Origin of the sequence: Streptomyces sp. NPDC050610 (assembly GCF_040654875.1) — a bacterium.
GTDB lineage: Bacteria > Actinomycetota > Actinomycetes > Streptomycetales > Streptomycetaceae > Streptomyces.
In genome coordinates this window covers 111,692-168,277 of record NZ_JBFAIV010000008.1, presented here as the reverse complement: position 1 = coordinate 168,277, position 56,586 = coordinate 111,692, and the positions used below count along the sequence as shown (strand labels likewise).

Below are 56,586 nucleotides of genomic sequence, written 5' to 3'. Positions count from 1 at the left end.
AGCATCGCCGGGTCGGGTTCGACCGCGATGACTTCGGCGCCCGACGCGATCAGCGTGGCGGTCAGCTTGCCGGTTCCGGCGCCGAGGTCGAGTACGCGCGGGCCGGGCGCGGGTTCGAACGCCCAGCCCACGGCGGCCCGCGCGTAGTCGGGGCGGTGTTCGGCGTACGCGACCGCCGCCGCGCCGAACGACGAGGCATGCAGCAGCCGTTCACCCTGATCCATCCGGTCACCGTAGCGATGCCGCCGGCGGTCAACTACCCCCCTCCGCCCCCTCCGCATGCCATCATCGCGGCCGCCTCGCGCTCCCCCGGCTCAGAAGTCGGAGGTAGACGAGTCAGGGGTAGACGAGTCAGGGGTGGACGCTCCGGACTCAGGACGATTCGCGCTCCGTCAGTTGCGTCGGCAGCACCACCTGGGGGCGGTCCGCCGTGCGTTCCTCGATCTCTTGCAGGAGTACGCGCGCCATGGTGCGGCCCATCTCCTCGATCGGCTGTCGCACGCTGGTCAGCGGCGGGTCCATGTGGCGGGCGACGGCGGAGTCGTCGAAGCCGACGAGCGCGACGTCGTCGGGGACCCGGCGGCCGGACTCGCGGAGCACCTGGCGGGCGCCCGCGGCCATCACGTCGGACGCGGCGAACACGGCGTCGAGGCCGGGCCTGCGGTCGAGGAGTTCGCGCATGGCGCGGCGACCGCCCTCCTCGGTGAAGTCGGCTGTCGCGACGAGGAGGTCGTCGGGGGCGTGGCCCGCGGCCGCGAGCCCCTCGCGGTAGCCGCCGAGGCGGCACTGGGCCACGTACATGTCGAGCGGTCCGGTGATGGTCGCCACGGCGCGCCGGCCCCGGGAGTGGAGGTGGGCGACGGCCTGCCGGGCGCCGTCCACGTTGTCGGAGTCGACGTAGGCGACGGTTTCGCGGGCGGAGCGGCGGCCACTGAGCACCGCGGGCATCTCGATCTCTTCGAGCAGGTCGGGCAGCGGGTCGTCGGCGTGCACGGACACCAGGAGCACCCCGTCGACGCGGTGCGCGGCGAGGTAGTCGGCGAAGCGTTTCCGCTCCTTGGGCGTACGGATGAGGGTGAGCAGCAGTTGCATGTCGGTGTCGGCGAGTTCGGCGCCGACGCCCCGGATGACGTCGGAGAAGTACGGCTCGGCGAAGAGCCGCGTCTCGGGTTCGGGGACGACGAGCGCGATGGCGTCGGAACTGCCCGCCGCGAGGGCGCGGGCCGCGCGGTTCGGCACGTATCCGAGCTCGGCGACGGCCTGCTCGACGATGGCGCGGGTGCGTTCGCTGACCCGCGGTGAACCGTTGATGACCCGCGAGACCGTGCCGCGTCCGACGCCGGCCCGGGCCGCGACCGCCTCCAGGGTGGGCGTGGCGCGCCGCGCGCCACGTCGTGTGGTCCCACCGGTCGCTGTCATGTCTGCCTCCACTGGAAGTCGCGCCGCATCCCAAAGAACCGCTGCTACCGCTACCACCGCCGTCGCCGCTGCCGCCTCGGTCACCGTGGCCGCGGCACAGCGGCCAGGGTGGTCGCGGAGTCACCGCCGTCACCCCGCCAGGCTGCGGCGACTCTTCGCCGCGTCACGACTGGGAGCGCTCCCACAGTACCCGAACCACCCATACCCCAATGCGCCCCGCATCACACAACGCATCGGTACGGAACAGTAGTTGATCAGAGCGGCACGCCTGAAGCCCCGGCGAGCCACCATGACGGCGATCTTCCGGGCCCGATGGGCGCCCGGTGAGTGAGTGGACGCGATGGGCGAGATGGATCGGGCGTACCAGATGCGCCCGACACCCGTAGCGGCCGATGCACTCCGGGCCGCCCGCCGCCGGTCGCCGGCCGAAGAGAATCCGGCGACGCGGGCCGCACTCAGCGGGCCCGCCCGCGGGTACGTACCCGCTCGGGCCGTCATCATGGCCGAAGCGCTGTTCGGTACCGCACGCGTGTCGCGTCGGCACCGCGCGGCGCGCCGCCGGGCCCCGTTCCACGGCCCGGCTACGACCCAGTCCCCAGTCCGTCCCAGCCGCCACCCGACTCCTCTCAGACCGCCCGAAATCCCACTGCCCCGCTACCCCGCCACTTCACTACCCGCTACCCCCTCCGCCCCTTCCAACTCATCCCGCCTCGCAACTCCCCTGCGACCGAACAGACCCGAAACACACCCGAAACGCGCCTGCACACGCCCGAACCCGCCCGAGCGCACCTGGGCACACACCTCGACTCTCTTCACCTCACCACTTCTTCACCTCGACTATGGGAGCGCTTCCATGACGTCAGAGCCCGAGACAGCAAGCTTTCCCGACGGCTTCCTCTGGGGCGCCGCGACCGCCGCGTACCAAGTGGAGGGCGCGGCACAGGAGGACGGCCGCGCGCCCTCCATCTGGGACACCTTCAGCCGCGTCCCCGGCAAGGTCCTCGGCGGCGACACCGGGGACGTCGCCGTGGACCACTACCACCGCTGGCGCGACGACGTGCGCCTCATGGCGGAACTGGACCTGAACGCCTACCGCTTCTCCGTCTCCTGGCCGCGCGTACAGCCCACCGGCCGGGGCCCCGCCTCCCGGCGCGGCCTCGACTTCTACAGCGCGCTCGTCGACGAGCTGCTCGCGCACGGCATCCGGCCGATGCTGACCCTCTACCACTGGGACCTGCCCCAGGAGCTGGAGACGGCCGGCGGCTGGCCGGAGCGCGAGACCGCCCGGCGCTTCGCGGACTACGCGCACCTCGTCGCGCAGGCGCTCGGCGACCGCGTCGAACTGTGGACGACCCTCAACGAACCCTGGTGCAGCGCCTTCCTGGGGTACGGCGCGGGGGTGCACGCCCCCGGCCGTACGGACCAGGTCGCCGCGCTGCGCGCCGCGCACCACCTCAACCTGGCGCACGGGCTTGGCGCCGAAGCGCTGCGCGCCGCCCTCCCCGCGCACGCGCAGCTCTCCGTCGCCCTCAACCCGAGCGCCGTCAGAGCCCGTTCGCAGTCGGCCGAGGATCTCGACGCTCAGCGGCGGGTGGACGCGCTCGCGACCCGTATCTTCACCGGGCCGATGCTCCACGGCGCGTACCCCGAAGACCTCATCGCGGACACGGCGGGTCTCACGGACTGGTCGTTCGTACGCGATGGCGATCCGGCCGTCATCAAGCACCCCCTCGACGCGCTGGGCATCAACTACTACACGCCCTCAGTGGTATCAGCCGCCACTGACAATCGCGCCCCGCGAGCCGACGGCCACGGCGCGGGCGAGCACAACCCCTGGCCCGGCGCCGACGACGTCGCCTTCCATCAGCCGCCCGGCACGCGCACGGCCATGGACTGGTCCGTCGACCCGAGCGGCCTGTACGACCTGCTGATGCGCTTCTCCGGCGAGGCCCCCGGCCTGCCGCTGATGGTCACCGAGAACGGCGCCGCCTACGACGACGAGCCGGACCCCGAGGGCGCGGTGCACGACCCGGACCGGATCGCGTACCTGCACGGCCATCTGAACGCCGTGCACCGCGCCATCGGCGACGGCGCGGACGTACGCGGGTACTTCCTGTGGTCGCTGCTGGACAATTTCGAGTGGGCGTACGGCTACAGCAAGCGGTTCGGCGCGGTCCATGTGGACTACGCGACCCAGGCCCGTACACCCAAGTCCAGCGCGCACTGGTACGCCCGGCTGGCCCGTACGAGCCAACTGCTGCCGGAGGTGCCGGGGATGTACGACGCGCCCGACGCACCCGATGTACCCGGCGCGGCCTACACACCCGAAGCGCCCGGCGTGCCCGACGTGCCCGAGACCGCGAGCGGTGAACGGCCCGGCGGAGCGACGGCGGGCGAGGTCGCGGAGCAACCTCTCTGAGCTCTGATATCTGAGCTCAGAATTCTGAGTTCTGAGTTCTGAGTTCTGATCTCTGAATTCTGAGCGACGCGATCGGGCACCGGTGGCACAGCAGGCCGGTACGCACGTCGGGCCGGCACGCACGTCGGGCGTCAGGCCGGTTCAGCGGAAGACGGCCGGTGGCGGCGCCGGGGAGGGCTGCGCGTCAGCGTCGCCGACCGGCGCCGCGCCGCCGGTGAAGTCCATCAGCGCCCGTCCGTGTTCGACCCGCCCCGCCTGCGGATCGGTGGCCGCGCGCCGGGTCAGTTCGGCGACCGGCAGCTCGCGGTCGGAGGCCAGCAGCACGGCGTTGCCGAACCGCCGACCGCGCAGCACCGCCGGGTCGGCGGTCACGCACAGCTCGGGGAAGACCTCCCGCACCGTCGCGATCTGGGACCGCAGGTGGGCGAGCGGCGGCCCGTCCGTGAGGTTCGCGGCGTAGCAGCCGCCGGGCCGCAGTGCCCGCCGCACCTCGCCGACGAACTCGGTGCTGGTCAGGTGCGCGGGCGTGCGGGCCCCGCTGAAGACGTCAGCGATGATCAGGTCCGCCCAGCCCTCCGGCACTTTCGCGAGCCCCGCGCGCGCGTCGCCGCCACGCACTCTGATGCGCCAGCCGCTCTCCAGGGGCAGCTCTCGACGGACGAACTGGACCAGCGGCGCGTCGAGTTCGACGATCTGCTGGGTGGAGCGGGGGCGGGTCGCCGCGATGTAGCGGGCGAGGGTGAACGCTCCGCCGCCCAGGTGCACCGCCTGGATCGGCCGCCCCTTGGGGGCCGCCAGGTCGGCGATGTGGCCGAGCCTGCGCTGGTAGGCGAAATCGAGGTAGGCGGGGTCGTCGAGGTCCACGTGGGACTGCGGCGCGCCGTCGATCAGGAGCGTACGGGCGCGGGGGCGCTCACGGTCGGGCACCAGTTCCGCGAGCCCGCCGTCGACGGCCTCGGAGACCGGCTCCGCCGCCCGCCCGCGCCCCTGCTTCCGTCTGTCCTTCGCCACCCCACCAGTATCGCCCGCACCGCCGCTGTCCTGCCGACAGGGGCAGGCGGCGGGGCCACGACCGGATGCCGGTGGTGCCGGGCCCCGGGCCGGCCGGAAGCCCACGTCCAGGGCGGCCCGGCCGTGGCCGGGGGCCGGTTATCTCGGGCGGCTGCTGCGCTCGACGGCCTCGATGGTGCGCGCGGCCTCGCCGAGCGCGGCCCGCAGCACGGCCGGGTCGGTGGCCTCGGTACAGGCCGCGTCCGGCGGCACCAGCCAGCCGGTGCCGGTGACGGGGGGCTCGGAGCGGCTCGTACGCGCGCCGCCCTCGTACGTCTGCGTGCAGGCGCTGCCGGGCAGGTCCCACCCGTCCGCGGTGCCGGGCGGCACGAGGAAGCCGAGGGTGTCGTAGTCGCCGTCGTGCAGCACCGGGCCCACGCCGACGCGCAGCCGCAGGATGTCCACGGCCTCCAGCCCCTGACGGGCCGGGACGGTCACGAGGTCGCACTGCCGGTCCGCCTCGGCCCCGGCCTCCGGGGCCGGTCGCGGGCCGCGGCCCCGCCGCCCGCACTCCTCCTCGGCGGCCGAATGCTGCGACGCGGACAGGGACTGCGACGAGGACTGTGGCGACGACGACTGGGGCGCGGAGAAGGACTGCGACGAGGACTGTGACGGGTTCCGCCCCACCGGCGAAGCCTGCGGCGGCCCCGCCGGCCGGGGTGTCCCCTGCGGAGGTGATAGGTGCGAGGGCGTCGTGCGCGCCGCTGACGCGTACCGCGCCGCCGTCCGGTCGCCTGTCGTCCGTACGACCGCGCCCGCCTGCGAGTCCCCGATGCCCGATCCGGCTTCCGTCAAGGGAAACCCCTCCTCCGCCGCGCTGCTGTGCGTGTGCTCCGGTACACCGGGTTCAACGCCGGAACGCGTCAATGGCTACGGCACCGCGTCGCCGCAAAGGATGGCATTTCATGGCGGATGACTGATGGGATATCCGGCTAGTAGTCAAACCGGCTGTAGCCGACCCATCACAGCAGGTACGGTCTTTTTCCGTGAGCACGCCAGCACAGCAGCACCGTCCGGCCCTCCGCACGAAACGGCACTCACCCGGAGAGGGGCCGGCCATGGCGCCGCGCGACGCACCCGCCTCAGCTGCTTCGACGGCGGCGGCGAGCCGTCCGAACACCGCCTTCCGGCGGCTTCGCGGACGGCGCTCGCCGGCCGAGTTCGCGGCGGCGGTGCGGCGTGCCGCCCGTGAGATCGGCGAACAGGTCTCCTGCGACGCCCGCTATGTCGGGCGGGTCGAGTCCGGTGCCATCCGCTGCCCGAATTACGCCTACGAGCGAGTGTTCCGCCATATGTTCCCCGGGCTCTCCCTGACGGAGATGGGCTTCTCACCGCGTGAGGCGGTACGGGGGCGAGCTCCCAGGCCGGGCGCCGGGCGGGCGCCGGACCCGACGGACGCGCCGCCCCCCTTAGCGACTCCCGGCCCGCCCACAGCACACGACGTGCTGCGGCACGCGTTCCTGACAGGCGGTACGGGCAGCGCGTCCGTTCCGGCCCCCGCGCCTGTCGCCGCTCACCGGGTCGGCGAGCCGGAGGCCAGTGCCGTCGAAGCGGCCGTGCGCCGTATCCGCCTGCTCGACGACCGGCACGGCGCCGACGTCCTCTACCGGCGTGCCGCGCAGCCGCTGCGCGCCGCGTACGGGCTCCTGGACCGCGGCACGGGGCGTCGCCCGCTCGCCGACCGGCTGTACTCGGGCGCGGGCGAGCTCGCCATCTCGGTCGGCTGGCTGGCGCACGACTCGGGCCGCTTCGCCGACGCCCGCTCGCTCTACTCGGAGGCGCTGGCGATCGCGCGCGTGGCGGACGATCCGGCGCTGGAGGCGCACGCGTTCGCCAACACCGCTTTTCTCGCCCGTGACGCGGGCCGCCCGCGCGAGGCCGTACGGGCCGCGCAGGCGGCGCAGCGCGCGGCGCGGCAGCTGGCGTCGCCGCGGCTGCTGTCGCTGCTGACGCTGCGGGAGGCGGGGGGCTGGGCCGGGCTCGGGGACCGGCGGGGCTGTGAGGAGGCGCTGTGGCGGGCGCAGCGGCTCTACGGGCGGGGCGTCCGCGACGCCGACCCCGAGTGGATGTCGTTCTTCGGGGAGGCCGAGCTGGCGGGGCTGGAGGCGCAGTGCTGGTCGGCGCTGGGCGTCTGGCCGCGCGCGGCCGAACAGGCGCGGCGGGCCGTGGCGGCGCAGGATCCGCATTTCACCCGCAATATCGCGCTCTTCACGGCGGAGCTGGCGGGCGATCTCGCGGGCTGCGGCGCGCTGGAGGAGGCGGCCTCGGCGGGCGGGCGCGTGCTGGACCTGCTGGAGGGGGTCCAGTCGGCCCGTATCCGCGCGATGCTCGCCGGCATGGCCGGTACGCTCCGCCCCCATCGTCGCAGCGCTCCGGTGGCGGCCTTCCTCGCCCGGCACGACGCCGCGGCACGCTCGTCGTGAGGGGCGGAGGGACGCTCCTCGTGAGGGGTCGAGGGCCGTTCTGAGGGGCCGAAACCGTCGCTCCGGTCAGCCCAGGTGGCCGGTGTCGTTCCAGCGCTCGATCGCGGGTTCGCCGTAGGCCCAGCCGAGGACGGACAGGGAGGTCGGGTCGAGCCGTATGCGGGCCGCGAAGGACGGCTCCAGGCCCAGCCAGCGCGCGCCGAGTACGCGCAGCAGGTGGCCGTGGGCGAAGACCAGGACGTCGCGGTCGGCGGAGCGGGCCCAGGCGGTGACCTCGTCCGCGCGGGCGGCGATCTCCGCCAGCGTCTCGCCCTCCGGGACGCCGTCGCGCCAGATGAGCCAGCCGGGGCGGGCGGCCTTGATCTCGTCGGGGGCCATGCCCTCGTACGCGCCGTAGTCGAACTCCATGAGCGCGTCCCAGTCCTGCGCGCGGTCGCCGAAGCCCGCGATCTCGCAGGTCTCCTTGGCGCGCGCCAGGGGGCTCGTACGGACCTCGACGCCCGGCAGTTCGTTCCAGGGCTCGTGGCGCAGCCGTTCGCCGAGCAGTTTGGCGCCGTGCCGTCCCTCTTCGACGAGAGGGATGTCCGTGCGGCCGGTGTGCTTCCCGGACAGCGACCACTGCGTCTGTCCGTGCCGGGCCAGCAGGATGCGCGGTGCCATGTGAGGGGACCTCTCCATCGATCTCGTCGGGTGCTTCGGCGGCCGCTTCTGCCGTTGCTTCAGCCAACATTTCGTTGGTTTTCCCGACAGATGCGTCCTCTCCGCCCTCCATCATCGCGCACCGGCCGCGGAGGCAACCGCGGGGCCGGTGGCGGCGTCTCCTATCTCACATGTCCCTCACACGCCACGACCGCGGACATAACCGCAGGCGAACGCCGTGTTGACAGGAAGTCGAAGGGCGGTGTGCGGCGGATTCCGCGTACACCGTACGGTTGCATGCGCGCTTGTTTGGCCGCCAGAACACAGGAGAGCGTCGCGATGTCCCACACCCCCGCACTCGGGAAGCGGCCTCGCTGGTGGACCGAGCTGCCCCTCATCGCCGTGGTGTACGTCCTGTACTCGGCGGGCCGGCTGCTCGCCCGGGGCGAGGTGAGCGACGCCGTCGACCACGGGCTGTCCATCCTCCATATAGAGAAGGTTCTGCGGATAAACCTGGAACATCCGCTCAATCGGTTCTTCACCCACCACGCCCTGTTCGGCATACCCGCCGACTTCGCATACGCGTCGCTCCACTACCTGGTCACCCCGGCGATCCTCATATGGGTCTTCAAGTGCCGCCCGGCGAACTACAGCTTCCTGCGCGCCTGGCTGATGATCGCCACCCTCATCGGTCTCGTCGGCTTCACGCTGCTGCCCACGAGCCCGCCGCGGCTCCTGGAGGCGAGCCAGGGGTTCGTCGACACCATGGCGCAGTACGGGTCGTACGGCTGGTGGGGCGGGGACGCCAGCGCGCCGCGCGGCCTCGGGGGGCTCACCAACCAGTACGCGGCCATGCCGAGCCTCCACGTGGGGTGGGCCCTGTGGTGCGGCGTCGTGCTGTGGCGGTACGGGCGCGGGCGCTGGGCGCGGATCGCCGGCGTCGCCTACCCGCTGGGCATCGCGATCGTCGTGATGGGCACCGCCAACCACTACCTGCTGGACGCCGTCGCGGGCATCGCCGTGATGGGCGTCGGGCTGCTGCTGGCCAAGCCCGCGCTGCGGCTCGCCGAACGTGTCCGCAACCGCTTGCCGCGCATCTCCCGCACCGCCCCACACACCGGATCACCTGGTGAAACCCATGCGGCTGGGGCAGTTGTCAGTGGCGGGTGCGAGACTTCGGCAGGTGAACGGTTCCCTCGACAGCCGGCCCGGGCCGACGTCGCCGACAGCCACGGCGACGCCCGCGCCGACAGCGCTGCGACAGCGGCTCGCTGAGCTGCGCGGGCCGGGCTGCGCCCCGCGCCCGCTCGACGCCCGCGCGCTGGCGGCGCTGGCCGCCAACCCCGGCTGCGGCCGCCGCGCGCTGCTGGACGGCGCCGGGGTCGACAAGGGCGCGCTGGCCGGCGCTCTGGGGGCGCCCGCCACGTTCGGCCAGTCGCAGTTCGCGCTCGCGCGCGGCAATTCCTTCGAGGCCAAGGTCAAGGCCGACGGCGGGGCCGAGCTGGTCCGGCTGCTCCATGAGCGCCTGGGGGACGGCTCCCCCGCACCCGGCCCCGGTCCGGTCGCCGCCCCCGACCTGACGGCCGTCGGTCCCGAGGGCCGCACGGCCCGTACGGAGCTGGCTCTCCGGGAGGCGTCGGCCGCCGGCGAGTGGGCGTTCCTCGACCACCCGATGCTGGCCCTCACCGTCGCGGGCTCCCCCGCCTACCTCGAACCGGACGCGGTCGTGGTCCACCCCGACGGCGGCTGGACCGTCGTCGAGATCAAGTCCTTCCCCATGGTGGACGGCTCCGCCGACGCGGCCAAGGTGGGCGCGGCGGCGCGGCAGGCGGCCGTGTACGTACTGGCGCTGGGGGACCTGGCGGAGCGGCACGCGGGCGGTGCGGAGCGGTCCGGCGGCGGGGCAGAGGAGCCCGGGGGCGAGAGCGCGGACCGGGCGGGCGGCGGCGCGGACCGCGTATGCAGTCAAGTGCTGCTGGTGTGTCCCAAGGACTTCTCCAACGTGCCGGCGGCCGAGCTCGTCGACATCCGCAAGCAGCTCGCCACCACCCGTCGGCAGCTGTCCCGGCTGACCCGCGTCGAGGCGCTCGCCGCGGCCCTCCCCGAGGGCACCACCTTCGATCTGCGGCTCACCGCGGACGGCCGGACCGCGACCCGGCCCGCCGAGGAGCTGCTGGCGGCTGTCGAGTCGGTCGACGCGGCGTACGCGCCGGACTGCCTGGCCGTCTGTGAGCTGGCCTTCCACTGCCGGGAGCGGACCCGCGCGGCGGGGGCGGTGGAGTCCCTGGGCCGCGGGGTGCGCGGCGAACTGGGCGATCTCACCACCGTGGAGGCGGTTCTCGCCGCCGCCCATGGGGAAGCGGGCGACGCCGACGACCCCGCTGTCGGGGCGCTGCGCCGCGCGGCGGCCCTGCGGGCGGAGGCGCTGGTGGCGGGAGGTGCGGGATGCGGCTGACGCCGTCCGCCCGTGAGGCCCGTAAGGCCGGTGAGGTCCGTGAGGCCCGTGAGGAGGGCACATGTCGCTGATCAGCACGCTGGCGCGGATGGAGGCCGCCCGGGACGGGCACGCGCGCCCCGGCGCGACCGTGCGCCACCGGCATCTGGCCGAGCGGCCCATGGTGCTGGTGCCGCTCACGACCGCGGGTGAGGCGGGCGCGCCGCTGGGCGCGCTGGTGGGGACGGACCGGGAGTCGCCCCGGCTGCTGGTCGTGGCGCAGCCGCGCGACCGGGACCTGCGGTTCGCGTTCCTCGCCGACCTGGCCGACGCGGTGCTGCCGCACTTCGAGGCGTACGCCGACGACGTCGAGGCGGCCGAGCGCTCCGAGGCGGACCCGGAGACCGGGAAGAAGGTGAAGGTCGAGGTCGAGCTGTGCGCGGACGCGCCCCAGCTGCTGGTGCCGAGCGCGGCCGGCGTGGAGTACGTACGGCTGCTGGGCCGGTCCATGCGGTTCCGGCGGACCGCCGAACAGGACCCTGACACGCCCTACCCCGCTCCCCCGCGCGTACCGCTGCTCGGCCGCTGGCTGACGCACCTCGGGGAGCGCGCGCGGGTGCCCGGCTCGTCCCTGCTGCTGCCGATGACGCAGGTGCTGGCCCGGCACTGGGCGACGGGCCAGAGCAACCTGGAGGACCAGCATCTGGGCGCGCTGCTCGCCTGGATAGACCCGCCCGAGGGGATGACGGGCGCGCGGGCGGCGCTGCGGGCGGAGCTGGAGCGCGGGCCGGACGGCCTGCTGACCACGCCGCCCGCCGGTCCGGCCACCGACCCGGTCTTCGACAACAAGCGGCTCGCTCCGGCCATCGCGCGGTACGACGCGGCCCGCGCGGAGGTGCTGGACGCGGCGCGCGGCCGGTTCGAGGGGAACCCGGCGGCGGGCACGGCGCCCTGTGCGGGCCGCGCGGGTTCGGCGCGCGCCCGGCAGCGGGCCGCGCACGAGGCGCTGGGCGCCGCCGACCGCGAGGTGCGCGAGCTGGTGGCGTCCCAGCTGCGGCCGACGTGGGACGCCGTGTGGCACGGGCTCGATCTGCTCCGGGCGCTGCCCGAGGGCGGCCGGGTCGCCGACCGCTGGAAGCGCGACCGCTGGTCGTACACGGCTCACCGGGACCGCGTACGGGCCGGGGAGCCGCCGCAGCCCAAGCGGGACGACGCGGTGACGGCGGCGCAGAAGCTGTCGGCGCGGGAGACGGCGCAGGCGCAGCTGGACGCGCAGGAGGCGTTGGACGATCCGCTGGTGATGGCCGGCCGGCGGCTGGCCGGTGAGGCGTTCGCGGGCGAGGTGACCGACGTGCTGATGGCCTATTCGGAGGCGAAGGTACCGCGCCCGCGCCCGCTGCTGACGGTCCGGACGGAGGACCGCCCGTATCTGGAGGAGCGCGCCAAGCTCTACCGGGCGCTGGCCGACGGCAAGACGCAGACCGCCGAGTTCGCGGGGTACGAACCGGGCGCGCTGGTCGTCCAGTTGACCGGCGGCATGGGGCGCGGCAAGGTCCCCGAGCCCGGCTCGGTCCCGGACAAGGGGGACCGTGTGTGCTGGACGCTCTTCGAGCACGCGCCGCGCGGCGGGCCCGAGTTGCCGGACCCGGAGCGCACGCCGTGGACGCACGGCGGCCCGCCTGCCGCTGCTGGGGAGGCAGCCGACCTCGCGGGTACGGGCCCCGCGCCCGTACCCGCGCCCGAGCGGCCCGATCCTGTGACCTCGGAGGACTTCCTGTGACCGGTTCCCGTGCCGCGTTCGACCCCGGGGCCGCGGCCGGCGCCGCGACGGACGCGATCCTGCACGACACCCTGCACGGCTCGCACCGCGGCGTGGTCGTGGACTCCCCGCCCGGCGCGGGCAAGTCCACGCTCGTCGTGCGGGCCGCCCGCGAACTGGCCGCCGCCGGGCGCCCGCTGATGATCGTCGCGCAGACCAACGCCCAGGTGGACGACCTGGTCGACCGGATCGCGAGCCAGGACCCGGAGCTGCCGGTGGGCCGGCTGCACAGCAACGACCCGCACCCCTACGACCCGGCCCTCGACGCGTACCCGTCCGTCGTGAAGTCGCCGAAGGCCGCGGCGCTCGCGGGGCTCGACGTCGTGATCTCCACGGCCGCCAAGTGGGCGCACACCAAGGGCGTCGAGCCGTGGCGGCACGCGATCGTGGACGAGGCGTACCAGATGCGTTCGGACGCGCTGCTGGCCGTGGCCGGGCTCTTCGAACGGGCGCTGTTCGTGGGCGATCCGGGCCAGCTGGACCCGTTCAGCGTGGTGGGCACGGACGGCACGGCCCAGTGGGCGGGGCTGTCGTACGACCCGTCCGCGAGCGCGGTGTCCACGCTGCTGGCCCACAACCCCGGCCTGCCGCAGCACCGGCTCCCTGTCTCCTGGCGGCTGCCCGCCTCGGCCGCGCCGCTGGTCTCGGACGCGTTCTACCCGTACACGCCCTTCCGCAGCGGTACGGGTCCGGGCGAGCGGCGGCTCTCCTTCGGCGTGCGCTCCGACGGCTCGGGGCCGGACCGGGTGCTGGACGAGGCGGCGGAAGCGGGGTGGGGGCTGCTGGAGCTGCCCGCGCGCAGCACCCCGCGCACGGACCCGGAGGCGGTACGGGCCGTGGCGCTGGTGATCCGGCGGCTGCTGGACCGGGGCGCGGCGGCGGTCAGCGAGCGCTCGCCGGACCCGGTGCCGCTGACCCCCGGCCGCCTCGCGGTGGGCACCGCCCACCGCGACCAGGCCGCGGCCGTCCGGGCGGCCCTGGCCGAGCTGGGCGTGTCCGGGGTCGCGGTGGACACGGCGAACCGGCTCCAGGGCCGCGAGTTCGACGTGACGGTGATGCTGCATCCGCTGTCGGGCCGACCCGACGCCACGGCGTTCCACTTGGAGACCGGGCGGCTGTGCGTACTGGCCTCGCGCCACCGGCACGCGTGCATCGTGGTGTGCCGGGCGGGGGTGGCCGAGCTGCTGGACGACCACCCCTCGGCGGAACCGGTGCAGTTGGGGGTGGCGGTCAAGTTCCCCGACGGCTGGGAGGCGATGTGCGCCACGTGGGACCACTGGTCCGGACACCGCGTCTCTTGGCGCCCTTGAGCGGTGAGCTCCTGGGGCACGCGGGAACGGTGCGGTGCGCGAGTCAGGCGGAGGGTACGGGCCTGGTGCGACGCGAGGTGCCGGCCCCACGGCATCCGGCATTCCGCCGAATCCAGCCGCTGCCGCTGACCTGCGCGAATGGGGGCGGAGCCGGCAGCTCCGCCGAGTCTGCGGCCGTGGGCGGCCCTTTCCGTGCGACAGCACCCCCGACACCGCGGTGATACGGGCGGAACAGCCCTGTGGCCTGGGCGGAACGGTCCGGTGATGCGAACGGAGAGCCCCGTTGACCCGGGGCGCACTTGCGCAGGGCGGGACAATGGAACGCGGCACACGATCCTGGAGGTAGGCACATGTCCGAGCCGCAGTCGGCAGGCGAAGCGCGCGAGGCCGCGCCGCGGCGTATGAAGCCCGCGCCCCTGCTCTTCGAACCGCCGGAGGCGGTCGCGGAGGCCGAGCACTTCTTCGACCTCGAATCGATCGACGATCCGCGCGAGCTGCTCTCCCGCGCCACGGAGCTGACGCTGGCCTTTCGCGCCGCCGCGGACCGGGCCACGGAGTTCCAGGCGATGGCCGCCGCCCTCCTCGCCGACCCCAAGCGCTTCGACCGCCTCTCCGCGTCCGCGATCGGCGAACGCGCCGACTGGGCCGAGGACTACGCGCAGAAGATGATCGAGTTCGGCCGCGGCCTGCTGCGCGACGGCACCCCGCCGACGGCCTGACGGCCGGCCCTGAACGGCCATACGGCCTCACCGAACTCCCCGGCACCAGGCACCACGTCGGCACTTCGGCATGTAGACCCAACGCCGTATCGGTCCGGTGCCGCGTCAGCACGTGCGCAGCAGGGTCCGGCGCGTACGGCCCGCCAAGGTGCGGACCGGCCCACCGCGGCGCCAGGAGGCGCCCGTACGCGTACGGGCGCAGGAACAGCCCCACGCGCAGGCTCGGGCACAGGGCCGGGCCCCGGCACAGGCAGGCCCGAGCGGCGAGCCCGCACGGAGGGTCCCGCACAGGCCCCACCGCCCCCGCTCCGGCCCATGATCGCCAAGATCATGGGCCGTTGGCATATGCGAGGGCGGACGGTACTGCACCGCACCCCATCCCGTCCCGATTTCCACCAATCCACAAAAACGGAACTCCATGTACCGGTAAACCTGTCGGGCATGAGCACCTGGCCCCGTGATCCATCCCCCATCCGCCCCACCCGCTCCCGCCTCCCCCATCAGCCCCGGCGGCCCCAACGGCAGCGCCGCCCCCAGCACCCCCGCCACACCGCCGCCTACGTCACCCTCGCCGGGGCCGACTGGCTCGCCTCGGCCAGCCCGTTCCCGCGCAGTGTGCACGCGCTCTGGGCCTCCGACCCGGCCGCGCCCGTCGTACTGCCCTGCGGCACGGCCTTCGACGTGATCAGCGTGCCCGCGCTCTTCGGCCGCCGGCTCGCCGACCGGCTGTGGTCGGACGGGCCCGGCTCGGGGCCCGTGGCCGCGCAGCGCGGCCGCATCCTGCTGTTCGCCGCGGTGGGCACGGCGCAGCGGCTGCCCGCGCTGCTGGACTGGGAGGAGTGGCGCGCGATGGTGCCGCAGCCGCTGTGCCACGGCAAGGGGGACGCGGTGACCGTGCCGCCGCTGTTCCCCGTCGACCTCTTCGACTCCCCGGAGGCCGATACGAAGCCCGGACCGCCCTCCCGCTGGCTGGTCGCCCCGGACCTGCGGCGCCCGTGGCTGCCGGGGCCGGAGGTGCTGCTGTGGGGGTGCATACGGGCGGCTCGCACGGGGCTGAGCGCCCCGGCCGACACCCCCGCGACCAGCCAACACGCGCTCGCACCGAGCTGAAACCCATCGATTTTCGCTTCCCCGGACGGGGGTGCTAAGGTCTTCTACGTCAGCAGGCGCCGCTAGCTCAGTTGGTTAGAGCAGCTGACTCTTAATCAGCGGGTCCGGGGTTCGAGTCCCTGGCGGCGCACAGACAGACGGAGGGCCCCTCGCGGAAGCGAGGGGCCCTTCGTCGTCGCCGTCCGGCGTCACCGCGTGGTCACCTTCACCGTCCACGCCCCCGCCGTAGTCCGGCCCTCGACCGTCACCCGCACCCCGCTCCCGCCGCCGTCCCCGCCCGTCCCGAAGCTCTCCCCGATGTCCAGCGGGGCGTCGGCGAGCGGCGGGTAGACGGAGGCGCCCACGCAGGCGGCGGTCCGGGGGTGCCCGTCCAGCACCTGGACCGGCCCGTCGCCGGACGCGGTGTCGCTGCGTACGCGGTAGACGAGCACCCCTTCCGCGCAGGACCCGGCGTCGTTGCCCCCCACGCCGCGCGCCTCGACGGCCACGGCCTCGGTGGGGCTCGTACGGATCACGACGAGCCGGGTGCGGTCGTCGGCGCCCGGCTGCATCGGGGCCTCCAGCGGCTCCAGGACGTGCCGGCCGGTGCCGGGGCCGCGGACGCAGTCGATCTGGCGCGGGGTGAGCCAGCCGAGCTTCCACTTGTGCCAGCCGAACGGTTCGGAGGCCAGTCCGAACTGGCTGCCCATGAGGTCCCAGTCGCCGACGTGAGTGTCCCAGTCCCCCTTGCCGTCGGTCGGCCGGTGGTAGAGGTCGGGAAGGTCGAAGACGTGCAGGGTCTCGTGGGCGAGCACGTTGCGGTCGGGCGGGTGGTGCTCGAAGACCGTGACGATGCGGCTCAGCCGGGCGCCGTCGACGGAGATCGGCTCGTCGAGGTTTATGACCTTGGTGGCGTCCGAGTCGACGCCCGGCGCGTCGGGGTCGGCGACCAGGTAGACGACGTCGTAGCGGCTGAAGTCCACGGCGGGGTCGGCGGCGGCGATGGCGTCGCGCAGGTACGTGGTGCGGTGCTCGGCGTCCCAGTCCCGCTGTATCCGGTACGAGGTGGACTTCCGCGGCATCCGCAGCCAGCGCTTCACCGGGTGGACGTCCAGCTTGAACTTCCCGTACGAGGCGCGCTCGAAGAACCGGGAGGTGTCGGGGAAGTGGTCGGCGGCCAGGTCGCCGGGGCCGGTGGCGGGGGCGGCGTCGGGGAAGGAGAGGAAGAGCATGACGGCGTGCAGCCGGCCGCGGGGCCGGGGGTAGGCGGGGTCCCAGGAGTCCAGGCCCTCGGAGTGGTGGGCCTCGCTGCGCGGCAGCGCGCACGGTCCGGCGGACCCGGCCGCCTGGACGGGGGCCGCGACGACATTGGTGGCGATCACCGCGCAGAGGGAGGAGAGCAGGGCGGCCGCGCGGCGCAGCCGTGACCGGTGCACTCCCTCGGGTGGCTGCGGACGCACCACGTCGACCTCCCGGGCTGGGTTCGGGACACCCACCCACCCTGTGGCGGTTCGCGGTGGTACGCCCTGTTCCACTGCCCCAGTCGAGTGACTCGGCCCTCTACGGGGTAAGTAACACTCAGTCACGTGCGATCAGCCAGCCGACACAGTCCCCAACCAACCGATCGGAACCGATCAAACGCTCACCCTGAGTGCCGTTGATCACGACTGAGTCGCTGGAACGGCCCTCGCGTGAAGCTCTATGATCGCCACATTTCCAGCAAAGCCACGCGGGAGCGAGCGGTGAGCGGAACCCCCGACGGCCAGGGCGGCGTGCCCGCAACGGCGCTGCCAACGATCACTGAACGTAGCGCGACCTCCGGCGACCATCACGCCGGATACCGCACCGGGTACCGGCCGGACTGTCTCGCCGATTACCGCGCCGCCTTCAACGGCGCGCATCTGGCGATGGCCGTGGTCGACCGGGGCGGCTTCATCCTCACCGCGAACGCGGCGCTCGGCGCGCTGCTCGGCACCGAGCCCGCCCGGCTCACCGCCACCCCCGCCGCGGACCTGGCCGATCTGCGCGCGGACCCGCGCACCTGGGCCGCGTACCGCGAGGTGCTGCACGGCCGCCGCGACCGGCTGCGCTGCACCCGCCGGCTCCCCCGGCCCGACGGCGGCCGGCTGTGGGCCGAGATCGTCGTCGCGCCGCTCCCCGACAGCTGCAACGCGCTGCTGTCGGTGGCCGACATCAGCGAGCGGTACGACCTCCGGGCCCGGCTGCGCCACCTCCAGATGCACGACCCGGTGACCCGGCTGCCCAACCGCGGCCTGTTCTTCGAGCGGCTGTCCATGGCGCTGGAGGCGGCGACGTACGAGCTCGGCGGCAGCGGCCGGATCGGGCTGTGCTACCTCGACCTCGACGGCTTCAAGGCCGTCAACGACACGCTGGGCCACCGCGTGGGCGACCGGCTGCTGACCGAGGTCGCGCAGCGGCTGACCGAGTGCGCGGCGCCCGGCGGCCACCTGGTGGCGCGGCTCGGCGGCGACGAGTTCGCGCTGCTGGTGGAGGGCTCCTCCGGGACCGAGCAGGTCTCGGACCTCGCCGCGGCCGTGCTGGCCGCGCTCCAGCGGCCGTTCGACGTGGCGGGGCAGCGGCTCGCCGTCTCGGCGTCGATCGGCGTCGTGGAGCGGCCGTCCGTCGGCACCCACGCCACCGAGCTGATGCAGGCCGCGGACACCACGCTGTACTGGGCGAAGGAGGACGGCAAGGCGCGCTGGACGCTCTTCGACCCCGAGCGCAACGCGCACCGGATGACGCGCCAGGCGCTGTCCAGCACGCTGCGGCCGGCGGTGGACCGGGACGAGTTCGTGCTGGAGTACCAGCCCCTGGTGGGGCTGGACGACGGGACCGTGCGGGGCGTGGAGGCGCTGGTGCGCTGGCGCCATCCGCAGTTCGGCACGCTGGCGCCGAATCGGTTCATCGGACTTGCTGAAGAGAATGGCGCGATCGTCCCGCTGGGCCGCTGGGTGCTGGCGACCGCCTGCCGCCAGGCCCGCCGCTGGCAGCTCGCGCACCCCGAGGCGCCGATCACCGTCAGCGTCAATGTGGCGGTGCGCCAGGTCTGGGACTCGGATCTGGTCGCCGACGTCGCGACCGTGCTGCGGGAGACCGGGCTGCCCTCCCGCCTCCTCCAGCTGGAGCTGACCGAGTCCGCCGTGATGGGCTCGGCCGGCCGGCCGCTGCAACAGCTCCAGCAGCTCAGCGACATGGGCGTGGCCATCGCCATCGACGACTTCGGCACCGGCTACTCCAACCTCGCCTATCTCAGCCGGCTGCCGGTCTCCGCCCTGAAGCTGGACGGCTCGTTCGTCCGGGGCTTCCGGACCGACGAGCACCCGAACCCGGCCGACGAGACGATCGTCGAGGCGCTGGTGGAGCTCGCGCACCGGCTGGGGCTCAAGGTCACGGCGGAGTGCGTGGAGAGCGCCGAGCAGGCGCGCCGGCTGCGGCGGATCGGCTGCGACACCGGCCAGGGGTGGTTCTACTCCCGGCCGGTGACGCCGGAGCTGATCTCCGCGCTGGTGGTCGCCGAGGGCCATCCGGCCGACGGGAGCGGGCCGGTGCGGGAGGTCCGCCCCGAGGGGGGCGGCCACCCCGAAGCGGGCGGCCACCCGGTGGAGGAAGGCCACCCCGAAGCGGAAGATCGCCCCGTGGAGGAAGGCCACTCCGAAGCGGGAGGCCGCCCCGTGGAGGAAGGCCGTCCTGTCGAGGAAGGCCACCCCGAAACAGGAAGCCGTCCTGTCGAGGAAGGCCGGGCGGCCGAGGAGGGCCACCCGGACAGTGCGGGTTAGCCCGCGTCAGGCGTGCGGTCCTCCGAGGAGGGGGCCGGGAGGTGCGGCAGCTCGTACGCGTCCGCGATCAGTTCGTACGAGCGCAGTCGCGCGTCCCGGCCGTGCGCGTTGGCGGTGATCATCAGCTCGTCCACGCCGGTCCGCTTGACGAGCCCGTCGAGCCCCGCGCGGACCTCGTCGGGCGTGCCGTGCACGACGTTGGCGAGCCAGCTGTCGACGAACTCCCGCTCCGCGGGGCTGTATTCGTACGCGGCCGCCTCCTCGGGGGACGGCACCAGGCCCGGCCGGCCGGTGCGCAGCCGCAGCATCGACAGCGCGCCCGTACGCACCTGGCGGAGCGCCTCCTTGCCGTCCTCGGCGGCGAACGCCTGCACGCCGATCTTCGCGTACGGCCGGTCGAGTACCGCCGAGGGGCGGAAGGACTCGCGGTAGAGGTCGAGCGCGGGGACGGTGTTGGCGGCCGAGAAGTGGTGGGCGAAGGAGAACGGCAGCCCGAGCGTCCCGGCGAGCTGGGCGCTGAACCCGGAGGAGCCCAGCAGCCAGATCACGGGCCGGTCCGCGGACTGCACGCCGCCGGGGACGCTGCCCTGCACCGGGCCCGGGACCGCGTGGATACGGGCGTAGCGGTGGCCGCCGGGGAAGTCGTCGTCCAGGAACCGGGTCAGCTCCGCGAGCTGCTGCGGGAAGTCGTCGGCGCCCTCGTGCAGCCGGTCGGTGCGGCGCAGCGCCGCGGCGGTCGCGCCGTCCGTGCCGGGGGCACGGCCGAGGCCGAGGTCGACCCGGCCCGGCGCGAGGGCTTCGAGGGTGCCGAACTGCTCGGCGATGACCAGGGGCGCGTGGTTGGGCAGCATCACGCCGCCGGAGCCGAGGCGGATGCGGTCCGTGTGCGCCGCGAGGTGGGCCAGGATGACGGCCGGGGAGGACGACGCGACACCGGGCATGGAGTGGTGCTCGGCCACCCAGAACCGCTGGAACCCGCGCCGCTCGGTCAGCCGCGCCAGCTGGACCGTGGTGCGCAGCGCCTGGCCGGCGGTCAGGCCGCTGCCGACGGTCGCCAGGTCCAGTACGGACAGGGGTACGGGCGCGCTGCCCCTGGGCTCCGCCCGGACGGTGTCGTGGGTCTCGTCGACGCCGCCCTTGTCCCGCACTTCGGCCACGGTGGCCCGCCTCTCCGGTGGTTCTGTCGGCGGCGGATCCGCGCTGGTTCCGCCCGTCGGTCACCGAAGTCAACCGGAGCTGCTCTCCGGTTATTCCCGCCGCCCGGGAATTCTGGGAATTCCGGGACGGGGCCGCCGTACGCGCCGCGTGGGCCCATGCCCGTACGAGGCCGGGCCGGCCCACGTGGCGGCGGCCACCGCCTATCGGGCCCGCCGTCCTACAGGGCCCGCCGGCCGTCCCCGAAGAGCCTCCCCAGGTCCGGGCAGGCCGCCGCGTGGCCGAGCAGCCGCAGTCCCTCCCAGGCCGTGACCTGGTTGGCCGTGAGCACGGGCTTGCCCAGAGCCGCCTCCAGTGCGGGCAGATGCGCCGCCGTGTGCAGGGCCGTGTCCGGGAGGAGGACCGCCTGGGCCGTGGGGTGGTCGCCCGCTCGCGCCAGCTCCAGCACCTCCTCGCGGCCCCACGTCCCGACCTCGGCGGCCGTGATGATCCCGCTGCCGCGGGCCGCGACGACCTCGATCCCCGCCGACTTCAGGAAGGCCGTGAAGTACTCGGCCACGTCCGCCGGGTACGTCGCCGCCACCGCGACCCGCTCCGCGCCCACGGCCCGTACCGCGTGGGCGAAGGCGAACGACGTACTGGAGGCCGGCAGACCCGCGGCGGCCGACAGCTCGCGGACCTGCTCGTGCGCGCCGTCCCAGCCGAACACGAAGCTCGCGCTCGTACAGGCCCAGACCACGGCCCCCGCGCCCTGCCGCCGCAGCTCGGCGACCCCCGCCACGAGCCGCGCCGCGGACCCCATCTCCAGCAGGGCGTCCACTCGGTGGGCGTCCTCGCCGATGTCGGTGTGGACGAGCGGCAGCCGGACGCCGCCGATGAGCGACGCGAGGCGCGGGTAGTCGTCCTCCGCGGAGTATCCGGGGTACAGGAATCCGACGGTGGGCGGCTGTTCTGTCAGGAGGGCCGTCCTGGGGTCCTCCGTCTTGGGGTCCTCCGTCTTGGGGTCCGTCGGCGGGTCCGTCTGCGGCGCGTGGGGCATCTGCGGCTCCTGGCTGACGTGGGACGAGGGGAAGAGGTGGTGCGGTCGGGTTATCCGGGGTCCTCCGACAGGGCCTGGCCCGGCGGGTCGAACCCCTCGGCCGGCTCCCCGTCCGGCACGGCCGCCGGGCCCGCGAGCGCGGCCTCAGCGACGGGCGGTACGGACGGCACGGCCGGCATGGCGGACGGGGGCGGAACCGACGGGACGGCCGGGATGGCCGGGATCGGAATGGCCGGGATCGGCGATACCGGCGGCGGCGCCGAGCACATCCCCGCCGGGCCCGATCTCGCGACGGGGTCCAGCAGCGCCTGGTACGGGCCCACGGCCCGCACCCCCGCCAGCCGCAGCGCCGCCCAGACCGTCACCTGGTTGGCGGAGAGCACCGGCATCCGCAACTCGGCCTCCAGCTGCGGTATCACGTCGTACGTCGGCAGGTTCGTACAGCTGATGAAGAGCGCGTCGGCCGCGCCCACCACCGCCTTCCGGGCCATGTCGACGACGTCCCGGTAGGCCACCTTCCAGATGTGCCGGGTGAGTCCGAGGTACGCGCGGCCGGTGACCGTGATGCCCGCGCCCGCCAGATACTCCTCCAGCGAGTCGGTCACCGACTTCGTATAGGGGGTGACCACGGCGATGCGCCGGGCGCCGATCTCGCGCAGCGCGTCGAGCAGCGCCCCGGAGGTCGTCACCGCGGGCACCTCGCCGGCCTGCGTCATGGCCGCGCACATCGCGCGCTCGCCGGGGACGCCGCCGACGAAGCTGCCGGAGGTGCAGGCGTACGCGACCACGTCCGGCTCGACGGCGGACAGCGCCCGTACCGCGTGGCGCAGGGTCTCGTGCTCGCTGACGAGCCGGGCGAGGTCGAGACTGACCTCGACGGGCACGAAGGGCGTCCGGGTCAGATGCAGGGAGACCTCATCGGGGACCCACCGCCACAGTTCGCGGTCGAGCGCGAAATCGAAGGGGGCCACCACCCCCACGCCGCACTGCGGCCGCGGGCCGCCCATAAAGGAGGAGACGTCCATATCGCACTCCAATACAACGGAGAGCAGGGCCATTGGCCTGGGAAACAGCGGGCCGGCCTGCGCCGGGACGTCGGGACAGAGGGTGTTCCGTCGGCATAATCAGCGCCTTATTGACGACGGTAGTTTCAGGTCCCTAGCGTGGTCAATCCTCATATCTCCGGCGACCTGTCGACTGCCTCCGACACCCAAGCGGACCCCCATTGCGAAACGGTTTCCCGCCTATGTCCGAAAGCACCGTTCTCGTCCTCGGCACCGAACCGCCGGTCCGGCTCGACCGTCTCGAAGGCCGCGCCTCCGTGGTGGTCTGCGACGACGCCTCCCTGCCCGAACTGCTGCCGACCGCCGACGTGCTGCTGGTCTGGGACTTCGGCTCCCGGGCCGTCCGGGACGCGTGGCCCGGCGCGGGCGCGCGGCCCGCCTGGGTGCACACCGCGAGCGCCGGAGTGGATCATCTGCTCTGCCCCGAACTGGCCGCCTGCGCGACGCTGCTCACCAACGCGCGCGGCATCTTCGAGCAGCCGATCGCCGAGTACGTCGCCGGACTGGTGATCGCCATGGCCAAGGATTTCCCGGGCAGTTGGGAGTTGCAGCGGCAGCGCCGCTGGCGCCACCGGGACACGATGCGGCTGGCCGGCACGCGCGCCGTGGTGGTCGGCGGCGGGCCGATCGGGCAGGCCGTGGCCCGTACGCTCGCGGCGCTCGGCATCACCGCCGAGCTGGTCGGGCGTACGGCCCGGCCGGGCGTGCGCGGCGCGGACGAGCTGGACCGGCTGCTGCCGGCCGCCGACTGGGTGGTGTGCGCGGCCCCGCTGACGGCGGCCACCCGGGGGATGTTCGGCCGGGAGGCGTTCGCCCGGATGAAGCCCACCGCCCGCTTCCTCAACGTCGGGCGGGGCCCGCTCGTGGTCGAGGACGATCTCGTGGAGGCGCTGGTCGAGCGGCGGATCGCGGGGGCGGCCCTCGATGTGTTCGAGAGCGAGCCGCTGGGCGTGGACAGCCGGCTGTGGGATGTGCCGGGGCTGTTCGTCTCGCCGCACATGAGCGGGGACACGGCGGGCTGGCGGGACGATCTCACGGAGCAGTTCGAGGACAACTTCGACCGCTGGGCGGCGGGCGAACCGCTGCTCAACGTCGTGGACAAACGGCTCGGGTATGTCCCGGCCGCATCCGGGACGCCGGCGACGGCCGCCGCGGGAACGAGCGACACGGAGACCACCGGCGCGGGAACGAGCGGCACGGAGACGACCGGCACGGAGACCACCGGCACCGGAACGACCGGCACGGGCACCACCGGCCCGGGCACGACCGGGACGCCTGGCACGACCGACCCCTCGCGGAGGACCGTATGACTTCACTGGCCGACCTCACGGCCCTCCAACTCCTCGCCGGCTACGGCTCGGGCGCGTTCTCCCCGGTGGAAGTGGTGCGCGCCAACCTGGCCCGCATCGAGGAGGCGCCGCCCGCCGTCAACGCCTTCACCCGGGTGGCCGCCGACGCCGCGCTGCGGGAGGCCGAGGCGTCGGCGGCGCGGTGGCTGCGCGGCGAGCCCTCGGGGCTGCTGGACGGCGTGCCGGTGACCGTCAAGGACCTGCTGCTGATGCGCGGCGAGCCGACGCTGCGCGGCTCGCGGACCGTACGGGCGAAGGGGCCGGCCTGGGACGAGGACGCGCCCTCGGTGGCGCGGCTGCGCGAGCACGGGGCGGTCTTCCTGGCGAAGACGACGACGCCGGAGTTCGGGTGGAAGGGCGTCACGGACAGCCCGCTCCACGGGGTCACCGGCAATCCGTACGACCCCTCGCGCACCGCGGGCGGCTCCAGCGGCGGCAGCGCCGCGGCGGTGGCGCTGGGGGCGGGGCCGCTGAGCCTGGGGACGGACGGCGGGGGCTCGGTCCGCATTCCCGCGTCCTTCTGTGGAATCTTCGGTCTCAAACCCACCTATGGGAGGGTTCCGCTGTATCCGGCGAGCCCGTTCGGGACGCTCGCGCACGTCGGGCCGATGACGCGGGACGCGGCGGACGCGGCGCTGCTGATGGATGTGATCAGCGGCCCGGACTACCGGGACTGGTCGGGGCTGGGGCCGCACGGGACGACGTTCCAGGAGTCGCTGCGCGGCGGTGTGCGGGAGCTGCGGATCGCGTACAGCCCGAGCCTGGGGGCAGGCGGGCCGGACGGGCACGGCGTGGTCGACCCGGAGGTGGCGGCGGCGGTACGGCGGGTGGCGGAGCTGTTCGAGCGGCTGGGCGCGCGGGTGGAGGAGGCCGATCCGGGGTTCGCGGACCCGGTGGAGGCGTTCCACACGCTGTGGTTCAGCGGCGCGGCGCGCGTCGTGCAGCCGATGAGCGCGGCGGACCGGGAGCTGCTGGACCCGGGGCTGCGGGAGATCGTCGAACTGGGCGAGTCGTACAGCGCGTTGGACTACCTCGGGGCGATGGACACGCGGGCGGCGCTCGGCCAGGCCATGGGGCGCTTCCACAGCACGTACGACCTGCTGCTGACGCCGACGCTGCCGATCACGGCGTTCGAGGCGGGGCACGAGGTGCCGCCGGACTCGAAGCACACACGGTGGACGGGGTGGACGCCGTTCACGTACCCCTTCAACCTCACGCAGCAGCCCGCCGCGACGGTGCCGTGCGGGCTGTCGGAGGACGGGCTGCCGATCGGCGCGCAGCTGGTGGCGGCCCGGCACGCGGACGCCGTGCTGCTGCGCGCGGCACACGCGCTGTACGAGGCGGGGGTCGCCGAGCGGGTGACGCCCGCCCGGTAGGCCGCAGGCCGCAGGCCGCAGGCCGCAGGCCGCATGGAGCGCGTACGGGCCGCCGGCGGGTCGCGCGCGGCTGCCCGTACGCGGCGGTCCGTACGCGGCGGGTCAGGCCCTGCGGAAGTTGAGGGTCTCCCCCAGCGCCCCGGCCCGCCACAGGTCCTGGCAGGCGTCCGCCATGCGGTCGAGGCCGTCGACGACGGTGCCCCAGACGATGCCCGGGACCCAGCCGGCGTCGCCGTTGATCAGGAGGTTGTTGCGCTCGTAGAACAGCGCGAGGTCGACGACCTGGGACCGGCCCTGGTGCTTGGCCCGGCTCTCGTAGCCGTACGCCTTGGTGCCCAACTCGGTTTCGGAGAAGGTGAAGTAGCAGAGGTCTCCGGGGATCGGGGTGACCGTCGGATTCTCCAGCGGCGGCTCTTCCAGGGCGAACGTCGGCAGCAGCGCGTAGATCTCGTTGCGCGCGTACTTCGCGTGGTAGACGTCGCCGCCGAGCGGCAGCGCGTCCCACACGGCCGCGCAGGTCAGCGGGGCCCGGTCGGTCAGGAGCCGGGCCGTGCAGCTCACGCCTCGCTTGTCGAGCGAGACTTCAATGAATTGATCACTCATCGCCGTTCCTCTCCTGCTTCCGCTTGCCGTCGGTTCTTCTCCGTCGTTCTGCCTGACTGTGTTTCAGCTTGCCTGACTCCGCCGCCGATTGCGGCGCATTGACCCACCGAACAACAGCTGTATCAAGGTCCGAAAACGATCTGCATATATTCGACGGGGCGGGGTAGCCGCGCGCCCATGGCTCCATCTATGGAGAACAACAGGAGAATGGTGATGCGCCGCCGCTCGCTGCTGGCGGGCGGGGCGGCAATGGGTCTGCTGGGCGCCGTCGGCTGTAGCCGGGTGTCGACAGCGGACGCCGAAGACGGGGGGAATCTGCTGGACCGGCTGAAATCGCAGGGCACGGTCCGGTTGGGGATCGCGGGGGAGATCCCCTTCGGCTACATCGACAAGAACGGCGATTTCACCGGCGAGGCGCCGGAGTTGGCGAAGGTGATATTCCCGCGCCTGGGGGTGCCCCGCGTCCAGCCGGTGCCGACCGAGTTCAACTCGCTCATACCCGGCCTCAACTCGCAGCAGTTCGACGGGATATCGGCGGGCATGTTCATCAACGCCGACCGCTGCTCGCAGGTCATCTTCGCCGACCCGGACTACGAGGTCCTGGACGCGTTCATCGTCCGCAAGGGCAACCCGAAGAAGCTGCGCACCTACGCCGACGTCAAACGGTCCGGGGCCAGGCTGGGCAGCGGCACCGCCTATGCCGAACTGGGCTACGCGAAGAGCGCGGGCGTCACCGATATCCAGGTCTATCCGGACCAGTTGGCCGGGCTCCTCGCCGTCGAACAGGGCCGCGTGGACGCCTTCGCCGGCACGAGTCTGACCGTGCGCAATGTCATTCGGCAGAACCCGGGCGCCAAGGTCGAATCCACGGAACCATTCCTTCCGCAAGTCGACGGCAAGGATGTGCACGGCGCGGGCGCTTTCGCTTTCCGCCCCGGCGAGACCGAGCTGCGCGACGCCTTCAACGCCGAGCTGCACAAGATGAAGAAGTCCGGGGAACTGCTCCGCGTGATACGTCCGTTCGGCTTCACCAGAACCGAGATGACCAATCTGACCGCAGAGGAGTTGTGCGGGAAATGACAACGGGACTCTGGCAGCACTGGCTGCTGCCCGGTATCTGGGTCACCATCCAGCTGACCGTGTACAGCGCGGTATTCGCGGCGGTCGTCGCCTTCGGCGTCGGCATCGCCCGTACGTCCCGGCTGTGGATCGTCCGGTTCGTCACCGGCGTCTATGTCGAGGTCTTCCGCGGCACCTCGGCGCTGGTGCTGATGTTCTGGCTGTTCTTCGTGATGCCGCTGGCCTTCGGGCTCCAGCTCGTCCCGATGTGGGCGGCGGTCCTCGCGCTGGGCCTGTCGTACGGCGCGTACGGCTCCGAGATCGTGCGCGGCGCGCTGGCCGCGGTCGCGCCGGCGCAGCGCGAGGCGGCCGTGGCGCTGAGCTTCACGCCCGCACAGCGGATGCGGCGGGTGATCCTGCCGCAGGCCGTCCCGGAGATGATCCCGCCGTTCAACAATCTGCTGATCGAGCTGCTCAAGGGCACCGCCCTGGTCTCCGTGATGAGCGTCGCCGACATCGCCTTCGCCGCCCAGCTCTCCCGGCTGGCGACCGGCGCGAGCCTGGAGATCTACGCGATCATCCTGGCCATCTACTTCGTGCTGGCCTTCGTGCTGACCCGGCTGATGCGGCTGCTGGAGCGCAAGGCCAAGGCGGGCATCGGCCAGGCCCCCGGGAAGGGCGTGTTCCCGCGGCGCGGGGCGAAGCCGGGAGCCGCGCTGACCGCCGGAGGTGAGCGGTGAGCTGGGACTGGGAAGCCGCCCGGAAATTCTGGCCGGAGCTGCTGCACGGGCTGGGCGTCACGCTGGAGGCGATGGCCCTCGGCGCGCTGCTCGCCTTCGCGCTGGGCCTGGTGTGGGCGCTGGCCTTCCGCTCGCCGACGCGGTGGGTGCGCTGGCCAGTGACGGCGGTGGTGGAGTTCGTGCGCAACACGCCGCTGCTGGTGCAGCTGTTCTTCTTCTTCTACGTGCTGCCGACCTGGGACATCAAGTTCTCGGCGCTGACCACCGGGGTGATCGCGCTCGGCCTGCACTACTCGACGTACACCGCCGAGGTCTACCGGGCGGGCATCGACGGGGTGCCCGCCGGCCAGTGGGAGGCCGCGACCGCGCTCAGCCTCTCCCGGGCCCGTACCTGGACCGCGGTGATCCTGCCGCAGGCGGTCCGCCGCGTGGTCCCGGCGCTCGGCAACTACGTCATCGCGATGCTCAAGGACACCCCGATCCTGGCGATCATCGGCGTCCTGGACATGCTGCAGAACGCCCGCCTGGAGGGCGCCCGGACCTTCCAGTACGTGGAGCCGTTCACGATGGTCGGCATCGCCTTCATCGTCATCGCCTATCCGGCATCTCTACTGATGCGAGCCCTGGAGCGACGCCTTGGCCACTGAATCCGACACCCCGACCGCGGCGCCCGCCGAGGGCCGCGAACTCATCCGCTTCGACGGCGTCACCAAGCGCTTCGGCGCCAACACGGTCCTCGACGGCCTCGACTTCACGGTCGCGCCCGGCAAGCACGTGACCCTCATCGGGCCGTCCGGGTCGGGCAAGACCACGATCCTGCGGCTGCTGATGACGCTGCTGCGGCCGGACGAGGGCACGATCAAGGTGGCCGGCGAATACCTCACGCACGAGGAGAAGGGCGGCAAGCTGGTCCCGGCCGGCGAGAAGCACACCCGCGAGGTGCGCAAGAACATCGGGATGGTCTTCCAGCAGTTCAACCTCTTCCCCAATATGCGGGTGCTGCGCAATGTGATGGAGGCCCCGGTGCACGTACTGGGGCTCGGCAAGGACGCGGCGCGGGAGCGGGCGCGCGAGCTGCTGGACCTGGTGGGGCTCGGCGACCGCTGCGACGCGTACCCGACGCAGCTGTCCGGCGGCCAGCAGCAGCGGGTGGCGATAGCCCGGGCGCTGGCGATGCGGCCCCAGGTGCTGCTGCTGGACGAAGTGACGTCGGCGCTCGACCCCGAACTGGTGGCGGGCGTGCTGGACGTGCTGCGCGACATCGCGCACACGACGGACATCACGATGCTGTGCGTGACGCACGAGATGAACTTCGCCCGCGACATCTCCGACGACGTGCTGATGTTCGACTCGGGCCGGGTGATCGAGTCCGGTTCGCCGGAGAAGATCTTCACCGACCCGGAACACGAGCGGACGCGGGAATTCCTGAGTGCGGTGCTCTGAGAACGGCCGGAACCGCGCCATTGATCGGGCACGGCCGGCCATCCTGAACTGACGCCGCGGGAGCCCGTACTCTCACTTTTATCCCGCTGACATATGCCAGTGTGGCGCGCTCCTGAACAGGGCCCCGGAGCGCGTCACAATTCTGGCCAACAACCGCCCCATTTCCCCCTCTTGGCGGCTATCGTGGAGTCGCAAGCGGCAACCTGCTGGAAACTGCTAGGGGGAATCCGTGGCGCTCAAACCCGAGCCGACCGCGCCGTTCCACTCGGTTCAGTACGCCCTGCGCGTGCTCGAAACGGTCGCCAAGCACGTCGGCGGCGTCACCGACGCACAAATAGCACGCGAAACGGGACTGCCCACCGGCCACCTCGCCCACCTGCTGCGCATGCTCCGCCGCGAGGGCTACGTGGAGCAGGTCACGGACAGCACGTACGCCGTCGGCGAGGCGCTGCTCCTGCTCGGCTCCGGCGGCGGCGACCGGCGAGCAGCCCTGAAGGGCAAGCTCCAGCAATCCCTGGACACCCTGCGCGACTCCCTCGGCGCGGCCGTCTACATCAGCCGCTACATCGACGGCGAAGTCAAGATCACGCAGTACGCGGACGGCCCCGGCACCCCCAAGGTCAACGAATGGGTCGACTTCCGCTCCGCCGCGCACGCCAGCGCGGTCGGCAAATGCCTGCTCACCCAGCTCGACTACGACGACCGCCGCGACCACCTCTCGCGCCACAAGACCGCGCGGCTCACCTCCCGCACGATCACCAACGAGAAGGTCCTCTTCTCCAAGCTCGACAGCCAGCCGGCGACCGTCCCCGTCCTCGACCTCCAGGAGTACGCGGTGGGCACCGTCTGCGCCGCCGTCCCCATCACGGCCGGGCACGCGGTCGGCTGCCTGGCCCTCTCCCTCCCCCTGGAGCACGCCCACCGGCTGCGCCAGGCGGCCGACACCCTGAACCGCTCGGCGGCCCCGCTGCTGCTCTCGCTCACGCTGTGACGCCGGGTGTCAGGAGCACCCCTCGGGAGCAGGTAGTATTTCTTTCGTCAGCACGCGCCGCTAGCTCAGTTGGTTAGAGCAGCTGACTCTTAATCAGCGGGTCCGGGGTTCGAGTCCCTGGCGGCGCACAGACAGAGTAGAGGCCCCTCACTCCGGTGAGGGGCCTCTACTCGTGCGTACACCGCTCCCCTGCCCCGCGCGGGTCAGGGTCTTCCGCCCACCACGCCAGGCGACGGCGCGCTCACGTCTTGAGCACGGCGACCGAGCGGGCGCGCTCGGCCAGCTCCCGGACCGCGCGGATCTTGCCGTATGGCCGGACGCGCCGCCGCATGGCGTCGAAATGCTCGTCCCCGCGCGCCGTGGACAACTGCACGTAATCATCGAGGAACGTGTGCCACGTCACACACGCCGCTTCCACGTGCCCGGACTCGAATTGCCGCTGGGCCAGCAAAGCGTTCGAGTGCACCCGGCCCTGTCGCTCCTGCCGCGGCTGGACCTTCAAGGATTCACGCAGGGCCCGGATCGACCCGCCCAGGTCCTTGAACTCGTACAGCACGTGGGACTCGTGGAAGTGGTACGAACTGGCGTCGTAGCCGCCGACGGACTCGCGCCGTGAATCCGCCTTCGACAGGGCCGCCTCCGCCTCACCGAGTCTGGCGATGGCGGAGCGCCGGTCGCCGGTCATCGACGCGGCGTGGGCCTGCTGCCCGGCGAGGAACGCCCGCAAGCGCGGCCCGGCCTTCGGGGAAGCCTCCGCGGCGGCGTCGGCGAGCCGCAATGCCTTGCCGCCATAGCCGAGGTTCGACGCCTGGAGGCTCATGCCGCGCAGCGTGCGGCAGTAGGTGAGATGGTCCTCGGCCGCTCCGGCCAGCTTCAGAGCCTTGCCGTAATAGCGCTGCCCGAGACCGTGCTCGCGCTCGTACATCGCCATCCAGCCCGTCAGGTACACGAGGTCCGAGGCGGCGGCGAGCATGTCCTTGCGGACTTTCTCCGCGGCCGACGCCTTCAGATACGGAGCCACCGTGTTGACCAGGAAGGCGGCGGCCATCGGCCGGGCATGGCCGCCACCGAGTTCATCGAGGATGCCGGCGATCCGGTCGGTCATGGTGCGCACGGTGGCGACCTCGCCGGAACCGATCCGCGCGGTACGTCCGGTACCGCGCTCCACCGCCCCCGCGAGGTCGGGGAACAGCGGAACAGTCAGCGCCGCCGAGTACACGCCGGCAGTGAGTACGCCCCTACGGGATGGGTCCATGTCCGCCCTTCCGACATCGATGAGGTCTTCGAGAACATCGCCGCTCTCCCCCGCCCCCCGCCGGACCGGCGAAGCCGGCCTCGGCGTGAGTGACCGGACGTCCGAGTCGCCGGGCGAGCGCTTCGAGGATGATGGGCCGGGCCCGCGCCCGCGGCATGGTCCCGGAAAGCCAGTGCGACACGGCCGACTGGTCGTAGCGCAATGCCAGTCCGGCCTCGGCGCCAGTGCGATTCACCGCGTTCGCGAACTGCCTCCATGACCACCTGGTCTCGTCGAGCAGGCCGGCCAGGCCGGGGTTGGGTGCGTACGGGCTGTTCGGCATGGTCCAACTCCCGCTGCAATTCATGGCTTTCATGCTCACGGCTCCCTCTCACGGTACCGGTCGAGCCCGCTCCGGGGGTTACCTGAACGTACGAACCGCAGCCGCGAGGGAGCCGCAAATGACCCCCGCCATGACGGACCAGATCGCGCACATCAGCGAGCTGTTTCCCCACGGCGCGGTTCCGGCGCGTGAGGACTTCGGGCTCACGCTTTCCCCCGACCGCCGGTCGGCGTGGTCGGGAGCCGGCAGGGGCGCATGCCCGATGACTTATGTCATGGACGGGTCGTGATCGGCGGCTCTGCCCGGCAGAGGCGGCTGCCAGCAGGCTTGTCCGTATGACGACGCTTCCGCTCGCGCAGGATTCGCGGCAGACCGGTCCGGTGGCGGCCACGGAGACGGCCAAGACCACGAATGGCGGGCCCATCAAGCCGCTGCCGGTCTGGTTCTTCGCCTTCGAGGGGGTCATGTCCTCCGCGTACGACCTGCTGCGCGCCTACCCGCAGGCGATGTATGCGCTGATCGCCGTGGCCGTGGTCAATATCGGGATCTCGCTGACGGTGCTGCGCCCGCGGGTGCGGCTGGCGAAGCGGTTGTGGCGGGGGAAGGGGACGCGGAAGGTGGCGATCGGGCTGGTGCTGCTGCGGGTGGGAGCGCATGTGGTGCTGGGGGCGCTCGGGCTGGCGGTGGCGGGGACGTTCGGCCATCTGCTCTTCGCGGTGCTGATGTCGGCCACCACGGTGACCCTGCTCTGGTACGCCCAGCGGACCGCGCTGCGCGCCATCGCGCGCGACGACGCCCTTACTGCCGCCTGACGGCGGGGGCGGCCCGTACCATGGTGGCCGGCCGGACGGTCCGGGTCCGGACCGGACAGTACAGCAGAGAGGAGAAGCCGCATGCCGCGCTCACGCCGGCACTTCGCCGTCACGGCGCTGCTCCTTCTCCTCGCCGCGCTCTTCGTCCCGAAGCCGTGCGCGCTCGCGGCGGCGGCGCATTCCGAGTCCGCCGCGCGGACGGCCTTCGCCGTCGTCGCCGAGCAGTCGGCCCCGTCGGCCTCGGTGCCCGGCAAGTGCGCGCCGGATCACGCGCCCGCGCAACCCGGCCCCGACGCCGCCGTCGCCCATCCGCACTCCGACCCGCTGCCCGGGCCGGGTGTCGAGCCCCTCCCGTACACCGCGCCGCCGCTGCCCCGCGCCGGTGGCCCGCGGGCTCCGCCGCTGCCCGTCGCGGGCTGCGCCGAGCTCCTGCCGGTTCTGCGGATCTAGCCGTATCGACACGCCACCCGGCCTGTGACCAGGCCGGTCTTCGGCATGTTCCGATCCTGATGGTCCTGACGGTCCTGAAGGTCCTGATCGCCCTTGGCGACCCTGGTGGTCCTGAAGGTCCTGACGGCCCTCAGCCGTCCTGGCGATCCCCGCGAACCCATCGAGCCCTTCGAGCCCTGGAGCCCGATCCCCCATGTCCTCCCGCATCACCTCCCCCTCCCGTCGCGTCGCGGCCATCGGCGCGGTCTTCGCGCTGATCGTGGCGCTCGTCGCCACCGGCATCGCCGTGGGCGAGAACATCAACGACGACGGCGGTTCCGACTCGGCCGCCTCCTCCGACGCGTCGGCCGGAACCGGCGCCGGCCAGCAGGGCGACGCCGCCGCGGCCGATCCCGAGCAGCAGAAGATGTACGACCAGTTCGACAAGGCGACCGCGCGCCGCGAGGACGGCGACGCGCTCGCCCTCGGCAAGAAGGACGCGCCCGTCGTGCTCGTCGAGTACGCCGACTACCAGTGCTCGTACTGCGGCCGGTTCACCCGTGAGACGCAGCCCGAGCTGGTCAAGAAGTACGTGGACGACGGCACGCTGCGCATCGAGTTCCGCAACTTCCCGATCTTCGGCAAGGACTCGGAGCGGGCCGCCCGCGCCTCCTGGGCGGCGGGCCGGCAGGGCAAGTTCTGGGCGTTCCACGACGAGCTGTACGCCAAGCTCCGCAAGGGCGACGCCCTCGCCGAGGACAAGCTCGTCGACCTCGCGCGCAAGAGCGGCGTCGGCGACGCGGACCGGTTCCGCGAGGACCTGAAGGGTTCGGCCGCCGCTGCCGCCGTCAAGAAGGACCAGAACGAGGCGTACAGCCTGGGCGTCCAGTCCACCCCTTCGTTCGTCGTCGGCGGTCGGCCCATCGCCGGGGCCCAGCCCATGAGCGCCTTCGAGGAGGCCATCACGGCGGCGCGCGACCACGCGAAGGCGGCCGCCAAGTGAACGACATCGGCTACCTCGCCGCCTTCCTGGGCGGCGCCCTCGCCCTGCTCAGCCCGTGCAGCGCGCTGCTGCTGCCCGCGTTCTTCGCGTACTCGCTCGCGAGCCCGGGCAAGCTGCTGGCCCGTACCGGCGTCTTCTACCTCGGGCTGGCCACCACCCTGGTGCCGCTCGGCGCGGCCTCCACCGCCGCCAGCCGGCTCTTCAACGGCCACCGCGATCTGCTGATCACGATCGGCGGCTGGGTGGTCATCGCGCTGGGCGTGGCGCAGATCGTCGGCCTCGGCTTCGCGTCGAAGCGGGCGCAGGCGGCGGCGGGGCGGATCACGCCTCGGTCGGCGGCGTCCACGTTCCTGCTGGGCTGCGTGTACGGGCTGGCCGGATTCTGCGCGGGCCCGATCCTCGGCGCGGTGCTGACGGTGACCGCGGTGAACGGCAGCCCGGTGTACGGGGCGTCCATGCTGGCCGTCTACGCGCTGGGGATGGCGCTGCCGCTCTTCGTGCTCGCCCTCTTCTGGGACCGCTTCCACCTCGGCCGGCGGGGCTGGCTGCGCGGTCGCGCGTTCCGGCTGGGCCGCCTGGAGCTGCACACCACGTCGCTGGTCTCCGGGCTGTTCTTCATCGGCATCGGGGCGCTCTTCCTGACCTTCGACGGTACGACCGCGCTGCCCGGAATCCTCGACACCGACCAGGAGTTCCACCTGGAGGAGATCGCCTCGCGCATCGGCAACGCCGTTCCCGACTACGTACTGCTGGCGATCGTCGCGCTGGCCGTGGCCGCCGTCCTGGGCCGGATCGCGCTGCGCCCCGACAAGCCGGACGAGGCTGGCAAGGCCGACGAGGCCGGCAAGGCGGACGAGGCCGATGAGGCCGGCAGTCCCAGCAAGCCCGGTGGGCCGCTCGGCGCGACCGACAGCCCGGCCAAGACGGCCGAGGGCAGGGGCGACGGGGAGAAGGCCGGGGCCGAGGCGGGTTCATGACGCGGGGCGGCCGCGCCTCATCCCGCTTCGGTGTCCAGTCTGAACCACACCGTCTTTCCGGTGGAGTTGAGGTCCACGCCCCACGTGTCGGCGGTCTCGGAGAGCAGGAACATGCCGCGGCCGCTCTCCGCGAAGTAGTCGGGCTCCTTGACCGTCGGCATTCCGGCGTCGGCGTCGCTGACCGCGGCCCGTATGCCGCCGGGCAGGTTGTCGATGGTCAGCACGCACTCCGCGGTCGCGGTGTGTTTGTGGACGTTGCTGAGGAGTTCGGTGACGCACATGGCGGTGCCGGGCACGAGGTTCGCGCGGTCCCACAGCCGGAGCTGGGACGCGACGGCGCGGCGTACGCGCGCGAACGCGCGCGGCTGGGCGACGAGTTGCTGCTCGTAGCGTTGCGGGGGATATTCGGCCATGGCGGACATGGCTCCTCCTACTCGCCCCCGGCCGCGAAGAGTTGGCTGCTGTGATGTGGATCTTACGAGACGACCGCGGGTGCGCGAAGCCGGGGAGCGTGGGAAATCTCGAACAACTCCGGAAATCCGGCGTCGCCGAGCGGGCGAAGGGCCTCCCCGGGGGTGGGAGGGAGGCCCTTCGTGGGTGCCGCGCGCCCTGTCGAGCGGTCAGAGTACGCGGCTGCGGAGGCTCAGAACTGGATGTCCGAGCAGGAGTAGAAGGCGTTGCCCGTGTCGGCGATGGTCCAGACGCCGAGGATCAGGTGCTTGCCGGTCTTCTGGGTGGGGATGGTGCCCTGGTGCGTGACGGTGGACGCGGGGATACGGCCGCCGAAGGGCACGGTCATGAACGGCTGCGGCTCCAGGTCGGCGCGGGTCAGCGGCTTGTTGGGGTTGTACCCGTCCTTGGTGATGTAGTACTTGAAGTCCGTGGTGGCGTGCTGGGCGGGGAGCTTCCAGCGGAACTGGAAGCCCTGGCCGGCGGTGACCGTGGTGGCGGGCCACTTGCCGCCGCGCGGGTCGTCGAGCTCCGCGAACCTGCTGTTGCCGCCGGCACAGATCTTGCCGTCGGCGGGCCCGCGGCTCGGGAAGCCCTTGGGGCCCTCCACGCTCTGCGGCTCCCATTGGATCTCGCCGCAGTTCTTCACAGTGCCCTTGGCACAGTAGGACTGCCGGCTGGTGGGCGAGTCGACATAGCCATGGCTGGACGCGCTGCCGGTGGCGAACAGTGAGACACCCGCGATGGACAGGCCGATCACGGCGGCACTGATCTTCTTGCGCATGCTTCGCTCCCTGAGAACGTGGGGGGTTCTGTGAGTCGAGTGAAGTGCGGTCTAGACCAACTGGGAGGCTAGTACCAGCCGTTCATCATGTCCAGACCAATGGGGGCCCGGATTCGGCCGCAGTACGTACGTACTCCCGTCACCCGCCCGCCGCCGAACCCACCCCCGGCGTCCACCCGAGCCGCACCACCGGACGCGCCCCGGCAGCCCGTCGCATACCTGGTGGACGGGCTGCGCCACCGGCCGCCCAGCCGCGACGCGCCTGCGCTCCGGACCGGCGTACGGCGCCGCGTCCGGCGCTTCCCGCGTCAGCCGGACCCCTCCCGCCCCAGCCAGGTTGGCCGAACTCGGACCGGCCCCCTGGACTTCGCCGGGCGCACCGCCCCCGGAACCCCCCGACCCCGCGCGAATTACGCGGCGGCCCCCAGACGGGCCGCCGGCACCTGGGGCTCCGCCGCCGTGCGGAGGAGCCCGGCATAGGCGTGGCGGAGGGCGATGAGGGATTCCTGGGCCTCGCGGTAGGCCATGGAGGCGGAGCCGCCGCGGTGGGCGAGGGTGCGTACGGGAGCGCAGTGGCGGTCCATGGCGGTGAGCCAGGCGCGCTGCGGGGCGGGCAGGTGGCGGCGGACCAGTTGGCGGCCGCCCTCGCCGAGCCGGCGGGCGCCCATGCCGAGTACGGCCTCGGCGGCCTGGAGCACGGGCGGCTCCAGGGCGCCCGGCAGCCCGGTGCCGGACCGGCCGACGGGGCCGTGGCCGCGGCCGTCGGCGGCGAGCGCGGTCAGTACGGCGCGCTGCTGCGGAGTGCTGGGGGCGAGTTCCAGGGTGCTCTGCTCGGCGTGCAGTTGGGCGCGGAGGGTGTGCTGGATGCGGGTGAGGCGGCGCAGCGCAGTGGCCGTGGCGGCCTGCGGGCCGTCCTCGGCGAGGGTGTCGGCGAGGCGGAACAGCCAGATGCCGTGCGCCTCCAGCCGGGTGGCGGCGAGCATCAGGTGGTCGAGGCGGCTGAGCCGCTGCTCGTCGGCCGACCAGCGGACGACCGGGACCAGTTCCTCGGTGCGGGCGAGCTGGTCGATGGGAATCTGGCGGCGCGGCTTGCGGGCCGGGCCCCAGTTGAGGAGGGCGAGTGTGGGCAGGGCCACGAAGTGCGGCCGGTCCAGGCGGTGCGCGACGGCCGCCCACAGGTCGAGGAAGGCCGCGTCGGCGTCCTGCCCGGAGGCGGGCGCGTCGGGGTCGAGGTGGGCCCAGCCGCAGGCCGCCGCGATGACCGCGACGCGCATCCCGGCGGCCTCGGCGTTGCGCGGCGACAGCCGGGAGACGCGGACCCGCAGGGCGGCCAGGTCCCCGTCGCGGGCGGCCCGTTCGACCAGTTCGCGGGCAGCGTCGCGGTCGGCCGCGGCGGCGGCCTCGGCGGCGAGCGCGTCCAGCCGCACCCAGGTGCCGATCATGGTGCGTACGGGCGTGCGCGGCGGCAGGAACCCGTGGAGGCGCGGGTCCTGCGGCGCGGTCTCGATCGCGGTCGTCATTGCGGCCATCCCTCTCGTACCAGCCATCCCTATCGTCCCACTCACCCCAAACGTCCGAGTGGCACCAGACGTTCCATCAACCGGTCGGCTCCGGCGGAGCCGGCTCCCTCACGGCCGGGTCGCCGCCAGGAGCCGCGCCACCTCTCCGTCGAGATCCAGGTGGCGGTGCTCCGTACCCGGCCGTACCAGCCGCTTCGTCGCGGCCGTCCAGTCGGCGAGGTCCGCCGCGCGCACCGCCAGCACGCAGCGCCCCTCGTCCGTGCTGAGCTGGATGTGCACCCGCGCGGGGCGCCCCCGGCGGTGGACCGGCCACACCGACACATCGCCCTCGCCGACCCGGCCCCGCGCGCCGCTCAGCAGCAGCTCGCGGGCGAAGAGCCAGCTCGCGACCGTCTCGCCCCGGCAGGAGAAGACGACGGCGACCTCGTACGGGCGGTCACTCCGGTAGCTGAAGCGGCCCAGGACCGGGACGGGCGGGCGGCCCGGCTCCTCGGGGCCGGGGAGGAGCTCCAGCAACAGAGTGCGGTTCGCTGTCGTGGCCACTGCGAGCAACCTTTCGTCGAGGAGAACCGGTCCACACCGCTCGTCAGCCGACGCGGCCGTACATGTTGGGGTTGTAGTAGGCGAACGACGAGATACGGACCGTCTTCCCCGGTCGGGGCGCCTCCAAGTACTGGCTGCCGCCCAGATAGATCGCCACGTGGTGGATGCCCGAGACCGTGCCGTCGCTCGACCAGAAGACGAGGTCGCCGCGGCGCAGTTCGCCGCGCGAGATCTTCTTGGACGCGCGGTACTGGTCGTCGGCGACGCGCGGCACGCTGATGCCGGCCCGGCGGTACGCCTGCTGCACGAGGCCGGAGCAGTCCCAGGCGTCCGGGCCGTTGCCGCCCCAGACGTAGGGGTCGCCGAGCTGCGCCATGGCGTACGAGATGGCGGCCTCCGTGCCGTGCCCGGAGGTGGACCCCGAACCGGAACCGCCGCGCGACCCGGAGCTGGAGTCGGAGCCCTGTGAGGACGAGCCGCCGGACTTCCCGGTACGGGCCTCGTAGCGGTCCTGGTGGCTCGTCCACCACCAGCTGCCGTTGCTCTGGTACCAGTACACGCGGTCCGTGGAGTCCCAGCCCGACCGGCCCCGGAACGTGGGGTTGCTGTTGTGGCCGGCCGTGGAGTGCCCCGCCGAGGAAGAAGAAGCCGACGAGGAGGAGGACGAGGACGACGACGAAGCCGACGAGCTGCCCGCGTACCGCTCGTATCTGTCCTGGTGGCTCGTCCACCACCAGCTGCCGCTCTTCTTGTACCAGTACACGCGGTCGGTGGAGTCCCAGCCGGCCTTGCCCCGGAACGTGGGGGTGGTGGAGTGACCGGCCGTGGAGCGCCCGGCGGAGGAGGAGGCCCCCGAAGAAGCCGAAGAGGCCGACGAACCGCCCGCGTGCGCCTTGTACTTGTCGTAGTGGCTCGTCCAGCGCCACCAGCCGGTGCCGTCCTTGTACCAGTACTTGGAACCGTCCCAGCCCGCGTGGCTCGGCGCCGGTTCGGCCGCGGCCGTGCCCGCTCCCGCGCCGACCAGGGCCGCGGCCCCCACCGCCGCGGCGATGGCGCCGCGCACCGTGCACCGCTGCGGGGTGCCGCCGTTGCGCCGTGCCGACTCGACCGCCGCGCCCGTGCAGAACGCGCACGCGCAGTCGGTCGGTATCTCCTCGCTGAATGCAGGTGTACGCACTCTTTCCCGCCTTTCTCCAGATGGCGCGGCCCGCGGCCGCCTCTTCGCGCGTCAGCTCGGTGCCGGGCTCAGTGCTTGGCGGCCGAGCTGCCGCGCGCCGTGTAGAAGGCGACGGTCAGATCCTTGACCAGCGCCTTGCGTTCGTAGTCGTCCAGTTCCACGAGCCCGCGCGCGGTCAGCCTGCTGACGGTGTCGTCCACCGCGTCCACCACCGAGGTCAGCACCGAGTCGCGGTGCTTGGCGTCGATGGCCGCGATCTGGCTGCGCTGCATCGCCGCCGCGACCTCCGGCGCGTACTCGATGCGCGTCGGCTGCGCCGAGAAGACCTGCACGCCGATGGAGCGGACCTGGTCGGAGAGGACCTGGGTCAGCGCGTCGCCGACGGCCTCCGCGTCGCGCAGCGTCGGCGCGTCGTCGTGGAAGGCGTCCGCCGGGAGCTGGGACAGGACGCGGGCCATGGCCGCCTCGACCTGCTCGCTCAGATAGCCGGCGTAGTCGTCGACCGCGAGCGTGGCCCGCGCCGTGTCGCGCACCCGCCACACCACCAGGACCACGACGCGCAGCGCGACGCCCTTGGCGTCCACGGCGACCATGGGCTCGCTGCGCCAGTGCCGCAGCCGCACGTCCACCCGGCGGCGCAGCACCAGCGGGCTGATCCACACCAGTCCGGTGCGCCGCACGCTCCCCCGGTACCGGCCGAAGAGCGACAGCACCCAGGCGCAGCCCACCCGGCCGCGGGTCAGTCCGCCGAAGGCCAGCAGCGCGACCACGCCGCCCGCCGCGACGGCCGCCCACTCCCAGGGCCGCACCTCCGTGCGCTCGCGGACCGGCAGCCGGACGGCCTTCAGGGCCGCTTCCGGCAGGACGCCCGCGCGCCACAGCAGCCAGCCGCAGCCGCCGAGGGCCAGCAGTCCGACGAAGATCGCCCACCAGCCGGAGAGCGCGGGGCCGGGCCGCTCGACGAGGTCGGCGTCGCCCTCGGGGGCCTCGCGGGTCTCGGACCGGGGCTCGGCCCGCCGCCGGTTGCGGCCGCCGGACGCGCCCGGCCCGCCGTCGGCGCGTACGTCCCGGCCGCCCCTGCCCGTACGGCCGCTGTGGTCCGTACGGGCGGTGTCGCGCGGGCCCGGGCGGCCCGCGGCGTCGGCGAGGGCGGTCGCCGCCGCGATGCCCGCGATGGCCGTCGCGGTGTCCTCTGTACGGGCGTTGTCCTCTGTACGAGCGGTGGCGTCCGTACGGGCAGTGTCCTCCGTACGAGCGGTGCCCTCCGTGCGGGCGGGCGCGGGCACCTGGGCGGCCGGGGGCGCGGACGCCGTGTCCGACGCGGCGTCGGGCGGGGGCGTCTTGGCGGAGCCGGACGCGGGCGTCCTCGCGGGGCCGGAGCGGCTGACCGGGGTCGGGTCGGCGAGGTCGGCCGGGTAGACGAACTCCTTGCCGGTGTCGGGGTCGATCAGCGGCACGAGGATGAGCGGCTGCTCGGTCGTGTCGTCCTCGGGCGTCCGCGCGCCCTCCCCCGCCGTCTCGCCGCCGGCCTCCTCGGGCTCGACGGCCGGGCCCCGGCCGCCCTCGATGACGGCCACTTGGGCCCCCGGCCGGTCGGCCTGGAACGGGCCGGGCGCCTCGCGTTCCTCGACGGGCGCGGGGCCGTGCCCGTGTCCGTCGCGGTCGTCGCGGAAGAGCATGTCCATGGGGATGCCCTCGCCGTGCCAGATGGCGCGCATCCGGGTGCCGGTGGACGGGCCGGTGCTCTGGCCTGCGTGCGGGCCGGTGCTCTGGCCTGCGTGCGGGCCGGCGTGCGGACCGGCGCTCAGGCCGGTGTTCGGCCCGGCGTGCGGGCCCCCGTGGTGTCCGCTGTGCGCGCCCGCGTGAGGTCCGCCGTGCGCGCTCCCCTGCGGCCCGGCGGCACCACCGTCCTCTCCCTGCCGGCCGTGCTGTTCGTGCTGCTCGTGCCGGTCACCCTGCTTGCGTGGCTTCGCCGCGCCCGCTGAGGGCCCCGGCTCCTTACTGTCCCTGCTGTCCTTCTTCATCTTCCGCTCCGTCATGCGAAGAGCCGCCGCCAGGTCTCGGGGCCGGGGTAGCCGTCGGCGTCGCGGCCGCCCCAGCCCTGCGCCCGCTGGAATGCCTCGACGTTCCGGCGGTCGCTCTCGCTCCACCGGGGGCCGGGGCCCTGTGAGTAGTGCTTGCCGTAGCCCTTTTTGACCAGCTGTTTGCCGAGCTGTGCGACATACGGGTTGGACTGGCCGGGGCGGAACTTGGCCGCGCCCGGATAGGCGGGGGCCCGGTTCCCGGCGTTTCCGCCCTGATTGCCGCCCTGATTGCCGCCCGAGTTGCCCGACCCCCCGGAGCCGCCGATGTTCTTGCCCTTGCCGTTCACCAGGTAGTCCCAGGTCGCCCGGCCGGGTATGCCGTCGGCGTCGCCGCCCGACCAGCCCTGCGCCTTCTGGAACGCCTGCGTCGCCCGGCGGTCCGCCTCCGACCAGCGCGGCCCCGGCCCCTCGGAGTAGAACTTTCCGCCGCCGCGCTGCACGAGCAGCTGGCCGAGCCGGGTCACGTGGGAGTTGTACGCGCCGGGGCCGAAGGAACCGGCGCCGGGAAAGGCGGCGGAGCCGCCGCTGTTTCCGCTGCCGCCGCCGACTACCCCGTTGTAGCGATAGGCGACATAGCGGCTGGAGTTGTTCCAGTAGGCATAGGGGGTGCTGCGCTTGAGCGTATGCGGGCGGGTCTGCTCGTACGCGATGTACCGGGTCTGCGCGGAATTCGCCCAGCCGCCGAAGACGGTGACGTGCGAACCCGCTCCGGGATTGGCCGCATTGTGGAAGAGGAGTATGTCGCCCGGCTGCAACTGGCTCTTCGATATCCGGGTGCCGAACTGCGACAGGCTGCCCGTCCACTGGTTGCTGCCGAGATTCCAGGCCATCGAGACGAATCCCGAGCAGTCCTGCCGATAGCCGTCGGACCAGTAGTGGCTCATGCTGTACGGAACCTGCTGATTCACCCAGTGCTGGGCGCGGTTCAGTATCGCGTCGCGGGTGGTGGTGCGGTTGGCCACGGCGAGCGCCATGACCGGGCCCCGGCCGCCGGCCGCCTCGCTGTCGGCGCCGTACAGCGCGCCGGTCCGGCCCTGCGGGGTGGCGTCGGCGGGCGCGTCCGGCGCCCCGCCGTTTCGTACGTCCGTGCTACTGACCTCGGACGGGGCGGGGCCGGCGGCTATCGCCGCGCCCGCGCCGCCGCCGAGCACCGTGCCCGCCGCCGCGACGAGGACGACGGCCCGGCGGGCGCCGTGCGCGGCCGGGTGGCCGCCGTCGCGGGCCGGCACCGCGTGCAGCAGGGCCCGGCGGCGCTGCACGCACCCCCCGCAAGCGCAATCGCCCGGGGGATCGAATTCCTCAAACACCGGCATCGACATACGAGTCCCCTCCAGGCCGTGAAGTTCCCGTCGCGCTGTGCACTCGGCACAGCTTCTCAACTACCCGGACAAACCGCATGTTGACGGAGCAACTGATGATCTTGCGCGACAGACATGATCTTCACAGAGCAAAACGGGAGGTTGTGCAGTCCAAAGTCCATAAACCAAAGGACTTTCGGCCCTTTACCGCGACGCTCTGTTCACTCCGCTGCCCATTCGGCGCCGGCCCGCTCCCGGATGGTCCGGAGCACCTCCGGAGATCCGGTAGAGTTTTCCCGTCAGCGCGCGCCGCTAGCTCAGTTGGTTAGAGCAGCTGACTCTTAATCAGCGGGTCCGGGGTTCGAGTCCCTGGCGGCGCACGTAGGACCGAGGCCCCCTCGCCATTGGCGAGGGGGCCTCGGTCTTTATCTCTGTTCACATCGGAGGCAGCGGTGCACAGTCGCGGGATGGCGAACGACATCCAGGAACGCATCAAGAAGCTGATCATCGACCAGCGGCTCCCCTCCGGCGCCCCGCTGCCCACCGAGACCGAGCTGATGGAGCTGCTCGGCGTGAGCCGCAACTCGGTGCGCGAGGCGCAGAAGGCCCTTCAGGCGATGGGGATCGTCGAGATCCGGCACGGCTTCGGCACCTATGTGGGACCCATGTCCATGGCCCCGATGGTCGAGGGCCTGATCTTCCGCACCGTCGCCGGGCACTACCGGGGCGAGGACGACCTGCTCCAGCTCCTCGAACTGCGCGAGGCCGTGGAGACCGGCCTGATAGCGCGGCTGGCGGGCCGGGTGCCGGCGGCCGATCTCGCCGAACTCGACGCGCTGGTGGCCCGGATGGAGGAGGAGGCCGCCGCCGGGACCGTACGGGCGGAGACCGACCGCGCCTTCCACGCGACCCTCCACCGCGGCCTGGACAACCCCTTGCTGAGCGAGGTCCTGGAGGCGTTCTGGGTCGCCTTCCACCGGGTGCGCACGGATCTGGCCGAGCCGCACGCGGACCCCGCGGTCACCTGCGCGCAGCACAGGGAGATCCTCGCGGCGGTGCGCTCGGGTGACGCCGTACGAGCGGAAGCGGCCATTCGTGACCACTTTGGCAACATCCGTACACGACTTGGTTCAGCGCACCGCTTTGCCCGGTAAACACCTCGTATCACCCTTGCGATCATGTGGCGGGGTCGGGGACCCTTGCCTGGCGTCATGGACCCCAGGGGTCCAATAGCGCTGCGCGCCAACCGAGTTGGGGAATCTCGGTGGATTCGCACAGGGGGGATTCCGGCGGCGGAAGGGGCCGCCGGGAGACGGTCGTCACGCGTCGTGCCCAGGTGGCGGCCGACACGGACGAGCCCGCGCGGTCGAGGGGGACCCACAGGGCTCGGCAACTGACACGCAGCCAGCATGCGTGCGGGGGGATGACTCATGACGTCGACGCCTACCGGCGCCCGGCACGATGACCAACATGCATACGACCCGTCCACGACGACCCGACTGCGCCTGCCGCGCCAGCACCAGGACCCGCACCACACCGGTTCCAACCGGCTCCCGGCGCTCCGCCGCCGGCCTCCGTCGCGCTACGACTACGAGCACTACAGCCGTCTCGCGGGGCCGCTGACCAAGCCCGACCCGGGCCGCCCGTACCGGGTCCGCTACCGCAGTCTGCTCGCGGACGAGCCGCACCGGATACGCGCGGCGCTGCTGCTCGGCGGCGCCCCCATCGTCTCGCTCGCCCTGCTGCTGTGGCTGATGCAGCCCGCGCACTGGACCGACCGGGACCACGCGACCACGTCCATGAAGGTCCTCGACACCGTGATGCTGGTGTCGATCGGGCTGATCGAGCTGTTCCGCACCATGAACGTCACCTCCAACGCGCACGCGACGCTGGTGGCCCGCGACCCGATCCCGGTGGTGCCCGAGACCGGCACCAAGGTCGCCTTCCTCACCTCGTTCGTGCCCGGCAAGGAGCCGATCGAGATGGTGACGAAGACCCTGGAGGCTGCCGTACTCCTGCGCCACCGGGGGCTGTTGCACGTATGGCTGCTCGACGAGGGCGACGACCCCGAGGTCAAGGAGGTCTGCCGGCGGCTCGGCGTGCACCATTTCTCCCGCAAGGGCGTCGAGAAGTGGAACCGGCCCAAGGGCCCGCACCGCGCGAAGACCAAGCACGGCAACTACAACGCCTGGCTCGACGCGCACGGCGACGACTACGACTTCTTCGCCTCCGTCGACACCGACCACGTGCCGCTGCCGAACTTCCTGGAGCGGATGCTGGGCTACTTCCGCGACCCCGACATCGCCTTCGTCGTCGGGCCGCAGGTCTACGGCAACTACGAGGCGGCCGTCACGAAGGCCGCCGAGAGCCAGCAGTTCCTCTTCCACGCCCTGATCCAGCGGGCGGGCAACCGCTACGGCGCGCCCATGTTCGTCGGCACCAACAACGCCGTGCGCATCAGCGCCCTCAAGGGCATCGGCGGCCTCTACGACTCGATCACCGAGGACATGGCCACCGGCTTCGAGCTGCACCGGCACCGCAACCCGGGCACCGGCCGCAAGTGGCGCTCGGTCTACACGCCGGACGTGCTCGCCGTCGGCGAGGGGCCGAACGCGTGGACGGACTTCTTCACCCAGCAGCTGCGCTGGTCGCGCGGCACGTACGAGACGATCCTCAAGCAGTTCTGGAAGGGCCCGTTCACCCTGTCGCCCGGCAAGCTGCTCAACTACACGCTGATGGTCATCTACTACCCGATGACGGCCGTCAACTGGATTCTGGGCGGCCTCAGTTGCGCACTCTTCCTGGGGATGGGCGCCTCGGGCATCCAGATCAACTCCGAGGTCTGGATGATGCTCTACAGCGACGCCGCCGCCCTCCAGATCGGGCTCTACATCTGGAACCGCCGCCACAACGTCTCGCCCCACGAGCCCGAGGGCTCGGGCGGCCTGGCCGGCATGGTGATGTCGGCGCTCTCCGCGCCGATCTACGCCCGTTCGCTGATGGACGCGGTGCTGCGGCGCAAGAGCACGTTCGTGGTGACCCCCAAGGGCGACTCGGCCAGCCCCGACACGCTCTTCGGCACCTTCCGGGTACACCTCTTCTTCGTGCTGGTCTTCGGCGGCTCCCTGGTGGCCTCGTTCCTGCTCGGCCATACGCACGTGGCGATGCGGACCTGGGCCACGCTGGCGCTGCTGATCACGGTGGCGCCGATCCTGGCCTGGGCGTGGACGCTGCGCAAGGGCAAGGGCAAGAGCGGGGGCAGGCGCAAGCGGCCCGGCCGCGGCGACCCGCAGAACGAGACCGCCCAGCTCGCCCTTGGGGGTGCCGACCGGTGAAGTACCGTCCGAGCCGCCGCACCCGCCGGATAGCCATCGGCGGGGCGGCGGTCCTCGTGCTGGCCGGGCTGAACGGGCCGGCGATCTGGGGTTTCGCCTCCGAGAAGTACCACGACTACAAGATCAACCAGCCGGAGTACAAGGCGGCGAACGGCCACTGGAACGTGGTCGACGTGCCGAAGGAATACAAGATCAACACCATTCACGCGGCCCTGCTGCACACCGGCAAGGTGCTGCTCGTCGCGGGCTCCGGCAACAACGCGGCCAACTTCAAGGCCAAGTCCTTCCGCACGGTCCTGTGGGACCCCGAGAAGAACACCTTCAAGAACATCCCGACCCCGAAGGACCTCTTCTGCGCCGGCCACACCCAGCTCCCGGACGGCAAGCTGCTGGTCGCGGGCGGCACCCAGCGCTACGAGAAGCTGGGCGGCGACGTCACCCGCGCCGGCGGCCTGATGATCGTCCACAACGAGGACCCGGACAAGCCGAAGACCTTCCCGGCGGGCACGGTCTTCACGGGCAAGGCGACCGGCAAGTCCTTCGAGTCCAAGGACAACCTGCTGGTCCCCCGCGCGAAGAAGGCCACGGACCCGAAGACCGGCAAGGTCACCGTCACGGCCAGCACGGCGCGCGTCTATGTGGAGGCCCTGGAGAAAGGGCCCGAGCACGAGACCGGGCTCACGGACAACTACGCGATCAAGGGCCTGACCGGCGCGGACGCCCGTAACCTCTACGGCATCGCCAACAAGCTGTCCTTCGACAAGAAGGACTTCCAGGGGATCAAGGACAGCTACGAGTTCGACCCGGTCTCCGAGCGCTACCTCACGGTCGACCCGATGAACGAGGCGCGCTGGTACCCGACGCTGACCACCCTCCAGGACGGGAAGGTGCTCTCGGTCTCCGGCCTCGACGAGATCGGCCAGGTCGTCCCGGGCAAGAACGAGATCTACGACCCGAAGACCAAGAAGTGGACGTACCTGCCCAAGCAGCGGTTCTTCCCGACCTACCCCGCGCTCTTCCTCACCGACCAGGGCAAGATCTTCTACACCGGCTCCAACGCCGGCTACGGACCGGCCGACCAGGGCCGCACCCCCGGCATCTGGGACCTCAAGTCCAACGCCTTCAAGGCCGTGCCCGGCATGAGCGACCCGGACGCGCTGGAGACCTCCATGTCGGTGCTGCTGCCGCCCGCCCAGGCCCAGCGGTACATGGTGCTCGGCGGCGGCGGGGTCGGCGAGGACGAGAAGTCGACCGCCAAGACCCGCATCGTGGACCTGCACGCGAAGGACCCGCGCTTCAAGGACGGCCCGGACCTGTACGCGAAGGCCCGCTACCCCAGCAGCGTGATCCTGCCCGACGACACCGTGCTGACCACCAACGGCTCCGGCGACTACCGGGGCCGCAGCGAGTCCAACGTCCTCAAGGCCGAGATCTACGACCCGAAGGCCAACGAGAAGCACTCCGTCGCCGACCCGCTGGTCGGCCGCAACTACCACTCGGGCGCGCTGCTGCTGCCCGACGGCCGGGTCATGACCTTCGGCTCCGACTCCCTCTACGGCGACAAGGACAACACCAAGCCCGGGAAGTTCCAGCAGCAGATCGACCTCTACACCCCGCCGTACCTCTACAACGACTCGCGCCCCGACCTGAAGGACACCGGCGGACGGCCGCCCACGGTGAAGCTCGGCGGCAAGGCCACCTTCAAAACCAGCCACGCGGCGACGGTCCGCAAGGCCCGCCTGATCCGGCCGGGCTCCTTCACGCACGTGACCAACATCGAGCAGCGCTCGATCGCCCTCGACTACACCAAGACCGCCGACAGCGTCACGGTCACCCTGCCCAAGGACCCCTCGCTGGTGCCGCCCGGCTGGTACATGCTCAACGTGGTCGACGACCAGGGCACGCCCTCGAAGGCGGTGTGGCTGAAGGTCCCGGAGGCCGCCGGTCCGTGAGGCGCGGCGCCCGGCCGGTGCGCCGCCGGCCGGGACGCGGCGGGGAACCCTTGAGAAGAGAGCGCCGGCCTGGCCGCCGGCGCTCTCCGCGTTGCCGCCGCCCTCGGCCGCGGCAGGGCTCGTACGGGCCGGCGGCACCGGGGTCCGTACGTACACAGGCCCCGCACAGTCGCCGCACAGGGGGTGCACGGTCGGGCCGCTCCCCGCGCATGACTAATCTCTCCTCGGCGGTTGCATCTTTACGCAACCTTGCGTGACGTCCCGAGTCTCTAGACGAACGGGCGGACTCGTGCCGTGTCACCAGGAGCCGGGTCCGCCGTTGGCGGCCGCTATGAGACCGACATTTGACTGAGGAGCATGGGGATGGGCGCAGGCAGAAGGGGTTCGTCCCGCGGGGCACGGCCCGAGGAGGGCCGCGGCCGGCGGGCGGAACTGATGATGCTGGCCCTGGCGGTGCTGCTGACGCTGTTCGGCTACGCGTCGGTGGGTCTGGCCACGGAGGGGAAGGTGCCGGCCGAGCTGCCCGCGTACGCCTTGGGGATGACGGCGATGGCCATGGGGGCGCACTGGGCGGTGCGAAGATTCGCGCCGTACGCCGATCCGCTGATCCTGCCGATCGCCGTCGTGCTGAGCGGCCTGGGGCTGGTCCTGATCCACCGGCTCGACCTCGCGTTCGCCCTCAGCTCCCCCAAGCGGGCGGTGACGGTGGCGCCGACCCAGCTGATGTGGGGCGCCATAGGCATCGCCGTCTGCGCCGCCGTGCTGATCTTCCTCAAGGACCACCGCCACCTCCAGCGGTACACCTACATCAGCATCACGGTCGCCCTGGTGATGCTGATCGCCCCGATGTTCTTCGGCGCGGACACGCTCGGCGCGAAGCGGTGGATCACGCTGGGGTCGCTGTCGTTCCAGCCCGGCGAGTTCGTCAGGATCGTCATAGCCGTGTTCTTCGCCGGCTATCTGACCCAGCACAAGGACGCCCTCGCGCTGGCCAGCCGGCGGGTGCTGGGCTTCTCGCTGCCGCGCGGGCGGCAGTTCGGCCCGATAGCCGCCGTGTGGTTGCTGAGCCTGATGGTGCTGATCTTCGAACGGGACCTCGGCACCTCGCTGATCTTCTTCGGGCTGTTCGTGATCATGCTGTACATCGCCACCGAGCGCACCAGCTGGGTGGTGACCGGCCTGCTGATGTTCGCCGTCGGCGCGACCGTGGTGGGCGCCATGGAACCGCACGTGCACGGCCGCATCTCGGCCTGGCTGCACCCCTTCGAGGCCCTCAAGGACCCCGGCGCCGGCTCCGACCAGCTCGCCAAGGCCCTGTTCGGCTTCGGCAGCGGCGGCATCCTGGGCACCGGGCTCGGCTCCGGCCGCCCCGACCTCATCGGGTTCGCCGCGCGCAGCGACTTCATCCTCACCAGCGTCGGCGAGGAGCTCGGCCTCGCGGGCATGACCGCGGTCTTCCTGCTGTACGCGCTGCTGGTGGAGCGCGGGCTGCGGGCCGCGCTGGACGCCCGCGACTCGTTCGGCAAGCTCCTCGCCGCGGGGCTCGCCAGCGCGCTGGCGCTCCAGGTCTTCGTGGTGTCCGGCGGCGTCACCGGGCTGATCCCGCTCACCGGCAAGGCCCTGCCCTTCCTCGCCCAGGGCGGCTCGTCCCAGGTCGCCAACTGGGTCCTCATCGCCCTGCTGTTGAAAATCAGCGACTCGGCGCGCAGACCGGCCCCGGAGCCGGCGGCGGAACTCGACGAGCAGTCGACGCAGCTGATACGGCGCTAAGGGCCGTCGCGAGACAGGGCACCGGGGAGCATTGCGCAACGCTTGGGGCCGTCGCGCGACGGGGCTTGAGGGCCGTCGCGCGACGGGCCGCCGAGGAGCCTCGGCCCGGACGGCGGCCCTCGCGCCCGGTCGGCTCAGTGCGCGTTGCGGGCCAGTTCGAGCGCGTACTTCTGCCACCACGTGCCCGCGCCGGGGCCGCCCTTGCAGGTGCCGTCGGATTCGCCGGGCCGTTTGATCCACAGATAGGCGTCCACGCGCGGGTCGCCGGTCTTGACGGTCGGCGGTTCGCCGAGGGCGCGCCCGGACGGGTTGCACCAGGTCTTCTCGTGGTCGGCGCCGGCGAGCGGGCCGTTGCCGTTGCGGCTGGTGTCGATGACGTAGTGCTTGCCGCCGAGCATCCCGGACAGCTTGTCGCCGTACTCCTTGTTCGCCTCGGTGGTCTGGAAGTTGGAGATGTTCAGGGCGAAGCCGTCGGCGGCGGCCATGCCCGCGCGCTTGAGCGGGTCGACCATGCGGTCCGGGGGCGTGACCCAGTTCGGGTTGCCCGCGTCCAGGTAGACCTTGGTGTTGGGCAGCGCCTTGACCTTGTCCACGGCCTCCTTGAGCAGCGCGAACCGCTCCTCGTGGAACTGCTCCGGGGTGCAGCCGTCCCCGATGTGCGGCAGCGCGTCCGGCTCCAGGACCACGGTGGCGCGGCGGTCCCCGATGCCGCGCAGCGCCTTGTCCAGCCAGGCCCGGTAGGCGTTGCCGTCGGCAGCGCCGCCCTGGGAGTACTGGCCGCAGTCGCGGTGCGGGATGTTGTAGAGGACGAGCAGCGCCTCGCGGCCGGCCTTCGCCGCGGCCTCGGTGAAGCCGCGGGTCTGGCCCTCCGGGTCGTCGATGCCGATCCACTCCGCGACGGGCTGGGCGGCGATCTTGTCGATCAGCGCGGCGTCGTTCTTCTTGCCGTCCGCGCGCAGCTTCGCCGCTTCCTTGGCGGCCGTGCTGTCCGGGTTGACCCAGTAGGGGGCCGTGGACTTCGGCCGCTGGGCGGGGCCTTCGCTCTTGTCGGGCTTGTCGGAGGCGGACGAGCAGGCGGCGATCAGCAGCAGCACCCCCGCCGCCGCCCCCGCCGTGCTGATTCCGGCTCGGTACCTGTGCCCGGTGCGACTGCCGTACATCCACTCCCCCTTGGCTGCACTCCTGGAATGGCCCAGGCCCTCAGCGGGACAAATCCGGTCCCGCCAATCCTGACACGGGGGCCCCGGCAGCCGACCCGTGTCGAGAAGCTGTTACGGCCATTGAGGGACCTGCTACGGGCGTCCGCCACCACCGGAAATGTTCGAACGCCGGCACGTCCGCGCTCTTCCGCGGGCCGCCCGACCGCCCGCGCGACGCCGCGTCCGCACCGTCAGCACTCCGTGTCCGCCGCGCAACTTGGCGTCAACTAGCCCTAGTGACGGAGGAGCTGACGTTCTAAAGTCGTCGCCGTGGCCCCGGCCCCCGGCCGCGCCGAACCTCCCGCGGTCGCGCCGGACCACTCCCGCAGTCCTGGCTCCCGCGGTCGAGGTCGGGCCGGGTCGGCGGCTCCGGGGGGAGCGGGCCACTGCCCCGGCCCGATAGGCGGCGGCACGCCCGACGCCCACCCGTTCGGCGCAGCGTTCCGGACGTTCCGGCGGGCCCCGGGTCAGGCGCCGGACGCGGGCGCGAGGCGCTCCCCGGTGAGGTAGGCGGAGACCACGACGTTGGCGGAGTAGGCGTGGCGGGTCCGGTCGTACGCGCCGCCGCAGGTGATGACGCGCAGCTCGGCGCGGTGCCCGGCGCGCGGCCCGTAGACCTTTCCGGCGTCGAAGTGGTGCTTCGCGAAGACGGAGACGTCCTCGACCGTGAACTCGGCGACGGAGCCGTCCGAGCGGGCCACCTCGATCAGCGCGCCCGGCTTGACGCCGCCGAGCCGGTGGAAGACGGCGGGCGCGGTCCTGGTGTCGAGGTGGCCGACGAGGACGGCCGCGCCCGCGCCGCCGGGCCGCGGTCCGCCGCGGTACCAGGCGACCTCGCCGGCCCGCTCGTACGGGGGCGGGTCCACCGCGCCGCGCGCGTCCAGTCCGCGGGCGACGACGGGGGCCCGTACGCCCAGCGACTCGATGGAGACGCGCCGCGGCCGGGCATCCGGCAGCGGGCCGTGCGCCGGGGGCAGCGGGTGACTCGCGGGGCGGCCGACGGCGGCCACGTCGCCGGTCGTCGGTGTCGCGCTGCCCCGCCCCTCGGTGATCTCCCGCCCCCACAGCCACAGGCCCAGCAGCAGCGCCGCCCAGACCACTCCGATCACCATGCGGCCGTAGCCGCTGCTGCGCGCGTGCTCCATCTTCCGCGGCCCCGTCCCGCTCAGCGGTCCGTCGGCGCGCCGCGGCGCCGGCGGCGGTGCAGGAACAGCCCGCCGAGCACCAGCGCGGCGCCGCCCGCGAGGACGAGTCCGTACGGCTCGGGGCCGCCCGTGTCCTCGATCCGGGGCGCGGTGCCGCCGCCGCCGGCCGGTACGGGCGCGACGGGCGAGGAGGCGGGGGCCGAGGAGCCCTCGGCCGTCACGGTGAGGTTCCCCTGGACCGTCTCCTCCTCACCGGCGCAGGCGACGGTGACGGCGTACTCGCCGACGCTGACCGAGGAGCGGATGGCGGCCTCGCCGAAGAGCCCGTCGGCGTCCTTCGCCAGCTTGACGTCGGCGACGAACGCCTCCGACTTGGCCACCGCCTTGTCGGCCCGGCAGCCGGAGACGCGCAGCGCGACCTCGCCGCCGGGGGCGCCGGTGAGCGGGTCGATCCGCACGGCGCCCGGCGTCTCGTCGCCCGCGTACGGATCGGCCTGGTCCTGGGCTTGGGCGCTGAGGGGGGAGACGGCGAGGGCGGCGACGGCGAACGCGCCGCAGAGCGAGAGGCGGACAGTGCCGCGGACAGAACCCATGGCGAACCTCCTGGTGCTTTCGAAGGTTCACCTTGGGGCCGCCGCGCGCATCCGCTCCGTGTCCGTATTACTCCATCAGGTGACGAAACAGCGATTCGGGCAGGGCCGGAGCCGGCGGCGGTGCTCCGTAAAATGGGGGAAAGCGCGACGAAGTCACCGCGTCGGCGCGAATGAATAGGATGGCCATCCCATGATTCCGCGTATGGCAGGAGTTCTCACCCATGACAGAGCGCAAGCCCATTGAATCGTGGCTGACCGACATGGACGGCGTGCTGATGCACGAGGGCGTTCCGGTGCCCGGCGCGGATGCCTTCATCAAGAAGCTGCGCGACTCCGGCAGGCCGTTTCTCGTGCTCACCAACAATTCGATCTACACGGCCCGCGACCTGCACGCGCGGCTGAACCGGATCGGGCTGGACGTGCCGGTCGAGAACATCTGGACCTCGGCGCTGGCCACCGCCAAATTCCTGGACAACCAGCACCCCGGCGGCACGGCCTATGTGATCGGCGAGGCGGGGCTGACCACCGCGCTGCACGACGCCGGTTATGTGCTGAGCGACGCGGACCCCGATTTCGTCATTCTGGGCGAGACCCGGACCTATTCCTTCGAGTCGCTCACCAAGGCCATCCGGCTCATCAACGACGGGGCCCGTTTCATCGCGACCAACCCCGACAACACCGGGCCCTCCCCGGAGGGCGCGCTGCCCGCCACGGGCTCCGTGGCCGCGCTGATCACCAAGGCGACGGGCAAGGAGCCGTACTTCGTCGGCAAGCCGAACCCCCTGATGATGCGGACCGGCCTCAACACCATCGGCGCGCACTCCGAGACCAGCGCGATGATCGGCGACCGGATGGACACGGACGTGCTGGCGGGCCTGGAGGCGGGGATGGAGACGTTCCTCGTGCTCACCGGGTTGACCGGCAAGGACGACATCGACCGCTACCCGTACCGGCCGACCCGCGTCGTGGACTCGATCGCGGACCTGGTGGATCTCATCTGAGCGGACCTCATCTGAGCGGACGGCGGGTTCAGTTCCCGTACGCGGTTCCCTTACGAGGGCGGTGGGCGCGGTTCCCTTACGAGGGCGGTGGGCCCGGTCTCCGTTGCCGGGACGGTGGGCGCGGTTCCCGTAAAGGGGCCGCGCCCGTCGCGCGTCAGGAAGCCAGCCGGTTCTCGATCAGCTTCGTCCACTTCTCCTTCTGCTCCGGGTCCTTGAGGTCGACCTCCCAGTCGCCGGCGCTCATGCGCAGGCTGTCCGGGCCCATGTTGAGCTGCTTCAGCAGCTCCCGTGCCGTCGTGCGCACCTCGTTGTCGCTGCCGTTGGCCAGGTCGTACAGCTCGCCCGCCATCCGCTGCCGCTTGCCCGGCCCGACGGACTTCCAGAAGGCGAGAGCCTTGCCCATCGCCTGCGCGGGGGTCAGCTGGGTGGCCGACTCCACGGCGGCGGGGTCCACGCCCGGCACGGCGGGGGCGCCCTCGGCGTGCTCGGCGCCCTCCTCGTGGGCGTCCTCGCCCGCCTTCGCGGCCGCCTCCTGCTCCGCCATGATGATCTTGTACCGCTTGCGGACCGACTTCCACGCCTTGTAGAGGGCGAGGCCGCCGAGCAGCAGGGCCGCGGCGGCGGCCAGCCCCCAGCCGACCGGCGACGACACGGCGACGGCCCCGGCGAAGACCGCGATGCTCACCCCCGCGCCCGCGACCTTGACAAGGTTGCCGGTGGCCGACACGCCCTTCTTCACGCGGCGGCGCCCGCGCTTCTTGACCGCGTACGCGCCGACCTCCGCGATCCGCTCCGCCGACTCCTCGTAGGCGGGCGCCTTCTCCGCCGCCTCCGCCTCCAGCTGCTCGATCTGGGCGGTCAGCGCGGCGACCTCCGCCTCCAGGCGGCGCATGGCCGCCGCGTTCTCCGGGCCGCCATCCGGCCGGGACGACGAGGTCGGGCGGGACTGCCGCTCGGCCAGTTCGGCACGGGGCGCCGACATGGCCGCGCGGGCCCGGTCGATGTCCTTGCGCAGCAGCTTGTTCTCGATCGTCCCCTCGTACTTCGCGGGCGGCGCGTTCACCCCGGCGAGGTTCCGCTTCATACGGTGGGTGCGCACCACGGAGCGGATGTCCCGGACGACCTTGCTGATCGAGATGACGATCGTCAGGGCGCCGGCGGTCTCGCCGAGCGCCGACGGAGCGACGTTCCCGGCGACCTTCAGGCCGCCCTTGGCCATCCCGATGCCGTCGCTGACGGTGGTGCCGATGTCCTGGACGGCGTCGCCGCCCTTGCTGTTCCGGTCACGGCGCAGGGAGCGCCAGTCGACGCCCTTCTTCTCCTTGAGCTCGTTCAGCCCGCCCTGCGCCTTCAGGGCCCCGCTCGTGTCGCGGGCCGTGGCCACCGAGTCGACCGCCGCGCCCATGACGTCGGTGGCGAGCGTCCCCTCGACCGCCCGCGCGGTCGCCGCCTTGTCCGAGTCCTTGGCCGCCTCGGCCCACTTGCCCGACACGACGGGTGAGACGACGCGGCTGGAGCCGAAGTCGATGGGGTCGAGGAGCTTCTTGACGGTTTCGAGCTTCTCGGACGGCTTCGACAGCAGCTTCTTGACCCACTTGCGCGCGCCGTGGGGTTCGGCCGCGGCCTCGGCGGCGGCCGCCGTAGGTCCGGGCGCGGCAGCGGCGGCGGGCGCCTGGGTGCCCTGGCCAGCCGCCGCCGGCGGCGGTGCGGGTGCGTTCTCGGCGCGGTCCGTACGCTCGGCGGGCTCCGTACGCCCGGACAGGTCCGCGAGCTCGATCTGGTCCGCGGGCGCGGCCGGCTCGGTACGGGCCGGCCGTACCGTGCTGAGCGTCTGCACGACCGCGCGGTTCCCGGCGGCGGACTGCAACGCCCTGAGGCGGGCCGCGGACCCCGCCCCGGCCCCGGCCGGGCGGTCGGCGGTCCGGGCCGCCGGCCGGGCTTCGACCCGCGTGCCCGCGGCAGAAGTACGCGGACGTTCGTCGTGCGGGCGCATCGCTGCCATCCTTGCCGTCATTCCGGGTGGACGGCGTGATGATCCCGAACACTCGTGCCATACGGCAAGAGCCCACGGGCACAGTCGAGGGCAGCCTTCGGTGCCCTGCCGGTCATCCGGTCCTGTCAGTCATTCGGTCCGGCCGGTCGTCCGGTCCCGTCAGCCATCCCGTCATGCCGGGGGCAGCCGGGAGCAGCCGGGAGCAGCCGGGAGCAGCCGGGAGCAGCCGGGAGCAGCCGGGAGCAGCCGGACGATAGTGCACGCCCCCCGAGCAGCGCTACGGCCGCACACCCGACACGGCCTCGCGAGCTGTCGCACGCGCATGAGACGCCCGGCCGCGGGGCGGGGCGGGGGTCCGGTCAGCTCGCCGTCGCCGCCTTCCAGTCCTCGACGTACGACCGGAGGTTCGCGTCGATGTCCGCCCAGTCCGGCTGGAAGACCTCGACGCCCTTCATGATCTGGGCGAGGGCCGTCGCGTTCTTGTCGTCGGACTTGATGTCCGTACGGGCCGCGAAGCCGCCGCCGGTCGCGGAGACCTCGCGCTGCACGTCATCGCTGAGCAGGTAGTCGAGGAACTTCCGGGCGTTGGCGGTGTGCGGGGCGCCCTTGACGAGCCCGGCCGCGTAGGGCAGGGCGAAGGTGGTGGGCTTGCCGGTGGAGGACGCGGCGGGGAAGAAGATGCCCTGGTGGGGCATGGACTTCATGTTGGCGTAGTTCATCTGCACATCGCCGTTGGCGACGAGCAGTTCGCCCTTGTCGGTCTTGGGCGCGAGCTGCCCGGTGGACGAGGACGGGCCGACGTTGTTGGCCTGGAGCTTCTTCAGATAGCTCATGGCGGCGTCCTTGCCGCCGAAGTCGTGCATGGCCTTGACGAGTACGGCCGTGCCGTCGCCCGCGACGCCCGGCGTGGAGTACTGGAGCCTGCCCTTGAACCTGCCGTCCAGCAGGTCCTCCCAGCTCTTCGGGGGCCGCTTCAGCTCCTTGCTGTTGTAGATGAAGCAGAGGTA

47 protein-coding genes, 3 tRNA genes and 2 pseudogenes (2 of these 52 only partly in view) are annotated in these 56,586 nt (G+C 72.5%); 29 read left to right on the top strand and 23 right to left on the bottom strand.

Annotation, left to right across the window (positions count from 1 at the left end; genetic code table 11):
* Together AB0I22_RS13000 and AB0I22_RS12995 are read right to left on the bottom strand one after the other, a co-directional pair.
* A protein-coding gene (locus tag AB0I22_RS13000; protein WP_363130792.1) for a class I SAM-dependent methyltransferase crosses the window boundary here: on the bottom strand, positions 1-224 show its beginning. Its footprint begins 556 nt before the window's first position; the window shows 224 of its 780 coding nt (coding positions 1-224); it begins with the start codon at positions 222-224; the stop codon falls past the left edge of the window.
* A 148-nt stretch (positions 225-372) separates the two neighbouring features.
* Positions 373-1,419: a LacI family DNA-binding transcriptional regulator gene (locus AB0I22_RS12995; protein ID WP_363130791.1), complete on the bottom strand. Its 1,047-nt coding sequence runs from the start codon at positions 1,417-1,419 to the stop codon at positions 373-375.
* A gap of 853 nt (positions 1,420-2,272) precedes the next feature.
* Between AB0I22_RS12995 and AB0I22_RS12990 the strand changes: the two genes are divergently transcribed.
* Positions 2,273-3,838 (top strand): GH1 family beta-glucosidase, encoded by a 1,566-nt coding sequence (locus AB0I22_RS12990; RefSeq protein ID WP_363130790.1) that lies wholly within the window; start codon positions 2,273-2,275, stop codon positions 3,836-3,838.
* 141 nt (positions 3,839-3,979) lie between these two features.
* Here the strand turns inward: AB0I22_RS12990 and AB0I22_RS12985 are convergent, their stop codons facing one another.
* Positions 3,980-4,849: a fused MFS/spermidine synthase gene (locus tag AB0I22_RS12985; protein WP_363130789.1), complete on the bottom strand. Its 870-nt coding sequence runs from the start codon at positions 4,847-4,849 to the stop codon at positions 3,980-3,982.
* 138 nt (positions 4,850-4,987) lie between these two features.
* Entirely contained in the window at positions 4,988-5,515 is a 528-nt protein-coding gene (locus tag AB0I22_RS12980; protein ID WP_363130788.1) for a hypothetical protein, read from the bottom strand.
* 431 nt (positions 5,516-5,946) lie between these two features.
* On the opposite strand from AB0I22_RS12980, the gene AB0I22_RS12975 reads away from it, so the two are divergent.
* Entirely contained in the window at positions 5,947-7,311 is a 1,365-nt protein-coding gene (locus AB0I22_RS12975; protein WP_363130787.1) for a tetratricopeptide repeat protein, read from the top strand.
* Between the two features lie 66 nt (positions 7,312-7,377).
* On the opposite strand, the gene AB0I22_RS12970 is transcribed toward AB0I22_RS12975, so the two are convergent.
* A complete protein-coding gene (locus AB0I22_RS12970) occupies positions 7,378-7,971 on the bottom strand; it encodes a histidine phosphatase family protein (protein WP_363130786.1) in 594 nt (197 codons plus the stop codon).
* A gap of 318 nt (positions 7,972-8,289) precedes the next feature.
* Here AB0I22_RS12970 and AB0I22_RS12965 point away from each other — a divergent pair, with 318 nt between their 5' ends.
* The 7 genes from AB0I22_RS12965 (at position 8,290) to AB0I22_RS12935 (ending at position 15,472) form a co-directional block, all read left to right on the top strand.
* The gene (locus tag AB0I22_RS12965) at positions 8,290-9,225 is read left to right on the top strand and encodes a phosphatase PAP2 family protein (RefSeq protein WP_363130785.1); all 936 of its coding nucleotides are present in this window, start codon (positions 8,290-8,292) and stop codon (positions 9,223-9,225) included.
* Positions 9,206-10,405, top strand: a complete 1,200-nt coding sequence (locus AB0I22_RS12960) for a hypothetical protein (protein ID WP_363130904.1) — start codon at positions 9,206-9,208, stop codon at positions 10,403-10,405. The genes AB0I22_RS12965 and AB0I22_RS12960 overlap by 20 nt, the downstream gene beginning before the upstream one ends.
* 61 nt (positions 10,406-10,466) lie before the next feature.
* Positions 10,467-12,164 (top strand): hypothetical protein, encoded by a 1,698-nt coding sequence (locus tag AB0I22_RS12955; RefSeq protein ID WP_363130784.1) that lies wholly within the window; start codon positions 10,467-10,469, stop codon positions 12,162-12,164.
* Complete coding sequence (locus AB0I22_RS12950; protein ID WP_363130783.1) at positions 12,161-13,513, top strand: AAA domain-containing protein; 1,353 nt, start codon at positions 12,161-12,163, stop codon at positions 13,511-13,513. The genes AB0I22_RS12955 and AB0I22_RS12950 overlap by 4 nt, the downstream gene beginning before the upstream one ends.
* A 350-nt stretch (positions 13,514-13,863) precedes the next feature.
* On the top strand, positions 13,864-14,232 hold the full coding sequence (locus tag AB0I22_RS12945; protein ID WP_363130782.1) for a hypothetical protein: 369 nt from the start codon (positions 13,864-13,866) through the stop codon (positions 14,230-14,232).
* A 441-nt stretch (positions 14,233-14,673) separates the two neighbouring features.
* Complete coding sequence (locus AB0I22_RS12940) at positions 14,674-15,342, top strand: bifunctional DNA primase/polymerase (RefSeq protein ID WP_363130781.1); 669 nt, start codon at positions 14,674-14,676, stop codon at positions 15,340-15,342.
* Positions 15,343-15,398: 56 nt separating this feature from the next.
* Positions 15,399-15,472: transfer RNA gene (locus AB0I22_RS12935), tRNA-Lys, on the top strand.
* A 58-nt stretch (positions 15,473-15,530) separates the two neighbouring features.
* Here AB0I22_RS12935 and AB0I22_RS12930 read toward each other — a convergent pair.
* Complete coding sequence (locus AB0I22_RS12930) at positions 15,531-16,784, bottom strand: M6 family metalloprotease domain-containing protein (protein ID WP_363130780.1); 1,254 nt, start codon at positions 16,782-16,784, stop codon at positions 15,531-15,533.
* 279 nt (positions 16,785-17,063) lie between these two features.
* Here AB0I22_RS12930 and AB0I22_RS12925 point away from each other — a divergent pair, with 279 nt between their 5' ends.
* Positions 17,064-19,118 (top strand): EAL domain-containing protein, encoded by a 2,055-nt coding sequence (locus AB0I22_RS12925; RefSeq protein WP_363130779.1) that lies wholly within the window; start codon positions 17,064-17,066, stop codon positions 19,116-19,118.
* Here AB0I22_RS12925 and AB0I22_RS12920 read toward each other — a convergent pair.
* The 3 genes from AB0I22_RS12920 to AB0I22_RS12910 all read right to left on the bottom strand — a co-directional run bounded on the left by AB0I22_RS12920 (position 19,115) and on the right by AB0I22_RS12910 (position 22,337).
* Positions 19,115-20,266 carry an LLM class flavin-dependent oxidoreductase gene (locus tag AB0I22_RS12920; protein ID WP_363130903.1) on the bottom strand — a complete coding sequence of 384 codons (1,152 nt, stop codon included), beginning with the start codon at positions 20,264-20,266 and terminating at the stop codon, positions 19,115-19,117. The genes AB0I22_RS12925 and AB0I22_RS12920 overlap by 4 nt on opposite strands.
* Positions 20,267-20,493: 227 nt before the next feature.
* Entirely contained in the window at positions 20,494-21,312 is an 819-nt protein-coding gene (locus AB0I22_RS12915) for a decarboxylase (RefSeq protein WP_363130778.1), read from the bottom strand.
* 50 nt (positions 21,313-21,362) lie between these two features.
* On the bottom strand, positions 21,363-22,337 hold the full coding sequence (locus AB0I22_RS12910) for an aspartate/glutamate racemase family protein (RefSeq protein WP_363130777.1): 975 nt from the start codon (positions 22,335-22,337) through the stop codon (positions 21,363-21,365).
* A gap of 221 nt (positions 22,338-22,558) precedes the next feature.
* On the opposite strand from AB0I22_RS12910, the pseudogene AB0I22_RS12905 reads away from it, so the two are divergent.
* A pseudogene (locus AB0I22_RS12905) lies at positions 22,559-23,497 on the top strand (D-2-hydroxyacid dehydrogenase); the annotation flags it as partial.
* A gap of 185 nt (positions 23,498-23,682) precedes the next feature.
* Positions 23,683-25,101 (top strand): amidase, encoded by a 1,419-nt coding sequence (locus AB0I22_RS12900; protein ID WP_363130776.1) that lies wholly within the window; start codon positions 23,683-23,685, stop codon positions 25,099-25,101.
* Positions 25,102-25,203: 102 nt separating this feature from the next.
* Here the strand turns inward: AB0I22_RS12900 and AB0I22_RS12895 are convergent, their stop codons facing one another.
* On the bottom strand, positions 25,204-25,704 hold the full coding sequence (locus AB0I22_RS12895; RefSeq protein ID WP_363130775.1) for a DUF3830 family protein: 501 nt from the start codon (positions 25,702-25,704) through the stop codon (positions 25,204-25,206).
* A 177-nt stretch (positions 25,705-25,881) separates the two neighbouring features.
* On the opposite strand from AB0I22_RS12895, the gene ehuB reads away from it, so the two are divergent.
* The 6 genes from ehuB (at position 25,882) to AB0I22_RS12865 (ending at position 30,065) form a co-directional block, all read left to right on the top strand.
* On the top strand, positions 25,882-26,784 hold the full coding sequence (ehuB, locus tag AB0I22_RS12890) for an ectoine/hydroxyectoine ABC transporter substrate-binding protein EhuB (protein ID WP_363130774.1): 903 nt from the start codon (positions 25,882-25,884) through the stop codon (positions 26,782-26,784).
* Positions 26,781-27,503 carry an ectoine/hydroxyectoine ABC transporter permease subunit EhuC gene (gene ehuC, locus AB0I22_RS12885; protein WP_363130773.1) on the top strand — a complete coding sequence of 241 codons (723 nt, stop codon included), beginning with the start codon at positions 26,781-26,783 and terminating at the stop codon, positions 27,501-27,503. Before ehuB ends, ehuC begins: the two co-directional genes overlap by 4 nt.
* Entirely contained in the window at positions 27,500-28,150 is a 651-nt protein-coding gene (ehuD, locus tag AB0I22_RS12880; RefSeq protein ID WP_363130772.1) for an ectoine/hydroxyectoine ABC transporter permease subunit EhuD, read from the top strand. Before ehuC ends, ehuD begins: the two co-directional genes overlap by 4 nt.
* Positions 28,140-28,946 (top strand): ectoine/hydroxyectoine ABC transporter ATP-binding protein EhuA, encoded by an 807-nt coding sequence (gene ehuA, locus AB0I22_RS12875; protein ID WP_363130771.1) that lies wholly within the window; start codon positions 28,140-28,142, stop codon positions 28,944-28,946. Before ehuD ends, ehuA begins: the two co-directional genes overlap by 11 nt.
* Positions 28,947-29,175: 229 nt before the next feature.
* Positions 29,176-29,937 (top strand): IclR family transcriptional regulator C-terminal domain-containing protein, encoded by a 762-nt coding sequence (locus AB0I22_RS12870; protein WP_363130770.1) that lies wholly within the window; start codon positions 29,176-29,178, stop codon positions 29,935-29,937.
* A 54-nt stretch (positions 29,938-29,991) separates the two neighbouring features.
* Positions 29,992-30,065: transfer RNA gene (locus tag AB0I22_RS12865), tRNA-Lys, on the top strand.
* Between the two features lie 113 nt (positions 30,066-30,178).
* Here AB0I22_RS12865 and AB0I22_RS12860 read toward each other — a convergent pair.
* Positions 30,179-31,514: pseudogene (locus tag AB0I22_RS12860) on the bottom strand (hypothetical protein).
* A 118-nt stretch (positions 31,515-31,632) separates the two neighbouring features.
* Here AB0I22_RS12860 and AB0I22_RS12855 point away from each other — a divergent pair.
* The 5 genes from AB0I22_RS12855 (at position 31,633) to AB0I22_RS12835 (ending at position 34,735) form a co-directional block, all read left to right on the top strand.
* A complete protein-coding gene (locus AB0I22_RS12855; RefSeq protein ID WP_363130769.1) occupies positions 31,633-31,803 on the top strand; it encodes a hypothetical protein in 171 nt (56 codons plus the stop codon).
* Between the two features lie 46 nt (positions 31,804-31,849).
* Positions 31,850-32,326 (top strand): hypothetical protein, encoded by a 477-nt coding sequence (locus AB0I22_RS12850; RefSeq protein ID WP_363130768.1) that lies wholly within the window; start codon positions 31,850-31,852, stop codon positions 32,324-32,326.
* A gap of 81 nt (positions 32,327-32,407) precedes the next feature.
* Positions 32,408-32,776: a hypothetical protein gene (locus tag AB0I22_RS12845; RefSeq protein ID WP_363130767.1), complete on the top strand. Its 369-nt coding sequence runs from the start codon at positions 32,408-32,410 to the stop codon at positions 32,774-32,776.
* A gap of 193 nt (positions 32,777-32,969) precedes the next feature.
* Entirely contained in the window at positions 32,970-33,758 is a 789-nt protein-coding gene (locus AB0I22_RS12840; RefSeq protein WP_363130766.1) for a thioredoxin domain-containing protein, read from the top strand.
* Positions 33,755-34,735: a cytochrome c biogenesis CcdA family protein gene (locus AB0I22_RS12835; RefSeq protein WP_363130765.1), complete on the top strand. Its 981-nt coding sequence runs from the start codon at positions 33,755-33,757 to the stop codon at positions 34,733-34,735. The genes AB0I22_RS12840 and AB0I22_RS12835 overlap by 4 nt, the downstream gene beginning before the upstream one ends.
* A gap of 17 nt (positions 34,736-34,752) precedes the next feature.
* Here AB0I22_RS12835 and AB0I22_RS12830 read toward each other — a convergent pair whose 3' ends face one another.
* The 7 genes from AB0I22_RS12830 to AB0I22_RS12800 form a co-directional block, all read right to left on the bottom strand.
* Positions 34,753-35,148, bottom strand: coding sequence for an ATP-binding protein (locus AB0I22_RS12830; RefSeq protein ID WP_363130764.1), 396 nt, complete (start codon positions 35,146-35,148; stop codon positions 34,753-34,755).
* A 230-nt stretch (positions 35,149-35,378) separates the two neighbouring features.
* Positions 35,379-35,969 carry a lytic polysaccharide monooxygenase auxiliary activity family 9 protein gene (locus tag AB0I22_RS12825; protein WP_363130763.1) on the bottom strand — a complete coding sequence of 197 codons (591 nt, stop codon included), beginning with the start codon at positions 35,967-35,969 and terminating at the stop codon, positions 35,379-35,381.
* Positions 35,970-36,379: 410 nt separating this feature from the next.
* Positions 36,380-37,489, bottom strand: a complete 1,110-nt coding sequence (locus AB0I22_RS12820) for a hypothetical protein (RefSeq protein WP_363130762.1) — start codon at positions 37,487-37,489, stop codon at positions 36,380-36,382.
* Between the two features lie 108 nt (positions 37,490-37,597).
* Positions 37,598-38,032 carry an SsgA family sporulation/cell division regulator gene (locus AB0I22_RS12815; protein ID WP_363130761.1) on the bottom strand — a complete coding sequence of 145 codons (435 nt, stop codon included), beginning with the start codon at positions 38,030-38,032 and terminating at the stop codon, positions 37,598-37,600.
* A gap of 43 nt (positions 38,033-38,075) precedes the next feature.
* Entirely contained in the window at positions 38,076-39,209 is a 1,134-nt protein-coding gene (locus tag AB0I22_RS12810; protein ID WP_363130760.1) for a C40 family peptidase, read from the bottom strand.
* Positions 39,210-39,277: 68 nt separating this feature from the next.
* Complete coding sequence (locus AB0I22_RS12805; protein ID WP_363130759.1) at positions 39,278-41,248, bottom strand: SPFH domain-containing protein; 1,971 nt, start codon at positions 41,246-41,248, stop codon at positions 39,278-39,280.
* Positions 41,245-42,612, bottom strand: a complete 1,368-nt coding sequence (locus AB0I22_RS12800; RefSeq protein WP_363130758.1) for a peptidoglycan-binding protein — start codon at positions 42,610-42,612, stop codon at positions 41,245-41,247. The genes AB0I22_RS12805 and AB0I22_RS12800 overlap by 4 nt, the downstream gene beginning before the upstream one ends.
* 285 nt (positions 42,613-42,897) lie before the next feature.
* Here AB0I22_RS12800 and AB0I22_RS12795 point away from each other — a divergent pair.
* From AB0I22_RS12795 to AB0I22_RS12775, 5 genes are all read left to right on the top strand, one after another.
* Positions 42,898-42,971: transfer RNA gene (locus AB0I22_RS12795), tRNA-Lys, on the top strand.
* Between the two features lie 87 nt (positions 42,972-43,058).
* Positions 43,059-43,745 (top strand): FadR/GntR family transcriptional regulator, encoded by a 687-nt coding sequence (locus AB0I22_RS12790; RefSeq protein ID WP_363130757.1) that lies wholly within the window; start codon positions 43,059-43,061, stop codon positions 43,743-43,745.
* A 276-nt stretch (positions 43,746-44,021) separates the two neighbouring features.
* Positions 44,022-45,926, top strand: a complete 1,905-nt coding sequence (locus tag AB0I22_RS12785; RefSeq protein WP_363130756.1) for a cellulose synthase catalytic subunit — start codon at positions 44,022-44,024, stop codon at positions 45,924-45,926.
* Entirely contained in the window at positions 45,923-47,878 is a 1,956-nt protein-coding gene (locus tag AB0I22_RS12780) for a kelch motif-containing protein (protein WP_363130755.1), read from the top strand. Before AB0I22_RS12785 ends, AB0I22_RS12780 begins: the two co-directional genes overlap by 4 nt.
* A gap of 363 nt (positions 47,879-48,241) precedes the next feature.
* Complete coding sequence (locus AB0I22_RS12775) at positions 48,242-49,648, top strand: FtsW/RodA/SpoVE family cell cycle protein (protein ID WP_363130754.1); 1,407 nt, start codon at positions 48,242-48,244, stop codon at positions 49,646-49,648.
* 134 nt (positions 49,649-49,782) lie between these two features.
* Here AB0I22_RS12775 and AB0I22_RS12770 read toward each other — a convergent pair whose 3' ends face one another.
* From AB0I22_RS12770 to AB0I22_RS12760, 3 genes are all read right to left on the bottom strand, one after another.
* On the bottom strand, positions 49,783-50,808 hold the full coding sequence (locus tag AB0I22_RS12770; protein WP_363130753.1) for a glycoside hydrolase family 6 protein: 1,026 nt from the start codon (positions 50,806-50,808) through the stop codon (positions 49,783-49,785).
* Between the two features lie 506 nt (positions 50,809-51,314).
* Positions 51,315-51,992 (bottom strand): class F sortase, encoded by a 678-nt coding sequence (locus AB0I22_RS12765; protein WP_363130752.1) that lies wholly within the window; start codon positions 51,990-51,992, stop codon positions 51,315-51,317.
* Between the two features lie 20 nt (positions 51,993-52,012).
* A complete protein-coding gene (locus AB0I22_RS12760; protein WP_363130751.1) occupies positions 52,013-52,585 on the bottom strand; it encodes an LPXTG cell wall anchor domain-containing protein in 573 nt (190 codons plus the stop codon).
* A gap of 221 nt (positions 52,586-52,806) precedes the next feature.
* Here AB0I22_RS12760 and AB0I22_RS12755 point away from each other — a divergent pair, with 221 nt between their 5' ends.
* Positions 52,807-53,586: an HAD-IIA family hydrolase gene (locus AB0I22_RS12755; RefSeq protein ID WP_363130750.1), complete on the top strand. Its 780-nt coding sequence runs from the start codon at positions 52,807-52,809 to the stop codon at positions 53,584-53,586.
* Positions 53,587-53,740: 154 nt separating this feature from the next.
* Here AB0I22_RS12755 and AB0I22_RS12750 read toward each other — a convergent pair whose 3' ends face one another.
* Both AB0I22_RS12750 and AB0I22_RS12745 read right to left on the bottom strand, forming a co-directional pair.
* Complete coding sequence (locus AB0I22_RS12750) at positions 53,741-55,579, bottom strand: hypothetical protein (protein ID WP_363130749.1); 1,839 nt, start codon at positions 55,577-55,579, stop codon at positions 53,741-53,743.
* Between the two features lie 359 nt (positions 55,580-55,938).
* Positions 55,939-56,586: the 3' portion of a 2-aminoethylphosphonate ABC transporter substrate-binding protein gene (locus AB0I22_RS12745; protein ID WP_363130748.1), read on the bottom strand. It continues 417 nt past the right edge of the window; the window shows 648 of its 1,065 coding nt (coding positions 418-1,065); its start codon lies off the right edge, out of view — the gene reads right to left on this strand; it ends in the stop codon at positions 55,939-55,941.

What these genes read in the sequence shown, in the direction of transcription:
- AB0I22_RS12940 (WP_363130781.1), top strand. Translation starts at nt 14,674, where the DNA reads ATGAGCACCTGGCCCCGTGATCCATCCCCCATCCGCCCCACCCGCTCC.
- AB0I22_RS12750 (WP_363130749.1), bottom strand. Translation starts at nt 55,579, where the DNA reads ATGCGCCCGCACGACGAACGTCCGCGTACTTCTGCCGCGGGCACGCGG.
- AB0I22_RS12755 (WP_363130750.1), top strand. Translation starts at nt 52,807, where the DNA reads ATGACAGAGCGCAAGCCCATTGAATCGTGGCTGACCGACATGGACGGC.
- AB0I22_RS12900 (WP_363130776.1), top strand. Translation starts at nt 23,683, where the DNA reads ATGACTTCACTGGCCGACCTCACGGCCCTCCAACTCCTCGCCGGCTAC.
- AB0I22_RS12770 (WP_363130753.1), bottom strand. Translation starts at nt 50,808, where the DNA reads ATGTACGGCAGTCGCACCGGGCACAGGTACCGAGCCGGAATCAGCACG.
- AB0I22_RS12915 (WP_363130778.1), bottom strand. Translation starts at nt 21,312, where the DNA reads ATGCCCCACGCGCCGCAGACGGACCCGCCGACGGACCCCAAGACGGAG.
- AB0I22_RS12965 (WP_363130785.1), top strand. Translation starts at nt 8,290, where the DNA reads ATGTCCCACACCCCCGCACTCGGGAAGCGGCCTCGCTGGTGGACCGAG.
- AB0I22_RS12800 (WP_363130758.1), bottom strand. Translation starts at nt 42,612, where the DNA reads ATGTCGATGCCGGTGTTTGAGGAATTCGATCCCCCGGGCGATTGCGCT.
- AB0I22_RS12805 (WP_363130759.1), bottom strand. Translation starts at nt 41,248, where the DNA reads ATGACGGAGCGGAAGATGAAGAAGGACAGCAGGGACAGTAAGGAGCCG.
- AB0I22_RS12825 (WP_363130763.1), bottom strand. Translation starts at nt 35,969, where the DNA reads ATGCGCAAGAAGATCAGTGCCGCCGTGATCGGCCTGTCCATCGCGGGT.
- AB0I22_RS12850 (WP_363130768.1), top strand. Translation starts at nt 31,850, where the DNA reads ATGACGACGCTTCCGCTCGCGCAGGATTCGCGGCAGACCGGTCCGGTG.
- ehuC (WP_363130773.1), top strand. Translation starts at nt 26,781, where the DNA reads ATGACAACGGGACTCTGGCAGCACTGGCTGCTGCCCGGTATCTGGGTC.
- AB0I22_RS12820 (WP_363130762.1), bottom strand. Translation starts at nt 37,489, where the DNA reads ATGACGACCGCGATCGAGACCGCGCCGCAGGACCCGCGCCTCCACGGG.
- AB0I22_RS12975 (WP_363130787.1), top strand. Translation starts at nt 5,947, where the DNA reads ATGGCGCCGCGCGACGCACCCGCCTCAGCTGCTTCGACGGCGGCGGCG.
- AB0I22_RS12990 (WP_363130790.1), top strand. Translation starts at nt 2,273, where the DNA reads ATGACGTCAGAGCCCGAGACAGCAAGCTTTCCCGACGGCTTCCTCTGG.
- ehuB (WP_363130774.1), top strand. Translation starts at nt 25,882, where the DNA reads ATGGCTCCATCTATGGAGAACAACAGGAGAATGGTGATGCGCCGCCGC.
- AB0I22_RS12760 (WP_363130751.1), bottom strand. Translation starts at nt 52,585, where the DNA reads ATGGGTTCTGTCCGCGGCACTGTCCGCCTCTCGCTCTGCGGCGCGTTC.
- AB0I22_RS12785 (WP_363130756.1), top strand. Translation starts at nt 44,022, where the DNA reads ATGACGTCGACGCCTACCGGCGCCCGGCACGATGACCAACATGCATAC.
- AB0I22_RS12790 (WP_363130757.1), top strand. Translation starts at nt 43,059, where the DNA reads ATGGCGAACGACATCCAGGAACGCATCAAGAAGCTGATCATCGACCAG.
- AB0I22_RS12840 (WP_363130766.1), top strand. Translation starts at nt 32,970, where the DNA reads ATGTCCTCCCGCATCACCTCCCCCTCCCGTCGCGTCGCGGCCATCGGC.
- AB0I22_RS12765 (WP_363130752.1), bottom strand. Translation starts at nt 51,992, where the DNA reads ATGGAGCACGCGCGCAGCAGCGGCTACGGCCGCATGGTGATCGGAGTG.
- AB0I22_RS12830 (WP_363130764.1), bottom strand. Translation starts at nt 35,148, where the DNA reads ATGGCCGAATATCCCCCGCAACGCTACGAGCAGCAACTCGTCGCCCAG.
- AB0I22_RS12845 (WP_363130767.1), top strand. Translation starts at nt 32,408, where the DNA reads ATGCCGCGCTCACGCCGGCACTTCGCCGTCACGGCGCTGCTCCTTCTC.
- AB0I22_RS12995 (WP_363130791.1), bottom strand. Translation starts at nt 1,419, where the DNA reads ATGACAGCGACCGGTGGGACCACACGACGTGGCGCGCGGCGCGCCACG.
- AB0I22_RS12955 (WP_363130784.1), top strand. Translation starts at nt 10,467, where the DNA reads ATGTCGCTGATCAGCACGCTGGCGCGGATGGAGGCCGCCCGGGACGGG.
- AB0I22_RS12970 (WP_363130786.1), bottom strand. Translation starts at nt 7,971, where the DNA reads ATGGCACCGCGCATCCTGCTGGCCCGGCACGGACAGACGCAGTGGTCG.
- AB0I22_RS12895 (WP_363130775.1), bottom strand. Translation starts at nt 25,704, where the DNA reads ATGAGTGATCAATTCATTGAAGTCTCGCTCGACAAGCGAGGCGTGAGC.
- AB0I22_RS12775 (WP_363130754.1), top strand. Translation starts at nt 48,242, where the DNA reads ATGGGCGCAGGCAGAAGGGGTTCGTCCCGCGGGGCACGGCCCGAGGAG.
- AB0I22_RS12910 (WP_363130777.1), bottom strand. Translation starts at nt 22,337, where the DNA reads ATGGACGTCTCCTCCTTTATGGGCGGCCCGCGGCCGCAGTGCGGCGTG.
- AB0I22_RS12855 (WP_363130769.1), top strand. Translation starts at nt 31,633, where the DNA reads ATGACCCCCGCCATGACGGACCAGATCGCGCACATCAGCGAGCTGTTT.
- AB0I22_RS12945 (WP_363130782.1), top strand. Translation starts at nt 13,864, where the DNA reads ATGTCCGAGCCGCAGTCGGCAGGCGAAGCGCGCGAGGCCGCGCCGCGG.